Genomic DNA, 57,671 nt, shown 5'->3' on the forward strand with positions numbered 1-57,671 from the left:
CCGGCTGGACTGCACGTACGCGACCAGCACAGAGTTAAAGCTGAGGGTGCAGTGCCCCGCAATTTTGAATTAGTATCTCAAGCTACCCGCTTCAGGCATAATCCGAAAAGCCAATCAGTAGGCCCATCCATATCAGTGCTGGCAAATCACACTTACTATAGTGATTGCCCCTCACAGTCCCCGACAGACCCAGGCACGCCGTTTTGGACGGCCTCCATCTGCGAATAGCCCTCCGGTGCCTTGATGGGAACTCTTGGCCGCTAAAGGAGGTGTAAGTAACTTAGGCATTGCCTAATTTCATGAATTGCGTGCCGAAGCATAGGACTGCTCGTGGATCGGAGATCGCTCCGACCGGGCCGATGAGGGCATTGGAGCTTCTGCCATTACGGCGGTGTCGGCAGATCCCATATTACTGGCACTCTGGGGGCGGCGACCAGTCCCGGATAGGCTGTCATGTCCGCGTTGGGCTTCATACGGAAGGTTGGTACGCGGCGAAGAAACGCAGTTACCGCGATGGCCAATTCGCGGCGCGCGAGGAAAGCGCCAAGACAGAAATGACGACCGCCTGCAAAGCTGAAATGCCTGTTGGACGACCGGTCGAAAAGCGCTTCACGCGGATTGGCGAACGCTTCAGGGTCAAAATTGCCCGCAAGATTGTACGCCAATACGTGATCACCGGCCTTGATTTTGATTCCCCTTATCTCATGATCTTCCTTCACTTGTCGGCTGGAATTCACCAGCGGCTGCATGCGCACGAATTCTTCGATGGCATTAGGAATCCTGTCGGGATTCTCGCGCAGCATTTGCTGCATGTCGATATCCAGAGCGAGCCGGCGGAAAATCAGCGAGGACGTGCCTGCAACGGTATCCAGTCCAGCCATCCATAACTGAAACATCATTCCAATTATCTCGTCGTCGGTCGTCGATCGCCCATTTATCTGACCGTGAACGATTGCGCTGGTGAGATGCTGATCCGGCTTTTGCCGCACCCCTGCCGCGAAACTACGAAGATAGTCGATCGCGCTTCGGGCACCCCAGCGGATCCTTTCAATATCGTGCCTGTCATGCAGGATCGCATATTCCCATTCGAGGAAATCCTCGAACTTGTCCTGTGGCAGGCCCATATGGTGCAAGAAAACACGCACCGGATAAAGCCGACCGAAATCATAGGCCGCGTCGCATATCCCTTTATCGATGAAGGAATCGATGAGGTCTTCGATGACCTGCCGGGCATAGGGTTCAAGTGCGGTGACTGCCTTGGGTGAGAACCAAGGGTTCAGAAGGGCCCTATATTTGGCGTGCGCAGGTGCGTCCATTGCCTGCGGGAGCATCTGGAAGGTCTCGCCCACGGTAGCCTGGAAGTTAGCGGCGTTGCGTGATGAATAAAGGGCGTCGTTCTGATAAACCTCCCGAATATCGCTGTACCGCGTCACCACCCACGTACCGTCATAACGTCCGGGCAGCGGACGTGGCCAGTAGAACACCGGGGGCAGATCATCATAGATGCCCGCCGTCACGCTAAAGGGATCGACAAGCGTGTTTGGCGCCTCGTAGTCCGGCTCAAACACCAGTTCCGGTGGCACATATGAGGGAATCGACCGATCGCCACCAGTGCCGGGAACGCGCATCCCGCTATGTCCGATTAGCATCAGCCGCTCTCCCGATCCAAAGATCGCAATGATGCGTCAGGCAACAAAACCAAATGGCTGGAGCCCCGGCTCGGCCTTAGCCAGCGCGTCCGCAACGCCCTGTGTGCCGGGAGTATCTCGCCGGATTAGCGGCGCGTATTGGGTCGGCAGTGTCCATGCCAGATCAAGTCCGCTGGCGCGGACGCACTGCCCCGTGATCTGATCAGACAGATCGCTCAAGAGGAATGTCGCCACCGGAGCTATGTCTCGAACGTCGCCCATGCCGGGCGTACTGCTGTTCATGCGCGTCGAGGCTCGGGGTGACAAGGCATTGACCCGAACACCATAGGCTTTCAGTTCCAATGCCCAGCTATATGTAAGGGAAATGAGGGCCGCCTTCGTCGCGCCATAGGCGCCGCGTCCTGCCAGACCAAAGGCTGCGCTCGACGCAAGATTGATGATTGATCCCCGTCGAGCCGCAAGCATATGCGGAGCAACCGCTGCAGCGCAGTGCATGGCTCCCAAAAGATTGACGCCAACCAGCCGCTCTGCCTCCGCGATCCGCTCCTCATTAATTGCCGCTATGTAGAAGACCGCAGCATTGTTGATGAGGCCATCGATTTTCCCGAACCGGTCTATGCACAGTTCCGCCAGTTCGCGTGCAGCGGTTGGATCGGCGACTGAATGGCCGCTCGCGACTGCTGATCCTCCATCTGCCTTGATGGCCTCAACCACCTTTTGGGCCTCGGACAGATCTACGTCATTGACGATGACATGCGCACCGCAGGCAGCCGCATGACGAGCAAATGCCTCTCCGAGCCCCCGGCCCGCACCGGTGACGATAACGGCTTTGCCAGCCAGCCGGTCTTTATCGATGTCGTATTGGGCTGCCATTGATGAGGCCTTCTGCTGTAGCTTTAATATGCCGGCTTGCGATCGAAGGGCGTGAGCTGAATCTCATGGCTCCAGCAAGATGGATGCTGGCCGTGCAGATAATGCACCGCCTCCGCGATCTTCATGGGGTCGATAAGGGACAGCCCGCCCGCGAGTACGGCCGGCGTGCCTTTGCTCCCGCCTGTGGGCATCGCCCGAACCCCGGGTGAATCAATGCCACCATCGATGACAAGATTGACAACATGAACGCCAAATTCCGAATATTCCTCTGTCAGCGCCTGCGCCAGATTGCGCATCATGACCCGCGGATAATAAAGCGAGCCGCCCGTACCGCGCTTCCGCCCGCGCAAGCATTCGGTATTGTTCGAGAAGAAGATTGATCCGCTTTGCCGCTCACGCATTGCCGGCAGCACTTCCTTGGCAACCAGGAATGGCCCCCGCGCCGCGATCTGGAGCGCGGTATCGAACATTTCGATGGGAAAATGTTCCAGCAGCTCCATCTCCTTGGGTAAGGTGCGGCCTTCCAGATAACCGGCGTTGTAGACCAGGACATCCGGATCCCCGCCTTCCTTACGTATGAGCTGGAAGGCCTCCTTGATCGAATCCTGCGATGTCACATCCAGTTCGACAATCATGCATGCACCGCCCTGCGCCTCCACTGCTGCAGCAAGACCTTCCGCATTGGCGGCCGTGCGCGTAGTCATGACGACAAAATAGCCCTCCGCCGCGAACTTCTGAGCGATCGCCCCGCCTATGCCCCAGCGAATACTGACGGGCACATCGCTGTCGTCCACAGCCGATCCGTGCGCCAGTTTCGTATTTGGGCCGTCAGCCTGCCATTTCGATGTCGCGCCTATGATAACAGCGACAGGGAGGTTCTTTACATTCTTCCTTCTTATGTCATTCATTTCTTGCAGTCCTCAGCGGCCGATCCGCATTTTTTGCTTTATCTACGGTTGGCGGGTTGGTGGCCGCCTATGATTCAGCGCCCCGTTCTTAGCCCTATCCGTTTCGAAACTAGACCACCGAGCCTCCCGTTGCCCCCATAAATTCCCAACGTTCAGTTCGCCAACCGATGATATGATCGCCGCACCAATGGCGGATTTGGCATTTAGGAATGTCTGTTTACAACAAGAACCAACGCCGCCCTCGGGAGTGATAATGGACGATTCAGCACCTGGCGTCTCAACAATCGACAATTTCGATGCAGACGTGCTTGCCAAAAAATATCAGGAAGAGCGCGAGAAGCGTCTGCGGGCTGAGGGCGCGCAGCAATATCGCGTAATCGATGCCGGTCTCGACGCGTTTTTGGACGATCCTTATGCCAAAGCCGAACCTTCGCGCGCGCCTCGCCACGATGAGGTCGAGGTAGCGATAGTGGGTGGTGGGTTCGGCGGACTCCTTACCGCCGCGCGGCTTCGCAATGCCGGGATTGACGATCTGCTGATGATCGATCGGGCCAGCGACTTCGGTGGCACATGGTATTGGAACCGCTACCCTGGCGTGGCCTGCGACATCGAAGCCTATATATATATCCCTCTTCTGGAAGAGCTTGGGAGCCTTCCCAGCCAGAAGTATGCGCCGGGCGGAGAGATACTGGGCTATGCCCAGCAGATCGCGAGACGCTATGAACTGTATGAACGGGCCCTGTTCCAGACGACCGTGACCGGCATGGTCTGGAACAACGGGGCCGCGCGTTGGGAGATTTCTACCAATCGCGGCGATACGATCCACGCCCGCTTTGTCTGCATGTCACCCGGACCCTTTCCATGGCCTAAGCTGCCTGGGATCGAGGGTATCAAGTCCTTCAAGGGTAAGGCGTTCCATACCTGCCGCTGGGATTACGATTATACTGGCGGTGCACCGGGACACCCCCTCCTGGATCGGCTGGGCGACAAGACGGTGGGCGTCATCGGTACAGGCGCCACAGCATTGCAGTGCATCCCTCCCCTGGGCCGTAGCGCGAAGCAACTTTATGTTTTTCAAAGAACTCCGGCAACTGTCGGCGTCCGTGGAAACCAGCCCACGGATCCGGATTTCGCCGCAAGCCTGAAGCCTGGCTGGCAGAAGGAGCGGATGGATAATTTTAATGCCACTATCGCGGGCGAAGCCGTGGCGACTGACATGGTGAACGACTGCTGGAGCCAGTCGCTGGCGCGCCTCAATAGCCTGGCGGCCGACGATCCCGAAACACGCGAAAAACGGCAAATCGCCGACTTTCGTACAATGGAGGATCTACGCGCACGTGTGGAAGCCATCGTGGAAGATTCCGCAACGGCGGCGTCGCTCAAGCCTTGGTACAATCTGCTGTGCAAGCGGCCAGGCTTCCACGATGAATATCTGCAAACCTTCAACCTTCCCAACGTCACTCTTGTGGATACCGACGGGCAAGGGGTCGATCGGGTGATAGAGGATGGTGTGATCGCCAATGGGAAGGAATATAAGCTCGACTGCCTAATTTACGCAACTGGCTTTGAGTTCCTGACCGACATCGATCACCGGCTAGGCTTCGACATCATAGGTCGGGGCGGCCGACACATATCGGAACTTTGGCGAAACGGATTCAGCTCCTTATTCGGGCTGCACATGCGCGACTTTCCCAATTGCTTTATTCTGGGCAATGCACAGCAAGCTATCACGCCTAACTTCACCTACCTCTTCAACGAACTGAGCCAGCACATAGCGTTTCTTGTCTCGCACGCGCAGGCGCGCGGCATCCGAACGATGGAACCAACGCCAGAGGCGGAAAAAGCATGGGTCGACCGGGTCATGTCGTTCGCTGAGACCCGCCGTCGCTTCCAAAGGGATTGTACGCCAAGCTACCTCAATAACGAGGGACAGCTCGACGACCAGACCATTCGAAACGGATTTTTTGCGGGCGGAGCCACTGCCTACAACAACGCGCTCGCCGAATGGCGAATGGATGGATCATGGCCCGGATTGGAATTAACCTAGAGTCCTGACTCGACCAGGCTTTTGAAACCGAGGCCTACATTGATTGGGAAGCTCCGCTGAAAGCAGGAGACTCTTGCATCGTCGCGTGCGTCGTTCCGGCTATTGGACGAGGCGCGGGCGGCAGGCGAACTCTGGCTGCCGAAGAACCAACCCGGAGTGCGTAGGGTCGATGATCGCAGAATCAGAGCAAAAGTGCCAATCTGGCTGTAGCTGAGGAGCAATGCCGATGGCATCGGTCGTCCTGCTCATGCCTTTGCTGGATGAAGGCCGCCATGCGGGGTCCGGGTATGTAACGCCCACGAAGATGGAACCTACCAGATGACCGCGCCGATATCCCATGGAGAACCGTGGGCCTTTGCTCCCAGTAAAATAGTCGCATCGCGCCCGAGCGCTTCAACAGCGAAGAACAGTCTGCGGCCGTCTTCTTCGCTTAGCCGGTACATCCATTCTCAAGCGCACTTTAAGGCCGAGCATTAATTCGTCGTTCGGTAGGAAAAAGTTAAAAACACTTGTGTTCCGTCGGGCCGGAGGTTTGCGCGTCGGGTTCAGTCCCTCGAACAGAGACGTGTTCCTAATCTGTTGAAGAGCCGCAAACGTATAGCAGCTTTGAGATGGGGGTTTTCATATCTCCAACGGTCATTGGGTTTAAGGGCTGCAAGTAAGGATATCGCGGCTCTCCAAATCCAATCGATAGAGTTAGCAAGAAAAGTAGGGGAGGAAGTTAATGAACATTTCCGTAAGGCTGCGACGCCTGCTGATGGCGAGTGCTTGCACTGGTATCTTAATCCACGCTCCGGCGGCGTTTGCGCAAACCGCGCCGAGTGCCGCTTCTCCACAAGCACCCGAAGCCGAACCACAAGCTGCGGAGCAAGGCTTGGGCGATATAATCGTGACCGCGCAGAAGCGATCGGAAAATATCCGCGACGTGCCGATCAGCATAACCGCGCTATCGTCCGACACACTGACGCGGTCTGGCGTTACCAATAGCATGCAACTCACCTCGGTCGTGCCAGGTCTGAAGATGGACCGAGTTGGGCCTGCGACCATTCCCGCCATTCGCGGCGTTTCCACATTCGTCACCCAGCCCGGTACTGATCCGAACGTGGCAACTTATGTGGACAATATCTATATGTCGAGCGGCGCCGCGCTTTCGCTCGACCTGCCTGATGTGAGCCGTATCGACGTACTGAAAGGCCCGCAAGGTACGCTTTTCGGTCGTAACGCTACGGGCGGCGCCATTCAGATCTTTACCAAAGATCCGCAGATGCAGGATCTGGGCGGTGATTTCAGTGCGAGCTACGGGCGCTTCGACGATTTAATTCTGAAGGGCTTTCTCACTGGCCCTATTATTGAAGATACACTAGCCGTAGGTGTCTCGGGCTACTACGAGCGCGCCGATAGCTACTATAACAATCTCGTTCCCGGCGTTCGTCTCAACAAGATCAAGAATCACGCCTTCCGCGCCAAGATTTTGTTTACCCCAACCGACACCACACGGGTCTTGATCTCAGGTTTCACCGGCAAGCATTCCGATGCCTCCGCTGAGCTATGGTTCCCGCTCAATGGGATAACCTTAGCCAAGGCCTTCCCTGGTGCGGTCATTCCGACCAAGGCGTATGATGTCGCGACGAATGTCCCAATCCCGGAGACTTCAAAGACAGACAATGCGAGCATCCAGATCAGCCAGGAGACGTCGGTCGGCGATATCGATCTTCGCGCATCCTATTTTCGCGCGACGACCAAGGAAACGACGCCTGCATTCGCGGGTGCTCCGCCAGCACCGTTTACTGGCGTAAATTATTACTTGACTACCCGTGACAAATCGAAATCCGTTGAACTCAATTTTGCATCGCGGAAATTTGGCGGATTCAGTTTCATCGCAGGCGCGAATTATTACTATAACCGCAACGTCTGGGATCCCAACAAAATTGTTACGGATCTCCCAGGCTCTGCATCTGCTGTGACGTTGACGGGTGGGCAACGCACAAATGCCTATGCATTCTATGGCGAGGCTACCTATCAGTTGACCGATGCACTCAGCGTCATAGGCGGGCTTCGCTACAGTCATGAGAAACGAGACCTGATTGGGTCTTTTGTTTCAGGCGCAGTGGACGATGCACCCTTCTACGACTGGGGCAGCCGCACGTTCAACAGCCTGACCCAGCGCGCTTCGGTACGCTATGAGGCCTCCGCAAATACCAACCTCTATTTTACTTACAGCACTGGCTTTAAAAGCGGCAACTTCGACACGACGACTATACCGTTCGGGCAAACGCCGGCTCAGTGCGCGGCAGCCAATGCTGCAACGCCTGGATCTTGTGCGGCACCGATTTCGGTCAAGCCTGAGAAGATCACGGCCTTTGAAGTGGGCGTGAAATCTGCACCAAGCTCGTGGTTACACGTGGATGCGGCGCTCTTCGCCTATCGTCTGACCGACATCCAAATTTTGCTGTTTACCAACCGCTGCCTGAACGCCCCCTGCCCTCCCAATGCCACAACCAGCCTTGGTCAGTTGTCCAATGCGGCCGTGGCCAAGATGTACGGTGCAGAGGTCAATGTGGACGCCCAGGTTACAAACGAACTGCGTCTGACGGCCGGCATATCCCTGCTTGATGCGTCATTCTCCAGCTATGAAAACGCATCATGGAACCTTCCGAACGCCTCGGGAACAGGCCAGGTTCTGACGCCAGCCGCGTCTGCGACCGGTAAGCAGCTTCCCCGCGCGCCGAAGGCGACGATGAACGTGTCAGCGACATACACAAAGGAACTGGACGTCGGAAAACTTTCCTTCTCCGCGAATGGATATGCCTCCGAGCGCGTTTATTATGATGTCGGGAATGTTTATTCACAAAAGCCGTATGCCACCCTTGGCCTGAGCGCATCTTTCTCGCCAGCCGATCTTGAAGGCTTGACGGTGACACTCTGGGGTGAGAACGTTACCGATACCAAACGTATTCTTGGCAACTTCCTCAATTCGACTTGTGCCTGCGTTTCCTATGCACCGCCAGCTACTTACGGCGTCCGGGTAGGATATACTTTCTAACGGCATAATGAAGGCGATCTGGCTTGTGGCCAGATCGCCTTCATCGACTTAATGCTATAAGGCCGCAGAGTTCTGAAAAGACACGCCTCCTGGGCGGCGACCGTCACCATGATTTATCTTTCCGGCAACCCCCGGCAAATCTTGATCGCCCTTGATCAGATGACCACAGAGAAGCAGAAAGCGGCCCAGATTAGCGGCCGCCATCATTGCCGGTCGAGCAGTGTCCCCGCTCCACCGGCACACCACGTGCTTCTATAGGATATCAGCATCTTCCAGGATGAGGTCGGCGGCAATCCAGGCCAGTGCCTGCGTCGGCGCATTGTTGTTTCCAGCCGTGGCCGTGGGAAATACCGACGCGTCAACTACGCGTAAATTAGACGCACCCCGAACACGCAAGCGGTTGTCGACGACATCGTCCTCTGCAGGACCCATCGCGCACGTCCCCAACGTATGATAGCCCCGTCCGCCCGTTTTTCGGGCGTAAGCAACGATTGCGTCATCATTCTCGAAGTCAGTTCCCGGCATCAACTCGGCTTTGACCAGAGTGGAGAATGGAGGCGTCGCTAATATCTCGTGAGCCTTGTGGAACATCTTTACGGTCAACGCCCGATCATGTTCGGTAGCAGGAAGACTTGGAACGAGGCGTGGTTGATCTCCTGTGGCAGGGCCAGTGATGTGAATGGACCCTGTGCTGGTAGGATACATCGGATATGTCACGAACATTGCCCCGCCGAAGCTATCGACCTTGAGGCGGCCTGTATTTGGATCCGTAACAGAGGATGACAATGGGGTGAAATAGCCCTGTGTGTCGGGATGAGGCGATGTAGGATCGGATTTAAATATGACCGAAAGATTATACGCTCCGAACGACATGACGCCTCGTCGCGTAAACAGATACTTGAAGCCGGTCCATGCTTGCTTAAGAAGGCTGTTCACCTGCTGGTTGTAGCCGGCGTTATCGTTTTTAAGCCGAACCTGGAACAGGATGCTGCCGCAGTGATCCTGCAGCTTTTCACCGACATTGGGACTCGCCACGCGCAGTTTCACACCGGCGGCGGCAAGGATAGCCGGATCGCCAATGCCGCTGCGTTCCAAGAGCATCGGGCTTTCAAGCGCGCCAGCGCAAACCAATACCTCGCGGCGAGCGAAAAATTGCACCGGCTTGCCGTTTCTTAACGCCTCTACACCTATTGCCCTTGTTCCTTCGAAACTGATCCGCTCAACCTCCGTTCGATCCAGAATGGTAAGGTTGCGCCGGCCGCGTGCATTGCCGAGGAAGGAACGTGCAGCGCTAACCCGGAGGCCGCGCCGAATATTCGAGCAGAGATACCCGACCCGTTCGTCGCCGCTCGAATTGACGTCCTCAACAAAGCCTATGCCATGTCGTGCCAAGGTTGCGATGAATATTTCGCTGACAGGCTCGCGCGGATGAGCGACACTTATCGGCACCAAGCCGCTACCGCCGCGAACTGCGCTGCCCCCCATCTCATGGTTCTCCAGCGCTCTGAAGGCCTCCAAGAAGCGGCGCCAGTTCCATCCTTCGTTGCCCGCCTTTTCCCAGGCGTCATAGGCCGGTGCCCAACCGCGATTCCACATCATGCCGTTGATAGTCGTGGACCCGCCAACCACGCGCCCGCGCGGCCATTCATCCGCGGCCCCGTCATCTGAGGGCGTGATCGTATAAAGCTTCGTATACCGGGGGTCCGTCATTGTATAATAGGCGTTCTTAGGCACCAGATGTGCAACGCTCCGGTCCGAACCACCTGCCTCGAGCAGCAGCACCCTTATTGAAGGGTTCTCACTCAATCGGTTCGCCAGAACCGAGCCGGCTGCTCCGCTCCCTACGATGACATAGTCATAGGTAGGCTGGTCAACATCATCCTTCATAAGTTCAAGACCATCTTTCAAAGAGATTGGGAGCGGGCAGGTTGCCCTAGCTTCCAACATACCGAGCCAGTTAAGTGCTTTCGCCTGACCGGTCGCTGGACCTATGAATCTTCAAAAACAAACCGTCCAGATGGTATATTAATAATCGGCCCATGACAAGATGATGTACGCCATTCCCAATCAAGATCGGTCTGAAATCGTGGCCTAAATGAGAGTATGAGGTTGGGGACATGCCTTATTCTGCTAATTTCAAAATCGGGCGTCACACATCTATTTTGACAAGTACTCCGCTAACATCTCGGCCATGTCATGCTCAAGTCGCCGAGAAAGCGGAAGATCTGTCTCCCATAAAGTACGGACGGCAAGGCCCCGCACCGTTCCGTTGACCATGCGTACCGCATCGTAAGCGCGATCCCGCGACACACCGAATGCCATCAGCCGTTCCGCCCAGGCAAGCTCGGCTCTTTTTCGGAAGCCCCGGACAGATCCAAATATCGCATCCCTTAGTTCGGGATCTCGTGCACCTGAAATCGTGATGTCCAGTGTCACTGAAAAAGACTCGCCAAAGAAGAAGGCATGACTGTCTGAAATCAGATCACTTAGAGTTTCAACCAAGGTGGTGCGACGCTTAGAAGGACGTGCCTTTGCCTCTTCCGCATCGTAGAGCCCTTCGAACACTGCGACGATCAAGCCGACCTTAGTGGGGAAATGGTGCAGCAATGCGCCCTTTGAAACCCCTGCCCTCTCGATCACATCCGCTGTCCGAAAACCGGCCAAACCCCGTTGCTTTAAAATCGCCAATGCCGCTTCAAGCAGGCGCTGTCGCATGGTTTCGCTTCGCTCTGCTTGCGCCCGCCGCACCTTAATCGGCCGCGGCTCCTTCGCTACCTCAAGTGTCCTATCGTCTTGATCATTCTGTGCTCGCATTTGCTCTAACTCGGAAAAAAAGAGGAAGTATGCGTAGCGCCCGAAGAACCGCCAGCGTCGCCCACCGATACTCAGCCTCAAACATGATTGTCTAGAGGCATTGACATCCTTTCCCTGTGCGATTTACAGTCCGGGTAGACGGCATGTTAATGATTCGATGCGGACGATCAGATCGCACGGACGAAGGAGAGGTGCAGTGGAAATAGCAAGCGCAATCATTTCTCATGTGAAGCCTTTGCCCGCGAGCTGGCGTGGATGTGAGCTATCGCCCACTGTCCGCTCCTTTCTTCAGCATGAGACCGCGCTTAAGCGGTTTCTCGGACGCTTGCTCCCGACTGCCGAAGACGTCGAAGACATTGCTCAAGAAGCGATTTTACGTGCGATTTCGGCCTCGGCCACCCAAACTGTAGAGATGCCCAAGGCATTCCTGTTCCGCATTGCTAGAAACCTCGCCCTCAACGATCGCGCTAAAATGTGGAATACGACCACTACGCTGGTGCAGGATTATGCCGAGCTAGACGTAGGCAATGAGGAGGTCTCCGGCGAGGATCGGATCGACAGCCACCGGAAATTCTTGCTGCTAGAAGAGGCAATTTCGCATTTGCCGGCCCAGTGCCGCAGAATCTTTCTGATGCGCAAGCTGGAGGACCAATCTCACAAAGAGATTGCCGCGAAATTCGGTATTTCGGTGAGCACGGTCGAAAAGCATATCGCAATTGGTCTGCGCCGCTGCGCTAGCTACCTTTACGAGCGTGGCTATGACGTTGGCGACGCGCCTCGGTCGCAAGAAATGATCTACGCCAAAGCTGCTTAGTCCAGGCGATAGGTCTCACATCCGCTCACAACGGCATGGTCATCGGTGCCGCCTTCCAGGCGAAACCGGACCTCATGAAAATAGGAAATAAGATGAGACTGGGTTTTGTTGGATTGGGTAGCATGGGACTGCACATGGCGCGCCGATTGTGCGACGCTGGTCATGAACTGGTTGTCTTTGACCTCAATGATGCCGCCGTGCAGACTCTTGTCGACGCAGGCGCCAAGCGCGCCGACTCAGTTTCTGAACTCGCCAACCAAGTCGAATGCGGCTTGGTCTGCTTACCAACTCCCGACATCGTCGACACCGTGCTCATCGGCGAAGGCGGCCTTGGCGCGGGCTCAGTCCGCACGATCGTGGACCTGTCAACATCGGGACCTTCGGCCGCGCAGCGAATTGGCGCTGAGTTAGGTAGGCGCGGCATTCGCCTGGTCGATGCACCTGTAAGCGGCGGCACGATCGGCGCAGAGGCCGGCACGCTCACGATCATGATATCTGGTGAGGATGCAGCCTATCACGATGTGAGGCTAGCGCTGGAAGCCATTGGCAAGAACCTGTTCTACCTGGGTGGCCAGCCCGGCCTTGCACAATTGATGAAGCTCATCAACAATACGTTGTGTGCGGTGTCGGCCATCTCGGCCTTTGAGGGGCTGGTGCTCGGTGCGAAGGCCGGCCTAGACCCGCAAACGATGCTGGACGTCATCAATGTATCGAGCGGTCAATCCTTCGCGACCTCGATCAAGATCCCGCAATGTGTCGTGAACCGCAGCTTTCCTCCGCGCTTTACCTCGGCTCTGCTCGACAAGGATGTTCGCCTCTGCCTCGCTGAAGCCGAACGGCTTGGCGTCACCATGCCTATCAGCCAGCAAACCCGCCAGTTCATCGCCTTTGCCCTGTCCCAAGGATATGGCGACCAGGATTATGGCAACCTCATCAAGATTTTCGAAGGATGGGCCGGCACACAGTTCGGCACACAAACGGCACAGGAGCCAGTTGCATGACGACAGACAGAATGGAAAAGGGCCGGGCGATCCTGCGTGGCACCCTGGGTGACGAATATTTTGAACGCCGGCGCGACAGTACCAACGATTTCAATCGGCCGTTGCGCGATATAACAGACGAGACCTGCTTTGGGGAAGCTTGGGCGCTTGGTCCGTTGGAGCCGAAGGATTGCAGTCTGCTGGTCATCACAATGCTCGCCTGTATGGGCCGCGTGCCGGAACTGAAGACGCATATCGGCGGTGCGATCAACAATGGTTGCACGGTCGAAGAAATCCGCCATGCCATGGTTATGGTCGGTACCTACTGCGGTATCCCTGCGGGGGTTGAGGGAATCCGGTCAGCCGAAGCGGTACTGACGGAGAGAGGACTGCTCGCTTAGCCTGAAGAAGCGGCTGCGCGCATGGCAGTTGCGCGCGGCCTATCCGCCGATTCATTTCGGCGGATATATAAAAAGATGATGCCGCTATTTCCAGGCAAAGGTGCGGCCCATGTCACGCAATCTCCTCGATCCTGATCTAGCGGCACTCGAAGATCCCGCACTTTCCATCAGCGCCGACTGCGCGAACCTCTCCGATATACGCGACCGTCTCCTGACGACGCTTGCCACAATCCTTCCTCCGGCCGCGACCGCACCAGAAGTGGTGATGGCGCCCCGGCTCTACGATGACGAGCCGAGTGTGCCTATCCGCATTCACCGCCCTGCTGGGCTACCGTCGCCTGCGCCCGCTATTTTACACATTCATGGTGGCGGCTTTATCATGGGAACGGCCGGCATGAACGACGGCTCCGACGAACGTCTTGCTACGCGGCACCGCGCGATCGTGGCATCCGTTGACTATCGGCTGGCTCCCGAAACACCTTTTCCTGGGCCATTGGAGGACTGCTACGCAGCTGTGGCCTGGCTTGCCGCGAATGCCGATGCCATCGGGATCGACCCCGACCGCATCAGCCTTCTGGGCGAAAGCGCAGGAGGCGGGCTTGCAGCGGCACTCGCAATTCTGGCGCGAGATCGCGGCGGACCCAAACTTGCGAGTCAGTTCCTGATCTATCCCATGCTGGACGACCGGACCGGGACGCCTGACGGTGCGCAAAATCCGACAAGCGGCCAGTTCGGCTGGACGCGCGCATCCAATCGTTTTGGATGGCGTGCGCTCCGAGGAGGACAGCCGATACAGGCAGAACGGGCCGGACATTTCGCTCCCGCCAAGGTGCGTGACATGACGGGCCTGCCTTTCACCTACATTGCAGTAGGCGCGCTGGACCTCTTCGTGGACGAGAGCCTCGATTATGGTGTCCGTCTACTTCACGCCGGCGTTCGTGTCGAACTGCATCTCTATCCGGGGGCGAGCCATGGCTTCGATCTAGTCACCGATGCGGACGTCAGCATTCGTTTTCGGCGCGATCTGGACGACGCGCTGTCTCGATCCCTGAGGCTATCGCCTAATCAGTGAAATCATTCGTCGAAAGAGGGCACGATCATGCCCACATTTTTGCGCCTAGCATCTTCTACTGTGCAAGATGGCAGCCATCGAGGGACAGCCCTACAACCATTGATGACCGCCGCCTCGCCAGAAAGCAGCCATTTCCGGCAAGGCGACATCCTCCGGATGCCCGACGTCGCCAATCAATTGCCGATCTATGATCCAATCACTTGGTTGCGGCCGAAAAAAATGTCGTTTTGCTTCTATAGGATTATCGTCGGGATCAAAATGAGGACCGCGCCAAACGAGGCAGCAAGGTCTTCCGCCCCCGCATCAGTTCCCGTAGCCGCAACCCGGGCCTTCAGTCGAGCATCAAGCCATCAGCGCGACGAAGCCGCATCTTGTCGAATTCGTGTCGGCTGTCGCCCGGAACGAAAAGCAGGCTGCGCATCAGCTGCCTCGTGGCACGGATGTGGTAGAACGCCTATCTCGGCTCGACCTCTTCGAAATGCAGGTTCATGGGAACTTCCTTCGCCCGCGTCAGTAAGATTTTGGAAGACCAAGCACACGCTCGGCTATATAGCACTGGATGAGCTGCGGACTGACCGGCGCGATCCGCGGAATTAGGGATTCGCGCAGGTAGCGCTCGACATGATACTCCTTGGCATAGCCAAAGCCCCCATGTGTCATGATTGCCTGCTGACAAGCGTTGAACCCCGCTTCACCCGCGAGATACTTCGACGTATTTGCGCTAGCCGCACACGGCAAACCCTGGTCATATTCCCAAGCCGCTCGCTGGATCATCAGCCATGCCGCCTCCAGTTCCATCCAGTTGGTTGCAAGCGGATGCTGAATGGACTGGTTCTTACCGATCGGTCGGTTGAACACCGATCTTTCCTTCGCATAGTTCGTGGCGCGGCGCAGCGCTGCATAACCTAGCCCCGCTGCTTCGGAGGCGATCAGTACCCGCTCCGGATTCATGCCTTCCAGAATATATTCGAAACCGCGACCTTCTTCCCCGATGCGATCGGTTTCCGGGATTGCAAATCCTTCGATGAAAAGCTCATTGGAGTCGACGCACTTACGCCCCATCTTTTCAATCTCGCGCACCTCTATCTTCGTGCGGTCGAGATCGGTGTAGAATAGGCTAAGGCCGTGCGTTGGTTTCTTCACCTCCTCCAGCGGCGTTGTCCGGGCCAGGAGCAGTATCTTGTTGGCGACTTGTGCCGTTGAAATCCAGACCTTCTGTCCGTCCACGACATAGTGATCGCCTTTCTTAACGGCGCGGGTCTTCAGTTGGGTCGTATTGAGTCCGGTATTGGGTTCGGTCACCCCAAAACAGGCCTTGTCCTGGCCGCTCACCATCGGAGGCAGCGCATTGCGCTTCTGTTCATCGGTGCCATAGACAACGACCGGATTAAGCCCGAATATATTGATATGGATGCTGGACGCCCCGGACATACCTGCGCCCGATTCCGAAATGGCGCGCATCATCGTCGATGCTTCGGCAAGGCCCAACCCCACGCCGCCATATTCCTCCGGAATGCAGATGCCCAGCCAGCCGCCATCCGCGAATTCCTGGTAGAAGTCACTGGGAAAGGCACCATCCTTGTCCCGCTTCAGCCAGTAATCGTCATCATATTTCTTGCAGATCGCATTGACGGCATCGCTGACAGACAGCTGGTTTTCGCTCAACGTGAAGTCCACGGAATTGCCCCTTAATTGCGTCGGTCGGCTGATGCCGCACTCGTTTCAGGAAGAATGAGGGAGCCGTCGGCCAGCATCGACTCTACAGCGTCCTTGCTCAGGCCTGCTTCCAGCAGAACCTCGCGCCCATGCTCGCCTTTAACCGGCGGCAGGCGGTCGATCCGCGTAGGTGTGCCTGACCAGGTCATCGGCAGACGCATTGATCGCATCCTCCCTTCGGTGGGATGGTCGACTGGCTGAAAGAAACCCACCTGCTCAAGATGCGGGTCGACGAGCAGACTTTCTAGATCGTGCATCGGCATGGCCGGAACATCCGCCCTTTCTAGCAGATCGAGCCATTCCGCAGTTGTACGGGAAAGGAACCACCGCGCCAGTTCGCCATAGACATAATCGATATTCGCCGTTCGCGCCGCAAAGGTTGCGAAGCGTGGGTCGCGATCGGGCAGGTCGACCATGCCGATCGCGGACAGGAAGTTTTTCCAATGCTTATCGTTATAGACGAGAGCACAGACATAGCCGTCGCTGGTTTGATAAGGCCGACGCTCCGGCGAAAGCTGACGTGGATAGCCGCCCCGGTCGAGCGGCGGATCATAACTGAGACCTGCCAGATGGTCCGCCAGAACGAACTGAACCATCGTCTCAAACATCGGCACGTCAACGCGCTGCCCCAGGCCTGTCCTGTCCCGAGCAACAATCGATGCGCAAATTGCGCCCACAGCAGCTAGCCCAACGACGCGATCGGCTATAGCAGTCGGCACATAGCGGGGTATGCCACCACCGGACCGTTGGATAAGCGCCGACATTCCCGACGCGCCCTGAATCAGATCGTCATAAGCTGGCTTTGCCGCATAGGGTCCGCTTTGACCGAAGCCGTATACCCCGGCATAAATCAGCCTCGGGTTGCATGCAGCCACCGCTTCATAGCCCAGCCCCAGCCGCTCCATGGCCTGCGGACGCACATTGTAGACCAGGATATCCGCGTCCTTGATCAGTTCGAAAAGGGCAGCCTTGCCGGAGGCCTTCTTCAGGTCGAGACAGATGCTTCGCTTGCTGCGGTTCGCGTTCATGAACAACGCGCCCATCCCTTCCGTCCGATATGGTACGACCTGGCGCATGAGGTCGCCATCAGGCGCCTCTACTTTGATCACCTCGGCACCCATATCGCCCAGCATTTGGGTTGCGGATGGCCCCATCAGGACAGAGGTCATGTCGACGATGCGGATGGAATCGAGCGGCCCCACTGAACCTCCTTACTGACAGATTGTTCCTGACGGATATCTTTAGCATCTGATTGCGAAGAGTGCAGATCCCGTCAGCGGCCGCCACCCTCCCGTTCGTCGAGCGGATCTATGCTTGCTGGGCAAATGCCGAAGCGCGCCTCCCGGGCACCCTTGCCGCCCATTGGTGAGCAATCTCCTCTGCTTCGGCGATTATGTCGCTGATCACCTTGGCAGCCGGCTTAATGCCCTTGAGCATGCCCGCCACTTGCCCGACTGACGAATAGCCGGTTTCGAGGTCACCCAACATCTGACCACGGTAGCCACGGTTGAAGTTGGCTGGCGTATCGGTGTCGACGCGAGGACCCGATCCCATCAGGGCCTGCAACTCTTCTTCGGCATGGCGTTTGTCGAGTTCATGGACTTTCTCCGTGAAGGGCGTTCTAAGCACACGGGACAGTTGGCCTCGGCTTCGGTGGATGATGAGGCTTGCAAGGTCGGTAGATGCAACGATAGCCTCCTTCACATTTCGGTGAGCAGCGCATTCGGCCGCAGCGATGAACGCTGTTCCCATCTGAACCCCTTCTGCGCCCAGGGCCAGCGCAGCCATGAAGGCCCTTCCGTCGCCAATGCCTCCCGCCGCGATCACCGGGATGTCAAGCGCGTCCACCACCAACGGCGTCAGGACCATTGTAGTCAGTTCGTCTGGCCCCTCGAGGCCGCCCGCCTCATAGCCCTCGCAGGCCACGATGTCCGCACCGGCCCGCTGCGCCGACAACGCCTGCTTTACATTACTGACGACACAGATTGATTTGATCCCGGCTGCTTTAAGGTGCGGCAGCACGAGTTTGGGATTGCCCGCTGAAGTCGTCACTACATCGATCTTTTCTTCAATCAGCATTTTGAGCTGATTCTGCGCGAATTCATCGAAATAGGTGAGTGTCATATTGGCACCAATCGGCTTGTCCGTCAGTTCGCGGGCAATACGAATGTGGCGGCGGACAGTCTCGACTCGCTCGCTCTTGGACGTCCAGCCAGGATTAGTGGAGATGACACCAAGCCCGCCCCCGCCTGACACGGCAGCAGCCAGTTCGCCATTCCCAGCCATTGTCATCCCACCTTCCACGATGGGATGCTTGATTCCAAGTATTTCAGTTACGCGCGTACTGAACATGCCCTTACTCCGTTATGTATGCGGCCGCCTTCATCGCAAAGCATCGACAATTGCTCTGCGGAGTCCCAACACCGGTTCCGCATCTGTTTATGATCCACATTTGTACCGCACAGACGATCGCGTGCTTTCTCGACGATCGTTCGTTCAATCTGCTATCAATGACATGTGTCCCGCGGAAATCCCCCAGAAGCGCTATGGATTTTGCCATACCGAATGACCTACGCGCGACTGAATAGAGCCGGTAAGCAATCACGCCCGCCCACTCTTAAAATTAAAGTGGCTTGCAGAACAAACGCTGGCGATCTTGCGACCGGGCTGCAAGCACCTCAGCGTATCGAAAGCTCGGAGATCAGAGGGTCGAAGTCAATCGACGCCAGTACCGCAGCGTTGCGGTAGACACGCTCCTGCGGATGGTCCGTCACGATGCCTGCCGCACCCATAAGTTGGACTCCCTCCCGGGCACCGTCAGCGACGAACTGGTTTGCCTCCGCCACCACGACGTTGGCGCGGCGCTCCTGTTCTTCCGGACTTATGTCTGCGGTCACTACATCAAGAACGCTCAGCCGAAGAGCATCGGCTTCTATGAGAAGGTCAGTCAAGGGGAACGACACCCCCTGAAAGGCGATGATCGGCTTGCCAAAGGCAGTCCGCTCACGCGCGTAATCGCCCGCATAGCGCGTTGCCGCCGCCGCCGTCCCAATGCAAACTGCGGAATGGGCCATGCGACAGGTCGTCAAAGCCCCAAGCAGCCCCTCGGACTCCATCGCCGCGTCCGCGGGGAGAGCCAAGTCAGTGATGCGGGCCTCGAGCGCAGAGGGGCAAGCCGTCATGGCAAGCCTGCGGCCCGTTTCCTCTGCTTTGAACGTCACCGCATCGCCTGGGTTTTCCGCGATCACGGCGGTCAGCTTGCCATCATCATCACGCCCTATAATGACGGCTAGTTCAGCGTTTGGATACATTACTGGCGACTTATAGCCGTTAACGACCAGGTGATTACCCTTGCGTTGGATCTTGGTATCCGTTTCCGAAGGGGTGGCGCCACGCCCTTCGTACAGAAACAAACTGGCGGGCATGAAGGGGTCCTTCGCGAACCGAGGAAGCCATTTGGCTTTCTGCTCCTCAGTGCCGCAGGTCGCGATAATCCAGGCCACCTGGCGCGATGCCAACCAGGAATAGGCAATACCCGCATCTGCCCAGGCCAGTGATTCTGCCGCTAGACAGAAAGAAACCGCATCCTCGACCCCCGAAGCGAATCCGTCGGCACCCGGCAGACCGAATTCGTCCAGAGCCACCCTTACCGCTTGAGGTACTTTTCCAGCTTCCTCAGCCTCGCGGGCGAATTTCCGAAGGTCGGTGGCAACAGCGGCCAGTTCCCCGATCATTCGGTTTTGCTTGGGATCCAAGCTCATGTTCAGCATTGCTAATTCCCGTTTCTGGTTTTCAAGAACCGTCAATACGAGACATCCCTGCGCTCAGGTCCGTGACAGCCACTGGTGAAGCGAAAGACTGGGTAAGCGCGAGCTTGCCCATCAAAAACACCGCCAGTCATCAGACATTCACCTATCCCGAGAGCGCAAAGAGCCTCCATCAAATCGCGTAGCGCTCGCCCCGTGACAGCGGCGCGCCATATTCTTCTGCTATGACCGATGAAGGGCGCATTATCCCCCAGCGACGTTCCCATCTTTCGCTCATGCGCACGAGCCGGGTGATACAGAAAAGCTATGCCTACCATATCGCGCGGGCGTACTGCATAGGGTTCGCGCCCTTGCAAGACATCCCGGACAACGGCAGCAGCGCAATTGTCGAAAAGAAAGCAACAAGGGGTTTTCGGAAACTGGCCTCAACAGCGTTCAATCACAGTTCTTCGAGTACTTCAGCCTTATCGAGTGCGGTGCGGTACGGCCCACGGATAGACCAGATTGCCAAACTGGCGAACGGTCCTGTAACGAATATCAGAGCTGCCAATCCGTAGCCGATCGCGAACTGGCCCTTGAAGAACTGGTCGGAAATAAGGGCCGCAAGCGGCGGCCCGAGACCCAGTCCGACAAGCCCTGTTGCGGTAAGGTAAAGCGCCATGGCCCTCCCCCGCATGCGCCCTGGCGTCACCATCTGAATCAATATGGGCACGAGTACCGCCAGCGCAGCCGAAAAAAAGCCCCCGATCCCGATTGCAACGAACAAGAATGTCAAGGACCGCATGAACCCGACAAGGCCGAAGCATATCCAGCTTATGGTGAGGGCGATTGCGAAAACGGTGATCAGCGCATCCTTGCGTCCCCTTGCCGTCCAGAAACGAACGACGGACGGCCAGGTAATCGCGCCGATGAAGCCGGATAACAGCCCGACCGTGCCAAACATGTACCCCGCCTGAGAAGGGTGCATTCCATGACTACGGATCAATAACGTCGGCACCCATGCAATCTTAGCGCTATTACATATGGATATGGCGGCCGCACCCAGGAAAAGACCTCCATAAAGTCTTCTCTCCCCACGAAAATATGCCCATGCTTGACTGACAGTGGCAAACTCCTCCGCTTTGATGTCGCCCACTCTGACCGGCTCAGGGACAGTGAGTAACAGCAATGGCGCGAGCAGCAGACCGGGAAGCCCAACCAGCACGAAAGTGATCTGCCACGCCTCCAGCCCGAGAGAAGCGGACATACCCGTCGCCAATTGAAACATCAGCCCCCCGAAGACGAGAGCGCCGGTATACATGACCGCGCCAACCGCAGTATAGATTGTGGTGGGAAGAACCCGCTTATCACGGGGGAAAAGATCGGCAATGATAGAGATTACCGCCGGCGAAAGCACCGCCTCACCGATAGCGACTCCTGAACGCAGAAAGATAAGCGAAAGAAAATTGGGCGCAAATCCAGAAGCGACTGTGCACAGGCTCCACAGGGCGACGCCGGCCGCGACCAGCGGCACCCTGCGATGCTTGTCAAGCAGATGAGCCAAAGGCAGGCCCATCAAGGCATATACCACGCCAAACCCCATACCGAACAGTATACCTAATTGCGTATCGGAAATGTGGAGATGCTCATGGATGGATGGCGCAAGAAGAGATAAAATCAGCCGGTCAATGAATGAAAATCCGAACATGACCACAAATATAGACACGGCATACCAAGCCGAAAGCGTTGTGGTAGGCCGAGCAAACAAGGGAGAGGCCTGGACCATTTAAAACTTCCATTCCGCCGCAACCCCATAGGTGCGTGGTGCGGCAGGCGATCCCTGATCTCCACTACCGGCGGCCGACACGTTTGAATAGTATTTCTCTCCCAGCAGATTCTTCGCCCACAGGCGGAACTTCCAGTCCTTGCCCGGCAACACTAGTGAAGTTTCCATGTTAACTACATCATATGCTGGCTGCTTGACGCGGTTGCTTGCTTCCCAAAAAAACCCACTATTGTGCGCCCAAGAGGCATTCAAGTTCAATGTTCCTAGTCCAGTATCAACTTCCCAGTTTGCACCTAATGACGACGTGAACTTAGGTGATCGCTCCAATCTGTTTCCGGACGCATCGATATTGGTAGTCACGTTATTATAGGGAGCCACTAATCTTGGCACCGTTACTATGGCGCTCGAAAATGATTTATACTTCGCGTTAAGAACGCCGATATTGGCATTGAGCGTGAATTTTGGAGTTAGCGCGCCGATAATTTCGGCCTCGCCGCCATAAATTTCGGCCTTGCCCGCGTTGGTTAGCAAAGCAATAGGAGGCGGCGTGATCAATGTCGTAACCTGAAGATTGCTATAGTCATAATAGAAGCCAGACAGGTTAAGCCGCAGCCTGCGATCCAATAAATCGCTTTTCAATCCCACCTCGTAAGCGTCGAGCACTTCCGGCTTGACAGGAGGCGCGATGTTCTGTTGCGGACAGGCAGTGCCGACAAGATTGACGGTGCACATCGATCCAACATTGAATTGCCCTGCTTTGAAACCGCGATTGAAACTGGCATAAATCAGCATCCCCGCTGTCAAGCGATGATCAAGCGCAATGCGCCATGTTAGCTTCCTGAACGTGTCCTTTTGGGGTTGAACGAGACGGGATAACTGGCCCGGTCGATCCGCAAGCGCAGGCAACGGTATTGTCGTTACATCCAGACCGACGGTATATTGCTGCGCCTCCAGCCGATCTTGGGAATATCGAAGGCCTAACGTAAGCCGGGTATCCCGTGCCAAAGATAGGGTGGCTTGGCCATAAGCAGCTATGCCATCCGTTTTCTGTGACGCAATACGCTCATTTAAATCTTGCAGGAAGTACCCACGAACTACTCTGTTGCCGTCATCTCTTGCATCAATATTTATATAATAAAGACCGGCGGTATATTCCAGCCATGCAGGCCCAAATCCTCCATTGGACAGGATTTGCAATTCCTGTGTGAAGGCTCTTGTACTACGCTTTGTACTGGCTTGAGAAGAATTGACAATCGGCGTACCATCAACAGGAAAAAATACGTACGATGATACTTTTTGATAAGATGTTATAGACTTTATATCTATCATATCGGCTTCGTAACTGGCTTCGGAAGATGCTAAATAGCTTTGGTTTCGGCCAATCCATGGAGCATCTGAATCATAATTATAGAATCCGGAATTATAAACATAAGGCACCACCCCGTTTCCTGACAAAATTGATCCATAGACACCATGACGATATAGGCCCTGATCGCTCTTAAGCTTTGAATACATCCCGCTTATCTTGATTTTCGTCCGTTCGTTCGGGGTCATCACAAACTTGGATCGAATACCAAGCTCATCGAGCGCTCCGGCGCGCCGGTTAAAATCCGGCAAAGTCACAGGTTGTCCGCTTACGAGAACCGTTCCCGCGCTTTGCGGGCTAAAGACATTCCTGCCCCAGCCCTTATCCTGATGATTATATGTAACAGAAATGTCTCCAGCTATCTCATTATTGCCGGCGCTGAGATACATCCCCCCATTGAACGTGTCGTAATTGCCGTAGCCTACGCTAATCTTGCCTGACGTCCCCGGACCCGGATCACCAGTGATCACGTGCGTGAGGCCGCCTGTTGCGTTGCGTCCAAAAAGCGTCCCCTGCGGACCTTTTAGAACTTCGATGCGCTTGATGTTGTTCAGAGAAAAAAGCATTGAGTTGGCGGAGACCACATAGACGCCATCGATATAGCTAGCGATCGTAGCCGCGTTGCCGGTCGTCGTTGATGACGTTCCAATACCTCTGAGATAAACCTGCGCGGAGTCGCCTGCGCGGCTGAAAATAAGGCTTGGAACCAAAGTGCTGATATCGGTCAGTCTGGTCGCGCCTTGGCGTTCCAGACCTTCTGACGTGAGCGCATTTATCGCGATCGGAACGGATTGAAGTCGCTCGTCGCGCCTCTGTGCCGTGACGACGATATCTTCGATACCTGTATCTAGCGCTTCGCTCAGCGCCGGTTGCGCCATCTGGGCCACAGGAGAGATGGGGATCGAAATCGCCACTTTGGCTGGGGCGGCGCGGAAAACCGCATAACCGCCGTCCGCATTGCGCTGGAAGCCAAGGCCGGTCCCACGCAAAAGGCGGCCCAGCGCATCTTCGAACGTCATGGTGCCGCTGATCGCCATAACATATCGTCCGCCGACGAGGGCCGGATCGACTGCAACAGCGACGCTGGTCGCGCTGGATAATTCGAGCAAGGCCACATCGAGAGGCCCTGCCGGGAGCGAAATTGTCGTCGCCGCCGCCTCTGCTGCTCGCGCGAGCGGGGCAGCGACAGTTGCAGTTGCGGTCAGCGCGAGCGCGGTGGCGGTAATCCAACTTTGGCGTGAAATGTTATTTGGGTGGCGTCGTGCCCCGGATTCAGAATCCCGACGTCCAATATTGGCTAGAAGTGCCATAATCATCCCCTCTCGTCGGCCACTTTTTGTGGCGTTGTTTGGGCCAGGCCATGGTCGCGCTACGCTTTTGTTCACATTCGCGCTGCCTGCTTCCCGGTCTCCACCCGAGAGACGAAACGAAAGTAGAAAAATTCCAACCGCCCGTGCGCTGTTAAAAATATTCTCGCTTTGACTAGGCACGAGCATCCGAGGTTCGGGACGTCCTACCGGCCGACCTCAGATGGCGCCATAACGTGATATCCGGTGGAGCGCCGTCATCTGGCTTCCGGGTGGAGCACCAATCCATTCGGGGAATGTTCAACCGTCAGCGGCCGTGTAGCTTCCAGAGCGGAGAGTAGCTTGCTGGTTTCTTGTCCATCCATGGAGGCGGTGACGCGCATTTCCCCTAATGCCTCGCCATCGATGCGCACCTTCACCTCTCGGTAGCGATTGATCTCCTGCACCACACGATTCAGCGGCGTATCGCGAAAGTTGAGCCGTCCAGTCTGCCATGACGATTCAGTCAGCGGGTCAAAATGGCTTGGAACGCCAATCCGGCCGTCGGGCTTCGTGAACGCCTGCTGCCCTGCGGCCAAGCGCACTTGCCAAGGCGATTCCCTGCCTACGGGCTTCCCCACCCCGCTGGGGAGACGCTCCACGTTTACGATGCCGTGCGTCACAGATATGGCAACACCTTCACGCCAGCGTGTCACATCGAAGTGCGTGCCGACGACCCGGACCTGCGTCAGCGCCGCGCGCACGAAGAAGGGGCGCCTAGCGTCATGAACTACCTCGAAATAGGCGCCGCCTTTGGTCAGTTCAATCCGGCGCAGATTTTTGGAAAACTGAGCGACGATAGTACTCTCGGGACGGAGCGTCGCCTGGCTGCCGTCAGGCAAGATCACGATCTTTACCTGACCGATCACGCTGGCATAGAGCTGTCGTTCCACCGGCGGTATAGTATCCATGCGCCAGATACCCACCATTAACAAAAGTGTAGCCGCTATCGCCCCGGCAGCCGCCAAAACCCTGCATCGCGTCGGCCATGCATCTGTTCGACGTTTTTTCCATTTCCTGACCGCAGAATTCCAGTGGCCAACGCTCTTGTTGCGAATGGGCCGGGTAGTCCACTTCTCACCTTCTATCAGGCTGAGGTTGCGCCAGATCAGATCGGCATGCCTATAGGCATGGACATGGACCTCCGCTTCCCCCAGCCATCGGGAAAAGCCGGACCGGCCCTCCTCCGTCGTTTCGCCCGAATAAAGATAGGCTACCCACCCCGCCGCCTGATCTTCAGGAGAATCGTTCCTCTGGCGAAGCAGGTTCAACAATACCCTCTTGTCTTTACCCATCGGACGGCTCGCCTTCTTCGCGGCATGCATCATAGCGGTCGAGTGCGCTCCGAATAGTGATTAGCGCCGACTGCAATTGACGGAACACGTCGGATTTGCTCCAGCCTGTATCTGCCGCGATCTCTTCGAAGGTTTGGCTGCGGAAGCGGCTTCGCATCAGGACTTCATTCTGTTTTGGCGGGAGTCCATCGATTACCTTTGCCATATGCCCGAACCTCTCTTTCGACAGAAAGACGTATTCAGGCGTCATTTCTTCCTGGTCCTGGCCATTCCTGTACATTTCGTCATCGATAAAAGCTCGCGTCCGCTTCATCCATCCAACGGCGTCGAGATATGCGTTGACCGCAGTCCTGTACAAAAAGGACTTGGGATGACGTATATGTTCTATGTTTTCGACTGCCGCTATCCGTTCGAACGCCGTCTGGGCAATGTCCTCCGGAGCGGGTGGGCCCGCCCCATAGCGGCGACGCAACCAACCGACCAGGGAACTGCCCTGAGAACGGTAGAGCTTCTCCACGAAGCGCGCGCGATGTATGGCTTCAGCATCAAACGCGACGATATGTTTGACCTGAGATTCTTTGCCCGCCATCTAAAGACGACAAGCGGCTACTAGTTTGCCTCTATCCACCTGCGCTAACACCGCGGCGATGTTCCGTTACCCGCCGACCGCGATTGCCCAGGAAGGCATACGTCGAGTTTGCTACGTTCCAGGCAGTAGGGGCAGTCCTTATTCTGCCTTTCGGCAACAACCTATGGTTGCTGATGCTCGCCGACAATATTTCGGCGCCGGCAGTGATGTGGCAAGTTAGAGTGACATTCCCGTTGCTCGAATCTGCACGCCGGACGCGTTTAACGACCATCTATCGTCATGATGTGTTAAGACGGAGCCTGTGAGCCGCCATCTTTGCGGCTTCGGCTGGAACGGCACCTTCTTTTATGTTGTTGGCGCTTGCATCTGCGTCTCTAGCCTGTCCGTTATAGGGCTCAAAGCAAAAGCGGCCTTACGGCAAGAGGGGATAACCGCAATGCGATGTCTTAATATCCACCCGCGTCATGATGACAGGCGATCTTACCGATCGGCTGGGGGCTTCACTCATCTGAACTGTCATGTTTTTCAAGCTTGATGGCGACTCCGGCGTTCAAGTCTGGTCTGTCCATGTTGCCAATACAGGCGATTGGGCGTCCGGCGACCCGCTCTGCTCGGTGCACGCTACAGGCACAGTTCTGGCTGACAATGCGATAAGGTAAAAGGTAAAGGGTCTGCCATACATGCCTGCCGACGCTCCATTTCCCGCCAACATTTCCGATCCGTCGCGCGTCGCTCCGCATCGCGCGTGGTATGCGGTCTGTATTTTCGTACTGCTCTATACCATATCCTATGTGGACCGCCTCATACTCTCCCTCCTGGCACCGGCGGTCAGCCAGTCTCTGAGCATTACCGACACGCAGATTGGCGTCCTGATCGGACTGGGCTTTGGAGTTCTCTACTCACTGACCGGACTGCCGCTCGCCCATATACTGGATCAGCGGCGACGGGTACCGCTAGTTGCGTTAGGTGTGGCGCTCTGGAGTTGCAGCACCATCGCGTCCGGCTTCGCGCCGAGCTTCGCGTGGCTCCTGGTTTTCCGCTCCGGCGTTGCGGTAGGCGAGGCGGTGCTGTCCCCCGCCGCAATTTCGCTCATTGCCGACCTCTTCCCACGAGAAAAACGAACGCTGCCCACCACGGTCTACACTGCGGTCGGCGCCGTCATGTATTCAGGATCGTACATAGCAGGCGGCGCGGCTCTGCAACTTGCGACCATAACGGCGGCGCGATTCGGGCTGGAGCCCTGGCAACTCACCCTTGTGTTTGTCGGACTTCCCGGCCTGCTGCTGGCACCATTACTCTTGTTTACCATTACCGAACCGGCGCGCAGGGATGACGTCGCGACTGACCAGTTCGCCACGGTCGCGCAGGCCTACGCCTATCTCTGCCGAGAAAAGAAGCTGTATGGCGGCATTTTTCTAGGCGTTGCGATTATCGGCATGATCAACTTCGCCACCACCACATGGACGCCGACCCTTTTGATCCGGGGACACGGGATGAGCGCACCGCAGGCTGGCTACGCCTACGGAACGGTGGGATTGCTCTGTGGCGTGCTGGGCGCCATGTGCTGGCCAGCAGTCGTCAGCGCGTGGACGCGCCGGGGGCGACGGGATGCACTCGTTACGGTCTTCGCCCTGACGCAGACTGTGACGTGGCTCAGCTTTGCCGTGGTCGGGCTTGCCCGCTCGGAGATCATACTGCTCGTCGCGGCAGGCATCGGTACATTTTTTTCGACGGCGCTTGGGGTGCTGGTCCCGATGCTGATCCAACTCGTCACCCCCGGACGGATGCGCGCGCGAGTAATGGCGCTGTACCTGACGGCAGCGAGCCTTGTCGGACTTGCGGGTGGCCCGCCCCTTGCAGCCTTGCTGAGCGAAACTTTTTTCTCCGGCCGGTTCGCGATCGGATCAGGCCTCGCCGTCCTCGTCCTGGCGACCGGCCCAGTCGCCAGCATCGCAATCTGGTTGATCCACGGGCCTTATCGGAGAGCATTGGACGAGGCGGAGATGCGGGAGACAGCCCGGTAGAACCGGGAAGCTCCGAAAGCCATCGCCAAATCACGTTCATCTTCCTGGCGGCCCTGCGTCAGCAACTGGCTTCGTATGGAAACGCCGGTTTTCGCCAAACAAGGAGCCGCTATATATGTGTATGAACCGCAATGCTGGGGAGGAGGCAGCAACGGCCGCGCAACACGTCGCCGATCTGCTGCATTTACTGAATCTTGAAGAGATCGACGTGGATCTCCATCGAGGTCGGGAGCAGACTGAGCGGCAGGGCCGAGTATTCGGTGGCCAAGTTATTGCACAAGCGCTTGCTGCCGGCATCCGTTCTGCCAGCGGCAAGGTCGTCCATTCCCTCCACTCCTATTTTATGCGGCCCGGCGATAGCAGTCTTCCTATCACATACCAGATCAGACGGGACTTCGACGGCGGCAGCTTCTCCACCCGGCGGGTGACCGCCATTCAGGGCGATCACCCCATTCTGGTCATGATGATATCCTTTCAGCGGACCGAAAACGGCGCACATCATCAGATCGCGATGCCCGACGTGCCCCCGCCCGATGATCTCATGAGCCAAACGGACATGCTGGCGGAAGAAGGCGGCGAAATGCCGCCAGGGGCAGCTAACTTCCGACTGCTCCGACGCCCCATCGAATTCCGGCCCTGTGAATGGCATTCGGTCCTCACCCCCACCGCTCGCCCACCCCGCAGCGCGAGCTGGTTCCGCGCTGTCAGCACGCCGGGGGACGATCCGGACGTGCACCGGGCGGTGCTTGCTTACGCATCTGACATGATGCTGCTGGGCACATGCCTGCGCCCTCATGGCGTGTCATGGGCCACCCCGACGCTCCAGATGGCTAGCCTCGACCATGCAATCTGGTTTCACGAGACTTTTCGCGTCGATGATTGGCTGCTCTATGTCGGTGAAAGTCCTTGGGCAGGCCATGCGCGTGGATTCAATCGTGGACAAATATTCACCCGGGACGGGCGTCTTGTTGCGAGCGTCGCCCAGGAAGGTCTCATTCGCCTGCGTGATCTGTAGACTATTCAACCCTGTTCTATCACCGCACCTGACCATGGGGAGGTAGGGTTTGATCCCTGTCGCCGGTCTCCATTCACATGCAGAGCGCCACGCTGAAGTGAGGACTCCCCTATGATGAATTTCGAACTGACCAAGAATACGAAGGATCTTCTCGCCCAGATCGAGGATTGGTCCGTCAATCACGTCCGTCCCTATGCACGCGCGGTAGACGACACCTACATGCTTCCCGACAATCTGGGAGAGATCGCCGGCAAATGCCCAATCATCCACAGCCCACTTGATTTTTGGCACACTGGGCCGGGCGTACGCGGCCGGGAGGACGATAAGGCCTACAACGAGTCGCTGAACGGGGGGGGTCGGTGTTGGGACTTCTGGTCACGGAAGCCGCCCAGGCCGGGGACGGCTGGGGTCTCCAGACCCTGCCAGGCAACAATATGGGAGAGATCGCGGTTCGCGCGATGGGCAGTCCGGAACAGATTGACAAATGGGCCGATGGGATCCGGCGCGGCGAATTCCAGAAGACCGCGATCGCTATGACCGAAAAGCATTGCGGTCTCGACCTGTCGCAGATCAAGACTACCGCCGTCAAAAAGGGCGATCACTGGGTGCTCAATGGCTCCAAGCATTGGATTTCACACGCGGCGACCGCCGATTTTCTAATCGTCCTCGCCCAGACCCAGCCCGGCAGCGGTATGGCCGGCGCCCGTCCCTTCATTGTTTCGCGCAAGGATGAAGGCCTGATCGTGACAATCGAGCGTCTAGAAAAGATGGGAACGCGTAACCTCTCACAGGCAGCGATAGAATTTCGGGATATCATGCTTCCTGAAGACCGGCTGCTCGACAGCGGCACGCTGATGGACTTCCTGACGGTTCTGGCCGGGACCCGCCCTTTCTGCGCGGCAACGGCGATCGGGACCGCGTCCACGATGCTGAACTACTCCGAGAAATGGCTGAATGAGCATGACCGCCCCTGGTCGTTGCGCCGTCGCGAGAGGGTTAAGGAGGTCGTCGAGGAAGCGCGCGGCGCGCTCGACAAGGCACGCCGGATGGTGCTTCGCGCGGGGTGGGTGCATGATCAGGGCCGTGCTGACAATGTGCTCAGCCAGAAAGCGAAAGGCTACTCCGCGCCAATTACGCAGGGTGTGGCACTGAAAGCCATGCAACTCATGGGGCCGGAGGCATGGTCAAAAGACCATCTGATGGAAAAATGGTATCGGGACGTAAAGTTCGTCGATCTGGTCGACGGCACGCGTAACCTGCACCGGCTGACCGTCGCCCGCGCCGAGTTCGGCGGCGGTGTACGCTGAACATGCCCGATTTTTAGTCGGGGCCGACGGCGCCTCGCTGGCCCTGACTGTTCCATTCCTTTTTATTGACGTTGGGCGCCAGCCGGTTTTCGCGGCGATACCCATAGGAGAAAATGATGGTTGATTTTAGCCTGACCGAAGCGGACGTTCGCCTGATGGACATGGCGCGCGCCGAACGTGCGGCGGCGCGTACGGTCTCAAGAGAAATCGACCGCATCCCTGAGAGCGAGACAATGGCGAACGAAGACCATGCGGTGGTCGCCGGCACCGTTTCGCCACATGCTGCGCTGAAGGCCGAGAAGGAACCGATCAGCGGCCCCTACATCACCGAATGCCTTATGACGATGGTGGGACATCACGAATTTACCACTCGTCCTGCCCCAGAACCGTTTGGAAGCTGGATCGTCAATGAATTTGGCGATCCCGCCCAGGTCGAGGCCTACGGCAAGTATCGCCTTGTCATCGGCATCTCCGAACCTAGCGCCGGTGCCGACCCATCCGCCACGACAACCAGCGCTCGTTACGATGCCGAGACGGACGAATGGATATTGAACGGAGAGAAAATCTTTATCTCCAACATCAACCGATCAGAAGGCGCGGTGGTGCTGGCGAAGGGCGAGCCGGACGCAAGCGGCAAACGACCCTTCTTCAATTTCGTGGTTCTCAACGAGACGCGAGGCTTCAAGTTGACGCCGCCGATGCGCAAACTCGGCATCCACTACCATGATCTTGGCGGGTTCGTGATGGAGGATGTCAGGGTGCCGAGCCTCGCTAAGCTGGAGCGTGGTTTCGTGAACGTTCAGGCCCGCTTCAACCATAACCGCCCCGTTATCGCTGCGTTGGGCGTGGGCATGGTGCGTTCTCTTCTTGATTTCACTCACGGTAAGCTGGCCGAGTCCGGCATAAAGGTGGATTACGCGAAAGGTCGGCTCGCGCGTAGCTATGCTGAAGATAAGCTGATTCGCATGGAGGCGCTCTGGGAGGCTGCCTGGTCCGTTATCATGCGAGTGAAGTGGTTAGAGGAACAACTCGGCAAAGGCGCACTCGAGTTGCAAACTGAGTCGGCTATCGCCAAAGCAATGGGTGGCAAAGCGACCCGGCAGATCAGTCAAGGCTGTATGGAATTACTTGGTGCCGAAGGCATTTCAGAAGAGTATCTGGCGGAAAAGTGGTTCCGAGACGCGCGCATTACTGACATCTACGAAGGACCTGGCGAAATCCACCGCCTCACTATCGCACGTAAACTGCTTGGTTATAAGAAGGGAGAATTGGACTAGCACTTCCATGGGGTGCCGTCCGTTACCCAAAGGGTTGGCCTTCTATCAAGCCTTCAGGTGGCTTTTAGAAGCCGCTGGCCGGTATGGTGATCCGTGAATCAGGTCCAAAGCACTTCCCTCGCGTGGAAGCTAACGTGCTAGTGCTGGTTTCGTGATCCGATCCGTTCGATCCTTTGCTTATGCCTTTGCTACTCATCATCGAGGTCAGCCTATCGCGGCTTGATCAAGTAGCGAGTAGGATTTTTCTGAGTAAAGTTCCGCCGCCGAGTAAATTTGGCAGTTGAGCTTCCGGCATCTCGCATAGAAGCAGCTTTGGGACGCCGTTCAGGTTCCAGGTAGGAATCATGGGCCGCAGGGTAGCCAAAGGTCATTGCTGATCTGCTTCGTCACGCCCCCCCCCGCTGAATGCGAACGTTAATGCCGCCTTCATCGCAATGAATTTTTTTGATCTTGAAGGATAATGTCTGACGCGCGCCAAGCGAGCGCCATGGCTGGCGCGTTTGTATTACCTGAAATCATGTTAGGCAAAATGGACAAGTCGGCAACGCGGAGTCCTGACAATCCGCGTACGCGTAGCCGTTCATCCAATACCGCATTCGGTCCCCGACCCATCGCCGCAGTACCACAATTGTGAAAGCCGCAGGCACCTTGTTCCATAAATGCTTGAATAATCTGTTCGTCCGTTTGCGCCCATGCCGTCCCATCCATTTCGCCGCTAAGAAAAGGGGCAATTGGCGCCGCCGTCATCAGTCTGCGAACATAGCGTACGAGTGCAATCGATTGGTCGCGATCCTGCGCAACGTCCAGATAATTAGGATCAATCCGTACCGTATGTTCCGGATCGGCGCTTTGAATGCGCACCGAACCCTGGCTTTCTGGCCGCAAGACATAGGGAAAGACGTTCATGCCCGGCTGGGCTCCAAATTTCTTCGTCACCCAGTCACGTGTCCAAGGGGCCATCATGATCTGGCCGTACGGACGAAGTTCCTCAACGCCTGACCGGACGAACGCCGCTGCGCAATAAGACGAGTTGCTCATCGGCCCGTCGCCGCGCAAGATATATTGACCGAGCGATTTCACGAGGCCCGGTCCGGAAAAACATCTGTTCTGGCTGTCGGCCGCATGCTTTAGGCGATAATTGAGCATCAGCAAGAAGTGTTCGCGCAAATTGGCGCCAACGCCGGGAAGATCGTGAACGACAGACACACCGCATGCCTTGATATGATCGGCAGGACCCACGCCAGACAACTGTAGCAATCGAGGCGTCCCGATCGTTCCCGCGCTCAGGATAACCTCACCTGACGCGCTGTATGTAATGGTTTCTCGTCCTCGAATGCATTCAACGCCAACCACGCGATGCCCCTCGAACCGCAGCCGGTCAACTCGTACCCCGGTCACGACCGAAAGGTTTCGGCGCCCTCGCGCAGGCTGGAGAAAGGCCCGCGCAGCGCTGCAACGTCGGCCTTCCCCATCGATGTTCATAGCCGAATAACCGATGCCCTCTTGTGGCAAACCGTTTATATCGTCCTTCTTCGGCAGGCCCAGCGCCGCGCCAGCGGCTATGAATGCATCCCCCAGCGGCGTAGGAGGATGTAGCCTAATCGGGATCGGGCCACCCGCACCGCGTGTCTGGCCTCCACCCAGTTCGTGATCTTCCAGCTTCCTGAAACAAGGCTCTATATCCGCCCAAGACCAACCGGCATTACCAAGCGCGGCGATGGCGTCATAATCCTCCGGCTGGCCATGCATCCAAACCATACCGTTGATCGAGCTGCTCCCGCCCAGCAGCTTGCCTCGGACCCAGATTTCCCTACCGGACGCCTGAATGCGCGTGGTCGGGTTGTACGCTGTATAACGCGGCATCGATAGCGTCTTGCCGTTGCCCTTGGGCATGCGGACAAGCCAGCTCTGATCCTTTGGCCCTTCCTCCAGCAAAAGGACATTATTGCGAGGATCTTCCGACAGGCGGTTAGCGAGAACACAACCTGCCGAACCCGCGCCTACAATGATATAGTCAAACGCCGCCATGAATTCGTCTCTGCGTCCTCACGTGATCGACCGCGGATAAGTCGCCCTCCCAGCACCTCGATTAAAGCTTCTCAGTCAGTTCCGGTACGATCTTGAAGAGATCACCAACCAGACCGATGTCCGCGACCTGGAAAATCGGCGCATCTTCGTCCTTGTTGATTGCGATGATGGTCTTGCTGTCCTTCATCCCCGCAAGGTGCTGGATAGCGCCGGAAATGCCGACGGCGACATAGACTTCGGGAGCAACGATCTTGCCGGTCTGGCCGACCTGATAATCATTGGGAACGTAGCCCGCGTCTACCGCAGCACGCGAGGCGCCTACGGCCGCACCCAGCTTGTCCGCCAGTGGGTAGATGGTGCTCTCAAACGTGGGACCATCCTTCAGTGCACGGCCACCGGATACGATGATCTTGGCCGAGGTCAGTTCCGGGCGTTCCAGCTTCGCGATCTCTGCACCCACGAATGTCGAGGTGCCCGCATCGGCTGCGCCGCCGACGGTCTCGATCGTGCCGCTACCGCCTTCGGTCGCAGCCTTTTCAAATGCCGTCCCGCGAACGGTGATGACCTTCTTCGCGTCCTTTGACTTCACCGTTGCGATGGCATTGCCAGCATAGGTCGGACGCGTGAACGTGTCCTCGCTCTCGACCGACAAAATGTCGCTGATCTGCATCACATCGAGCAGCGCAGCTACGCGCGGCGCGATGTTCTTGCCGTGGCTGGTGGCGGGCGCAAGGAACGCGTCATGATGGCCCATCAACTCCACGATCAACGGGGCGACGTTCTCCGCCAAGCCATGCTCAAGGCTCGCATCATCGGCGACATGGACCTTGCCCACACCAGCGATCTTCGCAGCCTGTTCGGCAACGCCACCAACATCCTTGCCCGCGACGAGCAGATGGACTTCGCCAAGCTTGGCCGCGGCAGTGACGACCGCAAGCGTCGCGTCCTTCAGCGCGCCAGCTTCATGTTCAACCCAAACGAGCGTCTTCATGCCGCCACTCCCATCGCCTTGAGTTTAGCCACCAGTTCATCGACATCGGCAACCTTGATCCCGGCCGAGCGCTTGGGCGGCTCGACGACTTTCAACGTTTCAAGGCGCGGCGTTATGTCCACGCCATAGTCCGCAGGCGTCTTCTGCGCGAGCGGCTTGGATTTCGCCTTCATGATGTTGGGTAGCGAGGCATAGCGCGGCTCGTTGAGGCGCAGGTCGGTCGTGACAATCGCGGGAAGTGACAACTTCACCGTCTCCAGACCACCATCGACTTCGCGCGTCACGCTGACGCTATCGCCTTCGACCCCGACCTTGGAGGCAAAGGTGCCCTGCGGACGGCCGAGGAGTGCAGCCAGCATCTGCCCGGTCTGATTGCTGTCGTCGTCGATTGCCTGCTTGCCCAGGATGATAAGGCCAGGCTGTTCTTCCTCGACAACTTTGGCGAGCAGCTTGGCAACGCCCAGCGGCTCTACTTCATCGTCGGTCTGGATCAGGATTGCACGGTCCGCGCCCATGGCAAGCGCGGTCCGCAAGGTTTCCTGGGCCTTGGCAACGCCGATGGAAATCGCGACGATCTCAGTTGCCGCGCCTTTTTCCCGCAGGCGGATTGCTTCTTCCACAGCGATCTCGTCGAACGGGTTCATCGACATCTTGACGTTCGCCAAATCGACACCCGTCCCATCCGCCTTCACACGCGGCTTCACATTATAGTCAATTACCCGCTTCACGGGCACCAATATCTTCATCGTAGCTTTCTCCAACTCCGTTGTACCGAAGCACGGAACCAACGAAGGCGATCTCGCGCGTACAACATTCAAATGATAAGGGCGTGAATAGCCAGGTGCGACAGACGGCGGCTAACGCTGCTCGACCTGGCCTATCCGAGCGACGCCACCTAGGTTCCTTCACCCAACCTCATGGCGTGCGGACATATGCTGCTGCACCGCCCTAGAATATGGCGATTGGATTGACCGGCGAGCCAGTTCCTCCTTCGATCAAAAGCGGTGCGATGACGATTTGGAAAGCCCAGCGGTTTAATTCGGCGCATGTAGCCGCCACCCCTTCCAGATAGAGGTTGTCAACAAGTGGAATGCCCATCCCCGCGACGCACAAGTCGTGCACGGGATACGGCCATGCCGACAACACCCCGGCCGGGTTGGCGTCGTTGGGTCCGTCACCACATATTACCGCGACGTTGCGGTCGTGAAGCCAGCCCGCGACAAAGGGATGAAGCCCCGCCATCCGTCCGTCACCTCGGCCCGGACGCACGTCCCGGCCCATCCTGACAGCCAGAATATCGCCTTTCCTTAACGTCACGCCCAACTCACGCTCGGCAATTTCCAACTCACCAGATGTCACGAGATGGCTGGGCTCGATGAAATCCACGCCCAGTGCTCGCGGCATATCGAGCAGCACGCCTCGCCCAACGATGCCGTCCTTGATCGCCATGATCGTATTAGCCACAGCGCCACGGCTCTTCACATCACTGGCAGGCCGTCCATTATACATCCGTCCCCGGTGAAACGTGTGACAGAGAGCGTCAATATGACTGCATGCAAGGCCGTGGAACGCCAAGCCGATATAGTCGCTGGTGCATTCCATACCCGCAATGTGCGGCGCTTGGCGATCCTCGCCAGTGACGACCATATAATGCTGCGCCGGGCGCGGATTCTCGATACTCGGCACGGTGGGAAAGCCACGCGACATGCTGACCGTTCGCCCGACGGTGACCAGCGTTGCTGCGTGCGCGACCTCATCTGGCCCGATGTGATTGAGAGTACCGCGTTCATCGTCGTCGCCCCAACGGCCCCAGTTGCAGACTTTTTCGAACAGAGCGTCGAGATCAGCCTCCGAGGTTGAAAGTTCTTCCGCCGGGCCGGTATAACCCGTCCCTGCGCCGCAGCAGTCGTCATTTTGAATGACTGCTTTTGTCATGAGCATCCTCCTGGGCCATAGTGGCAGACGTCGCCGTTTTCTCTACGCATTCGCGCCTCCGATAAACGTCGACTGATATCGAATCATACGCAGGTCTGCGCCATCCTGAGCCCAGACGCATATGCCACGGATGTTATAGCTTACGTTCTGCGCCGGTGGATCACGCAATACCAGCAGTTCGAGCTCGCAAGTGACGACACCCATTCCGCCAGCAGCCGTGATAGTCCGCTCCACCACCTTAATGTCAAGATAGGGGTTTCGAACTGCGAGATTAGCGAGGTAATTTGCTTTGGAATCAACGCGACCATTGGGGTGAACGAAAATTAGCCCGTCCGAGAGCAACTGATCCAGTCTGCCCACATCCGCCGCTATCAGCGCACATAGGCGCTCATCCTCCTTCCGCTCGATAGCGTCTCTGAGGCTGATCATACTGCATATCTCCCAATGCGCATTCCAAGTGGATAATGGCTTACTTGCTTTCTGCCCATGCCAAGACATGCGCACTACGCTTTGTAGTGCTACCTGTGCCTTCGTTTCCTATAGAGACATGCCAGCGCGCTAAATCCACCAAGTCCCGCGCCGCCTTTTAACATTCTCACGCGCCACGGGATTTTTAGCGTCACGGATAATCAGTGTCATTCGCGCGCACCCCATCATCACACGTGGCAGGCTGGAGGAATCCGCGCGCTTGCCGGTCATAATGAACGGCACCGGAGACGGATGTCGCTCATCGCTATGATCACGGACCCGCAATATGAATGAAGATACTAACTCGCTTTCCCAGGGTCCTTGCACCGGTTATCGGATCGTCGATATGTCATCGCTCATATCCGGCCCATTCTGCAGCCAGATTTTATGCGATCTCGGCGCGGAGGTGATCAAGATTGAGTCACCTGGCAGCGATGCCATGCGAACCAAATATCCCCGCCACAACGGTATGGGCGCCCTGTTCCAGCAAGTTAATCGCGGCAAGAAAAGCGTAACTGTTGCGATCAAGACAGAGGAAGGACGAAAGTTCGTCCACGATCTCATCGCGCAAGCGGACGTCTTTGTTCAGAACAGCCGACCGGGCGTCATGGAACGTCTGGGCTTTGGCTATGAAGAGGTGAAGCGGATCAATGACAAAATCATTTATCTCGCGGTCAGCGGTTTTGGTGAGACCGGACCTTATGCCAACCATCCCGCCTACGACATGGTCATACAGGGCCTGACCGGCTTTATGCCTTTCCAAGGTGGCGATAATGGACCGCAGGCGATCCGATCCACGGTGGCTGACAAGATTACGGCAATGTGGGCCGCGAACGCAACTCTGGCTGCACTGCTGCATCGCGAACGTACGGGCGAAGGACAGAAGGTATCCGTCAACATGGCGTCGGCCTACTCCGCGTTCATTCTGGTAGACCAAATGCAGAATCACACATTTTCGTCCGCCGGGCTTGAAAAGGTGGAACTTGCCTTGCCCTCATACCGCGCCCTCAACACTTCGGACGGCGCTGTTATCGGCATGATCATGCAGCCCCCCCAACTTGAGCGCTTCGCCAATATCCTCAACCATCCCGAATTGTGCGAAGATCCCCGGTTTTCCGATTCAGCCGGCATCCTGTTGCATGGTGACGCGATCTACGACGTCGTCGCTGATACCGTTGCCCAGATGACCACAGGAGAGTTCATCGCGCTAATGGAAAAGGAGCAAATCCCGTTTGGGCGGGTGAACACAGTCGAAGATTTCATCGAAAGCGACGAAGCGCGGTCGTCGGAAGTTTTCGTCGAATTGGAAGACCCGGATTTCGGCACGGTCAAGATCCTGAACCACCCGGTCAAATATGAACGCACGCCGGTCAATGTCGTGAAACGCGCTCCGATGCTCGGCGAGCATAATGAAGAAATCCACCGCGTCCTCGGGAAAACGCCAGGCTGAAGGGCGTCCTGGTGGGCACGGCTTTCCGTCATGATCGGTCGGACTGGCCGATCAAACAAACCCTGCTCCGCTGGAACGAGCGTGACGTAATTCTATATGCGCTCGGCTTGGGCTATGGAGCCGATCCGGCCGATCCGCAGTCTCTCCGCTATATCTACGAGCGGAATCTTCTGCCAATTCCCACAATGTTGACCGCGCTTACCAAGATGCTGGTACCAACAGTGGAAGAACTCGGTGGGAACTATAAGCGCTCAGTACATTATTCACAGGAGGCAGTTTTCCATCAGGCGATCGAACCGGCTGGTAGCGCTCTGGTTTACGGCTATGTGCAAGATATCATCGATCGCGGAAGCGTGCATGGCGCGCTGATCAATATTGTCGCCAATATGCGCGACGAGATCGGGCAACCGCTGGCAACGCTTAAATCCACTGTGCTTGCGCGAGACGACGGAGGCTTCAGCGGCACCCCGGCAGCGAGGCAATCTGCCATCGCCGCCCCCGCAAGAGCGCCTGATCATAGTAAGCACATATCGATCATGCCCCATCTGGCCGCGATCTATCGTCTATCAGGTGATCCCAGCGCGTTGCATATCGATCCGGATGCTGCGATTGCCGCTGGCTTTCCTTCACCTATACTGCATGGGCTATGCAGCTACGGCATCGCCTGCCGGGCTGTGATCGAGACGATCGCTGGTCATGATCCCCGGCGCATCCGGGCGCATCGCGCGCGTTTTTCTGCACCCATGTTCCCCGGCGAGACGCTGCGCATCGATCTATGGGAAGAGCCGGAACGACAAATCCTGTTCGAGGCGTGGGTCACGGAACGAAATTGCAGGGTTCTAAGCGAAGGTTGCACCTGGCTTCATTGATCTTCTGCCAAATAACAAGGACCAATAGATGGTGAACGTTGGCTATTACGTCGCAGGCCCGGTTGCGGTGATCACGCTGAATGCGCCGCCCGTGAACGCCTTTGGTTTCGAGCATCGTGCCGCAATCGGCGATGCCATCGATCAAGCAACTCAGGATAGATCCGTCAAGGCGATCGTCGTAACTGGGCAAGGCAAGGGATTTTCGGCAGGCGCCGATATTTCGAAACATGGCTCACAGACGGCCCGGCAGGAGCCTCGTGCGCCGACGCTTCAAAAAATGCTAATCAACAGTGGCAAATTGACGATCGCCGCAATCCATGGTTTCGCGCTGGGTGGCGGTCTGGAACTTGCGCTGGCCTGCGACGCGCGGGTTGCCGAACCCGCTGCAGTGCTGGGTCTGACGGAAGTCGATGTAGGTCTGTTGGCAGGCGGTGGCGGCACCCAGCGACTTACGCGGTTGACCGGTGCGGATGTCGCAATCGATCTGCTCTCGACAGGGCGGCGGGTGTATGGGGCAGAGGCTCTGGAACTCGGACTGATCGACGCTATCGTTCAGAATGCACAGGAAGGCGGTGTTGCCTTTGCGCTGGAGGCCCTGGCCAAGGGCGCGCAGTTTACGCCGACTATTCTTCGGATGCCGCCCGGCGGCGATCCCGGCCCTGTCTATTTCTACGAGGCGCGGGCCTTAGCTAGCCGCAGGTCACCCGGTGCGCTCGCGCCGATTGCGAACATCGACTGTGTAGAGGCCGCCTGCCGCCTTTCTCCGGAAGATGGGCTGGCCGTCGAGACTGAAAAATGCGAAGAATTGCTCCGTGGCGATCAGCCTGCTGCGCTAAAGCATATGTTTTTCGCCGAACGGGCGGCTCGGTCGGTGGCGGGCATCGAGAATATCCAGCAGTCCACCAGGATCGGACGCATCACCGTCGCAGGCGTTTGTCACAAGGCAACGCAGATCTGCGCAACCCTGGCAGCGCGTGGCGGCTACCGCACGATCCTGTTTGACCAGGACTCCAATCAGGTCGTGCAAGGGAAGGCGACGATTGCGCAAGACTATGCCAAGGCCGTTGTACAAGGCCGTATGTCAAGCGATGAAGCGGAAGCGGCCCTTTCCCGTATCACCTGTGAAACCCGGCTTGATGCACTCTCAGACACTGACATCGCAATACAGGCAACAGACATTGGCATCAGCTCTCGTCAATCAATGCTTCTAGCGCTTGCGACGGCCATTCCCGAAGGGATCCTGGCAACGATCCTGTCCGGCCCGGATATCGATGCGCTCGCGGCCACATTGCCACATCCGCAGCGTTTGGTTGGCGTACACACCTTCCCCACCAGGGGAAGCAACAAGATACTAGAAGTAGTCCCTAGCGTGGAAACGAACGCCCTAGCGATACGAAGCATGATGGACCTAGGAAGGCAGATGGGCGCGATTTCGGTCCTCAGCGGCAACAGCGATGGCTTCATAGGCCCACGCATGCTACGCCGCTTCCGCAACATGGCGGAGCTGCTGGCGCTGGAGGGCGTAGCGATTGAACGGATTGCGGCGGTCGCTGGCCGGTTCGGCATGACCGACGCCCTTGCAAGCATGGCGCTCAGCGACAGGGGAGGCAGTGCACAGGCTCGGATCACCGATACGGAGATTGGCGATCGCCTGTTCCTCCCCCTTGTCAACGAGGGCGCGAAACTGCTGGAAGAAGGAGTCGCTCTGAAGTCCAGTGATATCGATATTGTATGCGTGAAAGGCTTTGGCTTTCCTGCCGTGCTGGGCGGTCCGATTTATTGGGGAGACAGGATCGGCTTGGCGCGGGTTCTGGAAATGGCGAACGAACTCTCTGCCATCCATGGACAGGATTGGGCGGCATCCCCGTTGCTACGGGTGCTGGTTAAGGAATGCCAGCCATTATCGTCCTTCCAATCACAAGCAGCGGCTCAGTTAAATGTGATGACATAAAGGGGAGTGATCTGCGCCCCGCTGAGTGGCCCGGAGACTATGCTAGTCTGGACCACGAAAGGGACGATGAATGCCGAGCAAGAAGCACAAGGCGGAAGAGATTATCGGCAAGCTGCGTGAAGTTGAGATCGTGCTGGCGCAGGGGGCGAGCACAGCTGAGGCGTGCCGCCGGATCGCGGTCAGTGAACAGACCTATTACCGCTGGCGCAAGGAGTATGGCGGCCTGAAGACCGATCAGGCGCGGCGGATGAAGGACCTGGAGAAGGAGAACCTGCGGCTGCGCCGGGCGATTTCCGACCTGACATTGGACAAGCTGATCTTGCAGGAGGCGGCACGGGGAAACTTCTGAGCCCCGCGTGGGGGAGGCGCTGCATCGACCACGTGCGACGAGAGCTTCCGGTGTCCGAGCGACGGATATGCCGGGTGCTGGGCCAGCATCGATCGACGCCAGCGCAAGGTCCCGCGCGGGCCGGATGACGAGCAGGTGCTAACCGAGGACACCATCGCACTGGCGAAGCAATATGGTCGCTATGGCTGTCGACGGGTGACAGCGTTGCTGTGCCATGCGGGATGGATGGTGAGCCATGAACGGGTCGAGCGGATCTGGCGGCGTGAGAGGCTCAAGGTGCCCCAGCGCCAGCCAAAACGTGGACGCCTGTGGCTCAACGATGGATCGTGCATCCGATTGCGACCGCAATATCCGGGGCATGTAGGGGCTTACGACTTTGTCGAAGGGCGCACGCATGATGGCCGTAATACCGCTCTCCGATGAGCCTGACTCATTTGGAGGATTTCCAGAGCGATGAATTTCTGAATCTATGTGTGCCGTTTGGAGGGTATTGCTATGGGTGCAGCGATTGTATTGCGGGACGACTTTGATGCGGCAGGCTTGAGACGACTAGCGCGCGGGACCAGAAGCGCAAACCAGGGTCGTCGGCTAGTGGCCCTTGGCGGAAATTTATGGTGGCGGGAGCCGCAGCGATGCGGCGCGGATCGGCGGGGTGACGCTACAGATCGTGCGGGATTGGGTCGTGCGGTTCAATGCCCAAGGCCCAATGGACTGTTTGATGGCAAGGCACCGGGCAAGCCCCCCTTGTTGAATGATGCCCAGCGCCAAGCTCTTTTAGAGATCCTTGAAAGCGGCCCGATCCCGCGATCCATGGGGTTGTCCGCTGGCGACTGATCGACCTGGCGCGGTGGCTCCATGACGAATTTGGGGTTTCCCTGACGGAAACGACCGTGGGGCGGGAGTTGAAGAAGTTGGGTTATGTCAAACTGACCGCGCGCCCACGCCACCACACCCAGAATGAATATGCTATGGAGGACTTCCAAAAAAAGGGGCTTTGCAGCCGAGTTGGCAAAGATAAAAGCAGCCCTCCCGCCCCGGCACTCGACCGTCGGCGCTGAAGGATCAGAGGACGAAATCAGCCTATATCTTTGGCGCTATCTGCCCCGAACTCGGCAAGGGGGCTGGCCTGATCCTTCCGTTCTGCAATACCCAGACCATGGCGCTGCACCTAGCAGAGATATCGCTCGCTATCGAGCCGGGCGCCCACGGCGTGCTGCTGATCGGTCAGGCCGGATGCACATGACCGGAAAGCTGGAAGTGCCCGAGAATACCAAAATCGTTCCGCTGCCGCCGAAATGCCCTGAGCTCAACCCGGTAGAAAATGTCTGACAGTTCATGCGCGAAAACTGGCTATCCAACCGTATCTTCACATCCCATGACAATATCATCGACCTCTGCTGCGAAGCTTGGAACAGGCTTGTCGATCAGCCGTAGCGCATCATGACAATAGGACGCCGCAAATGGGCACAGGTCGTGATCAATGCAGAGTGGTATTAATTATTCATACTCAACGGCGGGCGCCAAACTGTCGTGGCTCGGGAGTGGCAAACTGCTCAACAGGCAATCTTTGCAGTTGCCGTGCGCCGGTATGAAGCTTTTCCTGGCTTTTGCGCATACCGCGTCAGCAAATCAGTCATGGCATCGCGCTCTACCGGGCAAGAAAACAAATAACGGTGGCCAAGCGTGCAACCAAACCGCCTCAACTTTGCCGCGATCATCATCCAGTGCGCAAGCACATCCTCATCACCCTTCTCACAATGGCTTTCACTCGTTCCAGTAGATGTTGCCCGCATTAGCCAGTGGATCTCCTGCAACGCGCACGTCACCTCGACCAATCTTACACGTCCTTAAGGCGGTGTTAGGAACTCGTGGCGCATAGAGCGGGAAAGTCGCTTCTCAAGGAAATAAAATATGAAGGGCCTTGTTTTCACTACATTCTATGACTTCTGTGAGCAGAAGTTCGGCGAGGATCTTCTAGAGGACGTCATTGAGGCGTCACGCGTTCCTAATGGCGGGGCGTACACAAGCGTCGGGACATACCCATTTGAGGAGATGGTCTCGCTCATGACGACGACGGTCAAGCTCACTGACATGAACATGCCAGAGTTGATGGAAAGCTTTGGCACGTTCTGCTTCGGCCAGTGGGTGTCCTATGCTCCAGCCCGCTTCGCGAACAAAGATCTGTTCGACGTGCTGGAAAGCATTGATGATTTTCATGAGCAAGAAGTACGAAAGCTCTATCCAGATGCGGAGCTGCCTTCGTTCAAGGTGGAAAGCCGAAGTGACACTAGATTAGTGCTCGCCTATCACAGCTGTAAGCCTCTGGCAGACCTTGCCTGCGGCGTGATCAAGGGTGCGTCAGTTCACCTGGCTTCACCTGTGAGTGTTCAACATAGCCCTCAGTCAATGCCCGGGGGCTCATACGTGCGGTTCGAGATTGAACGGGTTGGGTAGCGCGATGAGTATCGCGGACGCGCAAGAAGTTATTGTACGGCTGAAGAAGAAGCTGGACCGGGAACGGCGTGCCCGCTCCGAGGCCGAGCAACTTATTGAAAGCAAGAGCCTTGAACTGTTTTCTGCCAATCAGCGCCTCGCGCAGGTGAATGGCGAGCTTGAGGCGCAGGTGGAATCGACCCTAGCGTACCAGCACGAGCTTCATGCCCAAAAGGTTCACTTGGAAGAAACTTTGAGCCAGCTTTCCGGCATAGTAAAAACGATCGGCATGATCGCCTCTCAGACCAATCTGCTGGCACTCAATGCAGCGATCGAAGCGGCACGCGCAGGCGATGCCGGCCGGGGCTTCGCGGTGGTGGCAGGTGAAGTGAAGAAGCTGTCGAGCGACACGCGGATGGCGACGGAAGCGGCAGCGGCTATGCTCGTGCCGCTGAACAACGGAAGCGGTGTTCGGAACGGGCTGGCGGCTTGAACAAGGAAGCGATCTGAAGCAGGCGCCATGATCTCCTAAGCCACTTGGCCGTCACACAGCATCTGAACGCAATCAACGCCAACAGCGCTGGCACCCAGTCAAAGCATGTTCTCCTGCTCCGCCGCCGCATCCGCACCCTTCCGCTTGAACCAAGGTTCACTGGTGCGATCCAGTACGATCAGATCATCAGGTTAGCAGCCCGCCTGGAACGCCAGCACATCATCGATCGAGCCGTGCAGCCACCGGTCATGCCCATCAGCATGCAGCAGCACGGGCACAAGAGCAGCGAACGGCAGGAATGTAGATGTCGCGGATCGGTCGCACGAGCGGCCTCTCCTGGGATCACCCGGGTCTGGTGCAAGACCATTCTTCACAACGTCGGCGCGACCGACGCGGTAGATGTCGGCGACATCGCTGCGGCTGCCGACGCTCGCAAGCATGAACGACATATCTTCAAGCCGCTGGGCGAGGACATGGATCACTTCCCCTTCCCGCTGTACCTGGCCACGCACGCCCATCATGGATGCACCGAGCACGGTGCGGCGGTTCTTCTCGAACACTGTGGTCCAGACGACCAGATTGGCGACATCACTCTCGTCTTCCAGCGTGATGAACATGACGCCCTTGGAGGAACCGGCTTCTGGCGCAAGAGAACAAGTCCGGCCAGGTTTATCCAGCGTTCATCCTTGATCGACTGCAGATCAGCGCAACGGATCATGTTGCGCGCTTTCAAGTCCTCCCAAGAAACGCCAGCGGATACGCGCGCAGCGACCGGCTGGAGGCGCTATAATCCTCCACCACTTCCGCTCCTTCCGCCATGGGCGTAAGACGCACCTGCGGTTCGATGGCTTCGGCGCGTAATTTGCCTTCTCGCTCGCCGGCTGCAGCAAACAGCGGGAGCGCGGCGTTGCCCAAGCCCTTGCCCCCCCACAGGCTTGCCCGCCGGGAAAGATCGAGCGATCCAAAGCCATCGGCTTCGCCGATTCGGTCGAGCGCGCCGCGCCTGATGTTCGCGCGCCGCTGGATCTCCTCGACACTGGCGTAGAACTGGTCACACCTCGCACCGGCATCGCTGTTGGACAAGTCCCGCACCATGCGCGGGCCCAGCCGCACCGCCTTGTAACGACCGCGAGCGTTTTCGAGCGTACATTCCCAGCGGCTGCGGTTGACATCTATCGGACGTATCTCGACGCCATGCTGGCGCGCATCGCGCACGATCTGCGCCGGCGCATAGAAGCCCATTGGTTGGGCATTCAGCAGCGCCGAGCAGAAGGCGTCCGGATGGTGGCACTTCATCCAGCTGCTGGCATAGGCGATCAGCGCAAAGCCGGCGGCATGACTCTCCGGGAAACGTAGGAGCCAAAGCCCTCGATCTGCTTGAAGGTCTTCTCGGCAAAGTCATGGTCGTAGCCGCGTTTGACCATGCCATCGATCAGCTTTTCGCGAAAATGGCTGACGCCATCAGTCAGCTTGAACGTCGCCATTGCCCGGCGAAGGAGATCGGCTTCACTGGCAGTAAACCGCGCCCACTCGATCGCGACTCGCATCGCCTGCCCGTCGACACGATGAAAGTAGCAGTCGAGCCGGCGAGCGCCCTGACCGATCTGCCCAAGATGCTCGATCTCCGCGGCAAGGTCACCCATCACCTGCGCAAAGGCTTCTGCCGTCGACAAAGGCTCCATGAAGTCACGGCGGCTGCTCGGCAAATGATCGGGGAAGATCGGCTGCGGTGGTTCGGGGGCAAGGCCCAGCGCCTGATCCAGCCGGCGGTGCAGATTGCGTCCGAACCTTTTGGCGAGCGGTCCGCGTGGAGTGGCGGTGATCTGCTCTACGCGCTCGAACCCCAGCTAGCGCAATCCATCAACGGTAACGGCATCCAATCGGAGCGCCGAGACCGGCAGCAACGCCATCGCCTTGCGATGCTCGCCCGGCAGGATGGTCGTTGGTCTGCCGGACGGCACATGCTGCGCGACGGCATGCGCACAGCCCGCCTATTGGCAACTGCAATCTGTACGCCAAGGTCAAAGGCAGCGACACGCCGGGGCAGATCTTTGAGGAGCGCGCGTTCATTGTCGAACCGCTGCGCGCAGCCGGTGATGGCGATCCAGGTGCCGTCCGGCGGATCGGGTGAGACAATCGGCGTCAGGATCGGCATCGACGACGTGCAGATCAGCGCTAAGCATCCGCGCCTGCGTGATCGTCGTGCCAGGCATGATGCCAAGCCTGCGCGCTGCCTCATCGACCGGCGCGATGATGCGCCGCACATGGTCGGGCATTGCCGTCACCAGCGGCAGCTTTAGTTTACCTGCTTCAGGCGGCGACTTGGCGGTCTTCTGCCGCAGCCGGTCTGTCGACCAGTGCGGCAGGAAGAGCGATACAACCCTGCGCATCAGCGCCGTCCACGATCCAGCTGTACGGCGTGCCACCGCGCACACGTTCCAGCGCGACATGCCAGTGCGGCCGACCGAGGCTCGGGATACCAAGGGGGGCGCTAGGATGCGCGGCTATGCGCCACCGCGTCACCGCCGCCGTGCCTTGTGCAAGAACCTCCGGCTTACAGGCGCGGCGGAACACGAACGCGGTGACGCCGGACGCTTCCGCTGCAAGTTGCAGACGCTTCGACGCCGCTGTCGAATAGCGGCTGACTTCACCGACCACAACCGTGATGCCGACATGACGCAGGCATTCTTCCACGGCCAAAAGCACGTTCGTGTTGCTGCCGGCCTCGACATACACCACGCGATCAGGAGTTAGCCCGGCCAGGTGCAGGGCCGGCGCAAACAGTTTTGCGCCAGCGCAGGCATCAGAATACTGATCCCTTCATCCTCGCCAGCGTGCCCTCAGGAAGATCGTGGCACTGGCACCGTGGGCTAAATCGACGCTGCCCGCTATCTCATGTAGCGCGCCTGCTGCTATGCTGCCGCCCGGCAGGCGCTGATCTATCGTATCGACGCCGAACGGCAGAACCGCATGCCGCGCCGCCACGCCTTCGATCGCGGCGATATGCGCCCGCAGCGTATCGATGCCGTTGGCTTGGCGCATGATCGGTCAAGACTCAGAATAAGCGTTATGTTCCTCTTATGTCCTTATCCTGCGGAGCATTCGTCAAGTCGTAGGTCGGCGCCAGACCGCGACGTACCAAGCAGCCGTGGCGCACATCCGCCATTCTCGCGCCTGCAATTATTTTTTGAGGCGTGAGCTTCGGCATACGCAATGCCGATAACGTCATCCCTCTGTTGTACGCTGGCAACCTGTAGGTACATGCATATGTACAGCGCATGTATGGAAGGCCCTCAGCGCGTCCGACCATTGGCGGATCGCTCAGGCCATGCGATGATCCGACCATGTACAATCTTTAACAGGCTAAGAAACCCGCCGCCGAGATTGCCGCGCTGTTCGGCGCGCAGATCTCGGCCCTTCAACGCGCCGACGAGACAGTCCCTGGCCGACCCGGCATGGTGGTACGCGAGCAGGCCGGCGAGTGCACCCTCCAGTCAATGACATGGGGCTTTCCGTTGCCGCAGAAGAGCAAGCGCACGGGCTTGCCGATCAAGCCGCTGCCAGTGAACAACGTCGCCGATGTGACCAAGCCCATGTGGCGCGGCATCGCACCAAGCCGCGCTGGTGCTGCCTGATCCCGGTCACCGCCTTTGCAGAAGCAGCAGGCGAGAAGGGTCACAAGACACAGACTGGTCCCGGGTAAAAGGCGAGGACGTGTTCGCTTGGGCCGGGTTCTGGCGCGAGAGCAGCGAGTGGGGGTCGGTTTACACAGGCCTCATGACCGACTGCAACGAGGCCATACGCCCCGTACACGATGGCATGCCGGTGCTGCTGATGCGGCATAAATATAAGCAGTGGTTGCATGGCACGATCGAAGACGTAGTCGGCTTCCAGTCACGTTGCTTTCCGGACGACCTGATAGATATCGAGTGGACCAGCGAACCCTGGTTGAAGGCTAAGAGTGACGTTGCAGCGGCTCTGCTCTGATCCCCCGTCAACTTCCATACCCCCATCCGATGCGGTCATGGTGGCTCCTTCCCTTACGTAACCCTCGATTTTTTCTCGCCAAACCCCCACGACATCTCAAAAAAGTATCCATAACGACAACAAAAAAATGGCTGTCTATGTTGCAGGAAATCATTGTTGCGCTTTCATCCGCATACATGCTTCAAAAATTTCATTACGGCTCGGAAAGCGTGTGCCATGGACGCCACAGTGTTGATAAATAAATCTTTTTCCCGAAGTTAGAATAACATTAACGTTGAAGAGTTGTCAGCGATCAAGACAGAATGGTCCCATCGGCGCTTCAGGCGCATCTATCATTCAGGGAACCACAATGTTAAAAAGCAATTTATTCGCCGCGAGCGCGCTCGTCGGTACGCTTGCGCTTTTGCCGTCCATTGCAATCGGGCAGACGGCTTCTGCTGATGTTCCGGCCGACACAACAGCGACCACTACCGCGCCCGCGCCTGACGCAGCGGACGATAGCGGTTCCATCGTGGTAACGGGGTCGCGCATCCGCCGTCCGAATATCGAGTCCGGTGCGCCGATCACCACCGTTACCGGCGCGGAGTTCTTCCAGACGGGCAAGGTCTCCGTGGGTGACATCCTGAACGAATTGCCGCAACTCGCCACCACGTTCAGCCAGCAGCAGTCAACGCGGTTTCTGGGTACGCGCGGTTTGAACCTCATCGATCTGCGCAATCTCGGTACGCAGCGTACGCTGGTTCTAGTTAACGGTCGCCGCCATGTTGCGGGCGACGTTCTGAACAGTGGCGTTTCCCCCGACATCAATACGCTGCCTACCGACCTGATCGAGAGCGTGGACGTCATCACGGGCTACGGCTCGGCCGTGTATGGTTCGGACGCGATTGCGGGCGCTGTGAACTTCAAGCTGAAGCAGAATTTCGAAGGCCTGCAGTTGCGCGGTCAGTCCGGCATCAGCCAGTATGGCGATGGCGGGAACCAGTATGTCTCCGCTCTGGCCGGCACGAATTTTTCCGACGGTCGCGGCAACATCGCGGTCAATCTGGAATATGCGCAGCAGAGCAAGTTCTTCGCGTCCGGTCGCAGGAAGCTTCGTCAGAATGACGGCCTTGTAGTGGTAGATTCTGACACCGGTGCCAGTTCCGATGGCAACCCGGATCGCGTCTTCCTGCGCGACATCCGCTCCACGACGATCTCGCTGGGTGGCCTGACCAACATTCCAAGCGCGACGGGTGCGTGCGGGCGTAGCGCCACGGGCGCGGCCTTCAACTGCATCTCGTTCTTCCAGCCTGATGGTACGCTGGTGCCTGTGACCGGTGAGCGCGTCGGCCTTGCCCCGAACGGCAGCTTCATCGGCGGCAATGGCTATTCGGGTCGTGAAGGCCAACTGCTTGCGCTCTCGCCGCGGCTTCAGCGTTTTTCGGCCAACATCCTTGGCCACTTCGACGTGTCCGACGGCTTCAAGCCATTCTTCGAGGGCAAGTATGTGCGCTCTGTAGCGCAGGGTTCGCAGAGCGGTCCGTTCTTCGCGCAGGGTACCACGCAGGGTGATCCGGGTCCGGTGAACCGTGAGCGGATTGCCCTTAATAACCCGTATCTCAGCGATCAGGCCCGCAGTGCGCTCTTAGCGCAGCTTCTGCCTGCTACCGTTAACGCCAACACGGGCGCGGCTTTCACGCAGGCTACCGACGACGATGGCAATCCGGATGGTCCAACGCCCGAGGCGCAGCTTGCGGCACAGCGCGCGGCCATTGCAAATGGCACCTTCCGCTTCAACTTGCGCCGCAACTGGCTCGACCTTGGGATTCGCGACGAGCGGATCACGCGTGAGACGTTCCGTGGCGTAGTCGGCGTGCGTGGCGACTTCAACGACGACTGGAACTACGAAGTTTCGGCAAACTACGGCGTGCACCGCGAGAAGAACAAGATCATCTCGAACGTCAACGTGCAGCGTTATTTGCTGGGCATCGACACCACCCGTAACGCCGCTGGCCAGATCGTCTGCCGCTCGCAGGTCGATCCGTCTGCCGCCGTCGCCTATGTGCAGGATGCCGATGGCAATGCGGTGGATCCCGTCCGGCTTGCGGCGGACATAGCCGCTTGCCAGCCGATCAACCCGTTCGGCGAAGGCTCCGTCAGCCAGGCCGCGCGCGATTATGTTACGGTGGACTCCCGCGCCAGCGGCAAGATCACGCAGTTCGTGGCGAGCGGCTTCGTCGCGGGCGATCTTAGCCAGTTGTTCGAGCTGCCGGGCGGACCGATCGGCTTCTCGGTCGGCGGTGAATATCGGCGCGAGACTTTGAAGTATGAACTCGACGATCTCACCCAGCAGGGATACGCCTTCTACAACGCCATTCCGTCCTTCAGCGCGCCGTCGTTCGAAGTGAAGGAAGTGTTTGGCGAAGTGCGCGTTCCGATCCTGAAGGACACGCCGTTCTTCCGGGAACTGACGCTTTCCGGTTCGGGCCGTATCTCGGACTATAAGGGTGCGACCGGGACGGTCTATTCCTACGGTGGTGAGCTTAGTTGGCGTCCGATCGACGACATCCGCTTCCGTGGCAGCTACACGCGGGCGATCCGTGCGCCCAACCTGACGGAGCTGTATTCCGCGCAGGGGCAGAACTTCGCGCCCGCACCTAATGATCCCTGCTCGGCGCGCAACATCAACGCCGGTTCCTCCAATCGCGCTGCAAATTGCGCCGCGGCTGGCGCGCCTGCCGGATATGATTTTGTATACACGCAGTCGCTGGAAGTGCTGTCGGGCGGCAATCCGAACCTGACCGAGGAAACGTCGGACAACTACACGATAGGTGCGGTATTCACGCCGCGTGCCGTGCCGGGCCTCTCGCTGACCGTCGATTATTACGACATCACCGTGAACAAGGTGATCTCCGCGATCGACGAGCAGACCATCCTCAATAGCTGCTATGACTCTGCAACACTCGACAACGCGTTTTGCAGTCTCTTCACGCGTGCGGGCGCCAATGGCGGACCGCGCGGTGAAATACCGTTCCAGGTGCTCGAAGGATCATTGCTGGCGGCAACCTTCAACTTCGCGAAGTTGAAGGCGCGCGGCATCGACGCGGAACTGGCGTACCGGCACGACTTCGGTTCGTTCTCGGGAAGCTTCCGGGCGAATTACACGCGCGTGCTGGAGCGCAACGACTTCCTCGACCCCAACGATCCAAGCTTTGCGGATCGTATCCTGAGCGAAGTCGGCACGCCCAAGGATCGTCTGACGGCGAATGTGGATGCGACCTTCGACAAGTTCACGCTTGGCTATCAGGTCCGCTGGGTCGGCAAGCAGGTGTTCGGTGATGCGGAAAACACCTATTCGGTGAACGGGGAAGCGCCCCAGAATCCGGATTATTCCGATCCCCGCTTCTACGGCAATGTCTTCTACCACGACATCCGCGGCGAAGTGGCCGTCAACGATCAGTTCGCGCTGTATGGCGGCATCGACAACCTGACGAACCGCTTCGCTCCATTCGGATCGACAGGCATCGGTGCAGGCTCAGATAACGTGGGTAATACCGGCCTTTATGAAAACAAGGGCCGTTCGTTCTACGCCGGGTTCCGCGCGAAGTTCTAACTTTTCTTACCCAATACTTTATGAAGGCCGGTGCATTGCGCCGGCCTTTTTCTTGGAATGCTGAGGGTGTCAAAAGGAACAACGACGATCACGTGTAGCGGTATAACCGGAGGCACCTCAACCCTCGTCAACGTCGGCGATGTCAAGACCGATGGCGTCGATGCGGCATTCACTCTTCGCGTGGGGCAGACCTTCTCGCTCTATAATGCGATCTCTTAAAACCTCTCAGAATATCAGAATGACTACACGTCCACGGCCCTTGGTATCGGCGCAGCAAGCGACACCTGCATTGGGGGTTTCCTCGTTGTGGGTGGTATCGTGCCCACTTGCGGCAAGCAATTGCCGAGCACGCCCAAATGGATGAACAAGACGGTCGCCACCTTGTCAGCCGACCCGTTTGAGCTTCAGCTAATTGGTGACTATGTCCGCCGTCGATTCAGCAGCTTCACCAACGATGCCAGCGTGAAGTCCAATTTCCTGACCTCGCTGCGGGTGCCGGACGCGTGCCGGACGGCGTCCTGCCTTTGCGCAAGGTGAACTAGCGGTCAACGTGACGAACCCGACCGACAAAAGGGTGTCTCGACGCTTTCGATCGGATCGGCGACCAACAGCTACTCTGCCTATCCTATCGCGCCACGCCAATGGTTCCTGACGCTGTCAGCCGCATACTGATAAACTCAGGCGCATTCTAGTGGGGCACGCCGATCGCTAGAATGCGCCTGATATTCACTTCAAGACTTACAATTATCGCATCGTGAGGCAGCTTAAGGGAGGTCCGCGCCCGGCCTGTTGAGATTCATCCTTCCGCCACGGATTCGTAATTACAAGCAAAATATCGAAGCTTGCAGCGCGTCGGTTTGGTGAAATCGACCCTTCCACGACATTCAGACCATGATTTTGATTGTCTAGCTGCAGACCGTCCGGTTCTGGCAGCGTCTGTCGCTCGGGTCATTTCATCTCCAACCGGCCATCACATAACGTCGGCTTTTGCTGCCAACCGTTTTGCCCAAGGACTATTGGGTTTCTGATGATGGCGTTCGGTTGCCAAGGCGACCTCCTCCGCACGTAAATTGCCTTTGCGCGCCGCATGCAACGCGGTGAGCGATAAAATGTCGCGCTGTGCGTGCGAGCCGCCAAATCCATGCACAAATGGGCGAACCGCCAAAATGTCCCGAGTGGCATCGGCATATCGGCCCTGCTCATAGGCTAAGAAGGCTTCGGCCAATGGCAACCCGACAGTGCGTGCCACGTGACCGTTGTCGTCATCCACCTGCGCAGCTACTCGCAACGATGCCAGGCAGCGATCGACTCGCTCCCATTGCCCTGCACCTAAAAATGCCACGATCGCATGCACGTCGTTGAACGCGTAGTGCCGGTCGTCTATCGCCCGCACCCAGCAGTCGGCGAGTTGACCGAACCGGTCGCCCGTATCCACATCATCGAGGTGCAGGCGCCAAAGCAAGGCGGACGCATCGATCCATTCCAACACGACATTCGCTTTCGTGTCAGGTCGGATGTGGCTGTCATACAGTGACAAGGCGGCGGCATGATCGTCCTGATCGAGGTGGAATAAGGCAAGATGCCACCAATTGTGGTAAGAAAAGCCGTTGCCTGGGGCCAGCGCCTTCCTGTTCCGGCGCAACCACACGATGCCACGATCGGTGTCGCCGCGCATTTCATGCACATGAGCAACGGCATGAACGGCCCAGGCGTCGCGATCCTCAAGACTAGCCGCTTCCTCGCCAAGTTCCAGAGCGCGATCATAGTCGCCGCATTCTTCAAGCCCAAAGGCAGCCATGCCTGCGACGGCATGATAACCCTCGTCCTGGTGATGGATCGCCTTCAGAGCGCGCAATGGCTCGTCCCGCAGTCCGGTCGAGTTGCCTAGGTAGAAATTGCCGACATGAGAGCTTTGCAGTGAGATGAGATCGCGCGGGTTTTGCCGAGCGATCGCCGTAAACGCTTCCACGCCCTTCACGGTCCGTCCCGAAGCCCAATCCCTGCACGCGGCGAGCTGTGCACGCTCCTGCTCAGTGCCGCCTCTCGCCAGGCCTTCAGCTATCGAGCGCTCCGCTTCCGGCAAGTAGGCACGATCGGCCTGCAAGATCAAAATGGCTGCGCGCGCTGCCCAGGCGGCGGTGAAGCCGGGATCATGGGTTATAGCATTGTCGAGTGCAGTAATCGGATCGCCTTTGTAAAGGCGCATCAGCAACAAGGCCTCATCGTAATGCGCGAGTGCCGCGTTGGAGGATGTCGAGACGGTGTTGCCATATCGGTCTTGCAACATAATAGATTCCTTCTGAAAAGCTCCGGTCAGCCGATCGGCCGACGAAGCGGAGACCGAGCAACTGCATCAGGTGTTTAAGCTGCCTGGCATGATTGCTACGGATGTTCGGGCTCAGGCCTTCGTAAGAGCAGGGAGCGATCATTTCTGGACCACTACCTTCAGGTAGGTCGCCGGAATTTCGGTCCGGAAAGCTCCGCCACGATTTTCGATTTCGAAGAGCCGTCCCAGTTCGGCCTGAAGTTCCGTTCGCTTGCCATCGCGTTCGGCCGCATCGAAGGCGTTGATGGTCGGCCCATAATAATTCCGGAAGAGTGCCAGAAATGCAGAGGGTGAGCCGGGATAGCGGAACGTGTAACTCCCGCGCGTGCACATGATCCTGTCATTGCAAATCCCGGCCTCCCCAAAACGTTCGCGGACAATATCTTCCACACCCCAGGTGACCGGGCTGACGAAACCTTCCGGAGGAGGAGGCGTGTAGGCGCCGCAAATCTGGAGAATGCGAGCGATCAGCGTGGGATCGCCGGGAATCCAATTGCCCATGACGATGCGGCCGCCAGAGCGCGTAACCCTCACCATCTCGCGCGCCGTATCGAAAGGACGCGGCGCAAACATCGCACCGAACATGCTGACGATCAGATCAAAACTATGATCAGCAATGTCATCCAGCGACGAAGCGTCGCCTTCCTGGAAACGAAGATTTGTAAGTCCTGCCGTTCGAGCACGCGCGTTGCCCGCCGCGACTAAGTTCGAGGCGATATCCACACCGAGCACGTTGGTGCCCAAACGGGCGGCCGGAACGGCAGTCGTGCCATCCCCGCACCCCAGGTCGAGGACGTTTATGCCGGGGACAATGTCAAGATCGTTGATAAGCTCTTCCCCGCTCTCGCGCATGGTTTCGGCAAGGCGTGTAAAGTCGCCTTTCTCCCATAAGGCCTTGTTCGGATTGATCGTTGAAACTGTCATCGTCCTGCTCCACTTGACTGCGTAGCCTGTTAGGCGCGCAGCGTGCGCCAAGATATGGCTCGACAACCGGGAAGATTGACCGAAACGCCGTCATCCGGGATTTCAGGCGGCGACTTGTATGTCGTGCGCCACCCTCGCCTGTTCATCGGTGCGCCGTTTCCACGCCGCAGGCGGTTCGCCATATTCGCGCTTGAAGGCGCGGTTGAACGCGGCCTCCGAACCGAAACCTACGCTATAGGCGATGGTCGCGGTCGTATCGTTTCCATCCATCAGGCGAGTGGCTGCCACCCGCATGCGCCAGCGTGCACAGTAGCGCATGGGTGGCTCGCCGATCAGCTCTGCGAAACGTTCGCCCAGAACTGTTCGCGATACGCCCGCTTCACGCGCCAGTGTCTCGACGTCGAGATCATGGGCATAGCGCGCATGTATAACCGAAAGCGCCCGGGCGACCGCCGGGTCCTTAATAGCCGTTAACCAGCCGCTCTTATCTTCGCCAAGGTCGTCGACATAACGCCGTACGGCTTGGACAAACAGCAGTTCCGAGATTTTCGCGACCATGGTAGGGCTGGCATGCCATTCCCCGGACGCAACGTGCAGCGAGCTGGATACCCAGTCCGCCGCATGAGAATCTCGGTCGACAAGCAGCATTGCCGGCAAAGCATCGAGGAGCGGGTGAGATCCGCTCAGTACGCCGAGCCAGCCACAATAGCAGTGGGCTTCCTCGCCGCCGAAATCCATGTTGATACTGTTAACAGCGCCGCCGGCGCCACGACTCACATAGGCGGCAATATCCGCCGGCTCCAGACCTGCCTTGGTGAAAAGATGATGCGGGTCGTTGCGTGGAAACAAGACCAAAGATCCTTCGCTGACTTCAGCGGTGGCTCCTCCGGGAATTGACGCAAATACGCGGCCCTTACGTACGAAGTGATAGGAAATTATTCGCTCGGGAACGGGGAAATATGGGGCGCAATGTCCGGGCTGAAACTGCGACAGAAGGCACCAGTCACCGCGCGTTCTCGCATCGAACACGACCCCGCCATTTAGGCGAAGCGACGTAAGAATGTCATCCAGCGCATCCACCGAACTGCGCTCCGGTACGCTAAAATGCTTTTGCTTAGTGAAGTTTTGTACCGCATTTCTAAAGATCCCGGGAGTCCTGAATTACAAACCCTTATCCCACGCCAGCGCAAAGTCGGATGGCACCCTTGATTCAAAGAGGCATTCACCCACAGGCCACAAAAAGATAGGTAGTTCGATAGGAGCGTCGACTGAGATCAATCACCTACGACGTCCTTCACTATGTAGCGGACGGCAGACAAGTCCACCTAGTATCCGGCAGCGGACGACCAACATACGCTATTCTCCAGCAGGGGCGGGAATGGCGGCTCCTTCTAAGACCGGTGTTCGCCCGAGATATATCTGCAGGGCAGCAATGCGCCAAACTATAGATGGTGCCATTCCTAGTGGGCACGCCTGATAGGCCGCATCGTAGAATGGGCGCGTGGCATGATTCCTTAGCCACTCCGAACCTTGCAAGTCCGATTCGCAACAGACTCCCGCGTTTATCGGGTGCAGCCACAGATTATTGCTAGGATCGGCATCCGACGATCGAAGATTAGCCTGCCATGGGTGCTGGGGCCGTCCATTATTGAATAAGACGCTAAAGTGCCGCTGGTCGGTAACCGATCGGTCCCTCAGACGAAACAATCGTCTTCTAACTGCGCGGCAAGGCGGCCTGAAAGGCACGTTTGATCCAAAAGGGGAAATCATGATTAGCACGCGCAGCCGGATGGCCGTTACGGCCTCC

Annotated in this window: 44 protein-coding genes and 4 pseudogenes (1 of these 48 cut by a window edge); 24 read left to right on the forward strand and 24 right to left on the reverse strand. The window is 57.7% G+C overall.

All coding sequences use genetic code 11. The features are described 5' to 3' along the window. Nucleotides 1-383: 383 nt before the first annotated feature. From C1T17_RS17850 to C1T17_RS17860, 3 genes are read right to left on the reverse strand one after another with little or no spacing between them, the layout of a single operon-like run. On the reverse strand, nt 384-1,649 hold the full coding sequence (locus C1T17_RS17850; protein WP_104954598.1) for a cytochrome P450: 1,266 nt from the start codon (nt 1,647-1,649) through the stop codon (nt 384-386). A 36-nt stretch (nt 1,650-1,685) separates the two neighbouring features. Next, nucleotides 1,686-2,522: an SDR family NAD(P)-dependent oxidoreductase gene (locus C1T17_RS17855; protein ID WP_104954599.1), complete on the reverse strand. Its 837-nt coding sequence runs from the start codon at nt 2,520-2,522 to the stop codon at nt 1,686-1,688. Nucleotides 2,523-2,545: 23 nt separating this feature from the next. Next, complete coding sequence (locus C1T17_RS17860) at nt 2,546-3,430, reverse strand: SDR family oxidoreductase (protein ID WP_104954600.1); 885 nt, start codon at nt 3,428-3,430, stop codon at nt 2,546-2,548. 253 nt (nt 3,431-3,683) lie between these two features. Between C1T17_RS17860 and C1T17_RS17865 the strand changes: the two genes are divergently transcribed. Together C1T17_RS17865 and C1T17_RS17870 are read left to right on the forward strand one after the other, a co-directional pair. Beyond that, nucleotides 3,684-5,477, forward strand: a complete 1,794-nt coding sequence (locus C1T17_RS17865; RefSeq protein WP_104954601.1) for a flavin-containing monooxygenase — start codon at nt 3,684-3,686, stop codon at nt 5,475-5,477. A gap of 724 nt (nt 5,478-6,201) precedes the next feature. Then, nucleotides 6,202-8,520, forward strand: coding sequence for a TonB-dependent receptor (locus tag C1T17_RS17870; RefSeq protein ID WP_104954602.1), 2,319 nt, complete (start codon nt 6,202-6,204; stop codon nt 8,518-8,520). A gap of 252 nt (nt 8,521-8,772) precedes the next feature. Here C1T17_RS17870 and C1T17_RS17875 read toward each other — a convergent pair whose 3' ends face one another. Continuing rightward, entirely contained in the window at nt 8,773-10,407 is a 1,635-nt protein-coding gene (locus C1T17_RS17875) for a GMC family oxidoreductase (RefSeq protein WP_189338401.1), read from the reverse strand. A gap of 270 nt (nt 10,408-10,677) precedes the next feature. Beyond that, nucleotides 10,678-11,235 carry a TetR/AcrR family transcriptional regulator gene (locus C1T17_RS17880; protein WP_223262678.1) on the reverse strand — a complete coding sequence of 186 codons (558 nt, stop codon included), beginning with the start codon at nt 11,233-11,235 and terminating at the stop codon, nt 10,678-10,680. Between the two features lie 295 nt (nt 11,236-11,530). Between C1T17_RS17880 and C1T17_RS17885 the strand changes: the two genes are divergently transcribed. From C1T17_RS17885 to C1T17_RS17900, 4 genes are all read left to right on the forward strand, one after another. Further along, on the forward strand, nt 11,531-12,148 hold the full coding sequence (locus tag C1T17_RS17885) for an RNA polymerase sigma factor (protein WP_189338402.1): 618 nt from the start codon (nt 11,531-11,533) through the stop codon (nt 12,146-12,148). A gap of 92 nt (nt 12,149-12,240) precedes the next feature. After that, nucleotides 12,241-13,149: an NAD(P)-dependent oxidoreductase gene (locus C1T17_RS17890; RefSeq protein ID WP_104955347.1), complete on the forward strand. Its 909-nt coding sequence runs from the start codon at nt 12,241-12,243 to the stop codon at nt 13,147-13,149. After that, on the forward strand, nt 13,146-13,529 hold the full coding sequence (locus C1T17_RS17895) for a carboxymuconolactone decarboxylase family protein (RefSeq protein ID WP_104954605.1): 384 nt from the start codon (nt 13,146-13,148) through the stop codon (nt 13,527-13,529). Before C1T17_RS17890 ends, C1T17_RS17895 begins: the two co-directional genes overlap by 4 nt. Before the next feature lie 109 nt (nt 13,530-13,638). Next, the gene (locus C1T17_RS17900) at nt 13,639-14,601 is read left to right on the forward strand and encodes an alpha/beta hydrolase (protein ID WP_104954606.1); all 963 of its coding nucleotides are present in this window, start codon (nt 13,639-13,641) and stop codon (nt 14,599-14,601) included. A gap of 510 nt (nt 14,602-15,111) precedes the next feature. On the opposite strand, the gene C1T17_RS17905 is transcribed toward C1T17_RS17900, so the two are convergent. The 8 genes from C1T17_RS17905 to C1T17_RS17940 all read right to left on the reverse strand — a co-directional run bounded on the left by C1T17_RS17905 (nt 15,112) and on the right by C1T17_RS17940 (nt 26,445). After that, nucleotides 15,112-16,278 carry an acyl-CoA dehydrogenase family protein gene (locus C1T17_RS17905; RefSeq protein ID WP_104954607.1) on the reverse strand — a complete coding sequence of 389 codons (1,167 nt, stop codon included), beginning with the start codon at nt 16,276-16,278 and terminating at the stop codon, nt 15,112-15,114. A gap of 11 nt (nt 16,279-16,289) precedes the next feature. Further along, entirely contained in the window at nt 16,290-17,519 is a 1,230-nt protein-coding gene (locus tag C1T17_RS17910; RefSeq protein WP_104954608.1) for a CaiB/BaiF CoA transferase family protein, read from the reverse strand. A 106-nt stretch (nt 17,520-17,625) separates the two neighbouring features. After that, the gene (locus C1T17_RS17915) at nt 17,626-18,669 is read right to left on the reverse strand and encodes an NAD(P)H-dependent flavin oxidoreductase (RefSeq protein ID WP_104954609.1); all 1,044 of its coding nucleotides are present in this window, start codon (nt 18,667-18,669) and stop codon (nt 17,626-17,628) included. A gap of 326 nt (nt 18,670-18,995) precedes the next feature. After that, nucleotides 18,996-20,123, reverse strand: a complete 1,128-nt coding sequence (locus tag C1T17_RS17920) for an acyl-CoA dehydrogenase family protein (RefSeq protein WP_145959029.1) — start codon at nt 20,121-20,123, stop codon at nt 18,996-18,998. A gap of 400 nt (nt 20,124-20,523) precedes the next feature. After that, entirely contained in the window at nt 20,524-21,771 is a 1,248-nt protein-coding gene (locus tag C1T17_RS17925) for an MFS transporter (RefSeq protein ID WP_189338403.1), read from the reverse strand. Between the two features lie 78 nt (nt 21,772-21,849). Beyond that, nucleotides 21,850-24,525 carry a TonB-dependent receptor domain-containing protein gene (locus tag C1T17_RS17930; RefSeq protein ID WP_189338404.1) on the reverse strand — a complete coding sequence of 892 codons (2,676 nt, stop codon included), beginning with the start codon at nt 24,523-24,525 and terminating at the stop codon, nt 21,850-21,852. 254 nt (nt 24,526-24,779) lie between these two features. Next, the gene (locus tag C1T17_RS17935; RefSeq protein WP_189338405.1) at nt 24,780-25,856 is read right to left on the reverse strand and encodes a FecR family protein; all 1,077 of its coding nucleotides are present in this window, start codon (nt 25,854-25,856) and stop codon (nt 24,780-24,782) included. Next, nucleotides 25,849-26,445, reverse strand: a complete 597-nt coding sequence (locus tag C1T17_RS17940) for an RNA polymerase sigma factor (RefSeq protein WP_104954614.1) — start codon at nt 26,443-26,445, stop codon at nt 25,849-25,851. The genes C1T17_RS17935 and C1T17_RS17940 overlap by 8 nt, the downstream gene beginning before the upstream one ends. A 680-nt stretch (nt 26,446-27,125) precedes the next feature. Between C1T17_RS17940 and C1T17_RS17945 the strand changes: the two genes are divergently transcribed. From C1T17_RS17945 to C1T17_RS17960, 4 genes are all read left to right on the forward strand, one after another. Further along, the gene (locus C1T17_RS17945) at nt 27,126-28,469 is read left to right on the forward strand and encodes an MFS transporter (protein WP_104954615.1); all 1,344 of its coding nucleotides are present in this window, start codon (nt 27,126-27,128) and stop codon (nt 28,467-28,469) included. A 121-nt stretch (nt 28,470-28,590) separates the two neighbouring features. After that, on the forward strand, nt 28,591-29,484 hold the full coding sequence (locus C1T17_RS17950; RefSeq protein ID WP_104954616.1) for an acyl-CoA thioesterase: 894 nt from the start codon (nt 28,591-28,593) through the stop codon (nt 29,482-29,484). A 359-nt stretch (nt 29,485-29,843) separates the two neighbouring features. Next, nucleotides 29,844-30,791: an acyl-CoA dehydrogenase family protein gene (locus tag C1T17_RS17955; RefSeq protein ID WP_104954617.1), complete on the forward strand. Its 948-nt coding sequence runs from the start codon at nt 29,844-29,846 to the stop codon at nt 30,789-30,791. Nucleotides 30,792-30,904: 113 nt separating this feature from the next. Further along, nucleotides 30,905-32,068, forward strand: a complete 1,164-nt coding sequence (locus C1T17_RS17960; protein WP_104954618.1) for an acyl-CoA dehydrogenase family protein — start codon at nt 30,905-30,907, stop codon at nt 32,066-32,068. A 426-nt stretch (nt 32,069-32,494) separates the two neighbouring features. Here C1T17_RS17960 and C1T17_RS17965 read toward each other — a convergent pair whose 3' ends face one another. The 5 genes from C1T17_RS17965 to C1T17_RS17985 all read right to left on the reverse strand — a co-directional run bounded on the left by C1T17_RS17965 (nt 32,495) and on the right by C1T17_RS17985 (nt 37,451). Further along, nucleotides 32,495-34,096 (reverse strand): GMC family oxidoreductase, encoded by a 1,602-nt coding sequence (locus C1T17_RS17965; RefSeq protein ID WP_104954619.1) that lies wholly within the window; start codon nt 34,094-34,096, stop codon nt 32,495-32,497. A gap of 61 nt (nt 34,097-34,157) precedes the next feature. Then, the gene (locus tag C1T17_RS17970) at nt 34,158-35,087 is read right to left on the reverse strand and encodes an electron transfer flavoprotein subunit alpha/FixB family protein (RefSeq protein WP_104954620.1); all 930 of its coding nucleotides are present in this window, start codon (nt 35,085-35,087) and stop codon (nt 34,158-34,160) included. Beyond that, nucleotides 35,084-35,833, reverse strand: a complete 750-nt coding sequence (locus tag C1T17_RS17975) for an electron transfer flavoprotein subunit beta/FixA family protein (protein ID WP_104953998.1) — start codon at nt 35,831-35,833, stop codon at nt 35,084-35,086. Before C1T17_RS17975 ends, C1T17_RS17970 begins: the two co-directional genes overlap by 4 nt. 202 nt (nt 35,834-36,035) lie before the next feature. Then, nucleotides 36,036-37,022, reverse strand: coding sequence for a cyclase family protein (locus tag C1T17_RS17980; protein WP_189338406.1), 987 nt, complete (start codon nt 37,020-37,022; stop codon nt 36,036-36,038). A 42-nt stretch (nt 37,023-37,064) separates the two neighbouring features. Then, entirely contained in the window at nt 37,065-37,451 is a 387-nt protein-coding gene (locus C1T17_RS17985) for a nuclear transport factor 2 family protein (RefSeq protein WP_189338407.1), read from the reverse strand. A gap of 325 nt (nt 37,452-37,776) precedes the next feature. On the opposite strand from C1T17_RS17985, the gene C1T17_RS17990 reads away from it, so the two are divergent. From C1T17_RS17990 to C1T17_RS18010, 5 genes and pseudogenes are all read left to right on the forward strand, one after another. Next, on the forward strand, nt 37,777-38,940 hold the full coding sequence (locus C1T17_RS17990) for a CaiB/BaiF CoA transferase family protein (protein ID WP_104954623.1): 1,164 nt from the start codon (nt 37,777-37,779) through the stop codon (nt 38,938-38,940). A gap of 11 nt (nt 38,941-38,951) precedes the next feature. Further along, nucleotides 38,952-39,809 (forward strand): MaoC family dehydratase, encoded by an 858-nt coding sequence (locus C1T17_RS17995; RefSeq protein WP_104954624.1) that lies wholly within the window; start codon nt 38,952-38,954, stop codon nt 39,807-39,809. Between the two features lie 28 nt (nt 39,810-39,837). Then, nucleotides 39,838-41,760 carry an enoyl-CoA hydratase-related protein gene (locus C1T17_RS18000; protein ID WP_104954625.1) on the forward strand — a complete coding sequence of 641 codons (1,923 nt, stop codon included), beginning with the start codon at nt 39,838-39,840 and terminating at the stop codon, nt 41,758-41,760. Nucleotides 41,761-41,830: 70 nt separating this feature from the next. Continuing rightward, a pseudogene (locus tag C1T17_RS18005) lies at nt 41,831-42,514 on the forward strand (transposase); the annotation flags it as partial. Between the two features lie 90 nt (nt 42,515-42,604). Further along, nucleotides 42,605-43,543 (forward strand): annotated as a pseudogene (locus tag C1T17_RS18010) (winged helix-turn-helix domain-containing protein). Nucleotides 43,544-43,662: 119 nt separating this feature from the next. Here the strand turns inward: C1T17_RS18010 and C1T17_RS21065 are convergent. After that, a complete protein-coding gene (locus C1T17_RS21065) occupies nt 43,663-43,944 on the reverse strand; it encodes a hypothetical protein (RefSeq protein WP_145959030.1) in 282 nt (93 codons plus the stop codon). A gap of 76 nt (nt 43,945-44,020) precedes the next feature. Between C1T17_RS21065 and C1T17_RS18015 the strand changes: the two genes are divergently transcribed. After that, nucleotides 44,021-44,563, forward strand: coding sequence for a heme NO-binding domain-containing protein (locus C1T17_RS18015; protein ID WP_104954626.1), 543 nt, complete (start codon nt 44,021-44,023; stop codon nt 44,561-44,563). Between the two features lie 4 nt (nt 44,564-44,567). Then, a complete protein-coding gene (locus C1T17_RS21945) occupies nt 44,568-45,035 on the forward strand; it encodes a methyl-accepting chemotaxis protein (protein WP_104954627.1) in 468 nt (155 codons plus the stop codon). 255 nt (nt 45,036-45,290) lie between these two features. On the opposite strand, the pseudogene C1T17_RS18030 reads toward C1T17_RS21945, so the two are convergent. Further along, nucleotides 45,291-46,588, reverse strand: a pseudogene (locus C1T17_RS18030) (OB-fold nucleic acid binding domain-containing protein); the annotation flags it as partial. A 153-nt stretch (nt 46,589-46,741) separates the two neighbouring features. Between C1T17_RS18030 and C1T17_RS18035 the strand changes: the two are divergent. Beyond that, complete coding sequence (locus tag C1T17_RS18035) at nt 46,742-47,335, forward strand: hypothetical protein (protein WP_104954628.1); 594 nt, start codon at nt 46,742-46,744, stop codon at nt 47,333-47,335. Nucleotides 47,336-47,345: 10 nt separating this feature from the next. On the opposite strand, the pseudogene C1T17_RS22160 reads toward C1T17_RS18035, so the two are convergent. Next, nucleotides 47,346-48,077 (reverse strand): annotated as a pseudogene (locus tag C1T17_RS22160) (ImuA family protein). 413 nt (nt 48,078-48,490) lie between these two features. Between C1T17_RS22160 and C1T17_RS21785 the strand changes: the two are divergent. From C1T17_RS21785 to C1T17_RS21800, 5 genes are all read left to right on the forward strand, one after another. Further along, on the forward strand, nt 48,491-48,670 hold the full coding sequence (locus C1T17_RS21785; protein WP_223262679.1) for a hypothetical protein: 180 nt from the start codon (nt 48,491-48,493) through the stop codon (nt 48,668-48,670). 79 nt (nt 48,671-48,749) lie between these two features. Next, entirely contained in the window at nt 48,750-49,022 is a 273-nt protein-coding gene (locus C1T17_RS21790) for an SOS response-associated peptidase family protein (protein WP_223262680.1), read from the forward strand. Nucleotides 49,023-49,371: 349 nt separating this feature from the next. Continuing rightward, nucleotides 49,372-52,614 (forward strand): TonB-dependent receptor domain-containing protein, encoded by a 3,243-nt coding sequence (locus C1T17_RS18050; RefSeq protein ID WP_104954629.1) that lies wholly within the window; start codon nt 49,372-49,374, stop codon nt 52,612-52,614. Nucleotides 52,615-52,680: 66 nt separating this feature from the next. Next, on the forward strand, nt 52,681-52,833 hold the full coding sequence (locus tag C1T17_RS21795) for a hypothetical protein (protein WP_223262681.1): 153 nt from the start codon (nt 52,681-52,683) through the stop codon (nt 52,831-52,833). A gap of 141 nt (nt 52,834-52,974) precedes the next feature. Continuing rightward, a complete protein-coding gene (locus C1T17_RS21800; RefSeq protein ID WP_223262682.1) occupies nt 52,975-53,151 on the forward strand; it encodes a hypothetical protein in 177 nt (58 codons plus the stop codon). 433 nt (nt 53,152-53,584) lie between these two features. On the opposite strand, the gene C1T17_RS18060 is transcribed toward C1T17_RS21800, so the two are convergent. The 3 genes from C1T17_RS18060 to C1T17_RS18070 all read right to left on the reverse strand — a co-directional run bounded on the left by C1T17_RS18060 (nt 53,585) and on the right by C1T17_RS18070 (nt 56,944). Continuing rightward, a complete protein-coding gene (locus C1T17_RS18060) occupies nt 53,585-54,901 on the reverse strand; it encodes a tetratricopeptide repeat protein (RefSeq protein ID WP_104954630.1) in 1,317 nt (438 codons plus the stop codon). Between the two features lie 138 nt (nt 54,902-55,039). Then, entirely contained in the window at nt 55,040-55,864 is an 825-nt protein-coding gene (locus C1T17_RS18065) for a class I SAM-dependent methyltransferase (protein ID WP_104954631.1), read from the reverse strand. 102 nt (nt 55,865-55,966) lie between these two features. After that, a complete protein-coding gene (locus tag C1T17_RS18070; protein ID WP_104954632.1) occupies nt 55,967-56,944 on the reverse strand; it encodes an AraC family transcriptional regulator in 978 nt (325 codons plus the stop codon). A 688-nt stretch (nt 56,945-57,632) separates the two neighbouring features. Here C1T17_RS18070 and C1T17_RS18075 point away from each other — a divergent pair. Then, a protein-coding gene (locus tag C1T17_RS18075) for a TonB-dependent receptor (RefSeq protein WP_104954633.1) crosses the window boundary here: on the forward strand, nt 57,633-57,671 show its 5' portion. Its footprint extends 2,337 nt past the window's final position; 39 of the gene's 2,376 nt are visible here — the first part of the coding sequence; the start codon lies at nt 57,633-57,635; its stop codon lies off the right edge, out of view.

Origin of the sequence: Sphingobium sp. SCG-1, from assembly GCF_002953135.1 — a bacterium.
Lineage (GTDB): Bacteria > Pseudomonadota > Alphaproteobacteria > Sphingomonadales > Sphingomonadaceae > Sphingobium.

Bases quoted from the DNA above. Each gene is read 5' to 3' on its own strand.
- C1T17_RS17875 (WP_189338401.1), bottom strand. From the start codon at position 10,407: ATGAAGGATGATGTTGACCAGCCTACCTATGACTATGTCATCGTAGGG.
- C1T17_RS17895 (WP_104954605.1), top strand. From the start codon at position 13,146: ATGACGACAGACAGAATGGAAAAGGGCCGGGCGATCCTGCGTGGCACC.
- C1T17_RS17950 (WP_104954616.1), top strand. From the start codon at position 28,591: ATGAACCGCAATGCTGGGGAGGAGGCAGCAACGGCCGCGCAACACGTC.
- C1T17_RS17930 (WP_189338404.1), bottom strand. From the start codon at position 24,525: ATGGCACTTCTAGCCAATATTGGACGTCGGGATTCTGAATCCGGGGCA.
- C1T17_RS18060 (WP_104954630.1), bottom strand. From the start codon at position 54,901: ATGTTGCAAGACCGATATGGCAACACCGTCTCGACATCCTCCAACGCG.
- C1T17_RS18000 (WP_104954625.1), top strand. From the start codon at position 39,838: ATGGTGAACGTTGGCTATTACGTCGCAGGCCCGGTTGCGGTGATCACG.
- C1T17_RS17870 (WP_104954602.1), top strand. From the start codon at position 6,202: ATGAACATTTCCGTAAGGCTGCGACGCCTGCTGATGGCGAGTGCTTGC.
- C1T17_RS17915 (WP_104954609.1), bottom strand. From the start codon at position 18,669: ATGTTCAGTACGCGCGTAACTGAAATACTTGGAATCAAGCATCCCATC.
- C1T17_RS18065 (WP_104954631.1), bottom strand. From the start codon at position 55,864: ATGACAGTTTCAACGATCAATCCGAACAAGGCCTTATGGGAGAAAGGC.
- C1T17_RS18015 (WP_104954626.1), top strand. From the start codon at position 44,021: ATGAAGGGCCTTGTTTTCACTACATTCTATGACTTCTGTGAGCAGAAG.
- C1T17_RS17940 (WP_104954614.1), bottom strand. From the start codon at position 26,445: ATGGCGGGCAAAGAATCTCAGGTCAAACATATCGTCGCGTTTGATGCT.
- C1T17_RS17960 (WP_104954618.1), top strand. From the start codon at position 30,905: ATGATGGTTGATTTTAGCCTGACCGAAGCGGACGTTCGCCTGATGGAC.
- C1T17_RS17850 (WP_104954598.1), bottom strand. From the start codon at position 1,649: ATGCTAATCGGACATAGCGGGATGCGCGTTCCCGGCACTGGTGGCGAT.
- C1T17_RS17855 (WP_104954599.1), bottom strand. From the start codon at position 2,522: ATGGCAGCCCAATACGACATCGATAAAGACCGGCTGGCTGGCAAAGCC.
- C1T17_RS17890 (WP_104955347.1), top strand. From the start codon at position 12,241: ATGAGACTGGGTTTTGTTGGATTGGGTAGCATGGGACTGCACATGGCG.
- C1T17_RS17990 (WP_104954623.1), top strand. From the start codon at position 37,777: ATGAATGAAGATACTAACTCGCTTTCCCAGGGTCCTTGCACCGGTTAT.
- C1T17_RS17980 (WP_189338406.1), bottom strand. From the start codon at position 37,022: ATGACAAAAGCAGTCATTCAAAATGACGACTGCTGCGGCGCAGGGACG.
- C1T17_RS17865 (WP_104954601.1), top strand. From the start codon at position 3,684: ATGGACGATTCAGCACCTGGCGTCTCAACAATCGACAATTTCGATGCA.
- C1T17_RS17945 (WP_104954615.1), top strand. From the start codon at position 27,126: ATGCCTGCCGACGCTCCATTTCCCGCCAACATTTCCGATCCGTCGCGC.
- C1T17_RS17900 (WP_104954606.1), top strand. From the start codon at position 13,639: ATGTCACGCAATCTCCTCGATCCTGATCTAGCGGCACTCGAAGATCCC.
- C1T17_RS17985 (WP_189338407.1), bottom strand. From the start codon at position 37,451: ATGATCAGCCTCAGAGACGCTATCGAGCGGAAGGAGGATGAGCGCCTA.
- C1T17_RS21800 (WP_223262682.1), top strand. From the start codon at position 52,975: ATGAACAAGACGGTCGCCACCTTGTCAGCCGACCCGTTTGAGCTTCAG.
- C1T17_RS18035 (WP_104954628.1), top strand. From the start codon at position 46,742: ATGATCGGGGAAGATCGGCTGCGGTGGTTCGGGGGCAAGGCCCAGCGC.
- C1T17_RS17860 (WP_104954600.1), bottom strand. From the start codon at position 3,430: ATGAATGACATAAGAAGGAAGAATGTAAAGAACCTCCCTGTCGCTGTT.
- C1T17_RS17970 (WP_104954620.1), bottom strand. From the start codon at position 35,087: ATGAAGACGCTCGTTTGGGTTGAACATGAAGCTGGCGCGCTGAAGGAC.
- C1T17_RS17975 (WP_104953998.1), bottom strand. From the start codon at position 35,833: ATGAAGATATTGGTGCCCGTGAAGCGGGTAATTGACTATAATGTGAAG.
- C1T17_RS17925 (WP_189338403.1), bottom strand. From the start codon at position 21,771: ATGTTCGGATTTTCATTCATTGACCGGCTGATTTTATCTCTTCTTGCG.
- C1T17_RS17880 (WP_223262678.1), bottom strand. From the start codon at position 11,235: ATGCGACAGCGCCTGCTTGAAGCGGCATTGGCGATTTTAAAGCAACGG.
- C1T17_RS21945 (WP_104954627.1), top strand. From the start codon at position 44,568: ATGAGTATCGCGGACGCGCAAGAAGTTATTGTACGGCTGAAGAAGAAG.
- C1T17_RS18050 (WP_104954629.1), top strand. From the start codon at position 49,372: ATGTTAAAAAGCAATTTATTCGCCGCGAGCGCGCTCGTCGGTACGCTT.
- C1T17_RS17935 (WP_189338405.1), bottom strand. From the start codon at position 25,856: ATGGGTAAAGACAAGAGGGTATTGTTGAACCTGCTTCGCCAGAGGAAC.
- C1T17_RS17965 (WP_104954619.1), bottom strand. From the start codon at position 34,096: ATGGCGGCGTTTGACTATATCATTGTAGGCGCGGGTTCGGCAGGTTGT.
- C1T17_RS21785 (WP_223262679.1), top strand. From the start codon at position 48,491: ATGGTGGTACGCGAGCAGGCCGGCGAGTGCACCCTCCAGTCAATGACA.